The following is a 57,671-nucleotide window of genomic DNA, read 5'->3' on the forward strand; positions in this document are numbered from 1 at the left end:
GTCGGCGACAACCACACTAAATATGGATAATTTTTTATTCTTTCTTCATTGAAAGAGTTCATTGCAGCCTTCACACCAGTTGATTGTTCAATATAAGGGGTTAAGTCCTCCAGAATCTGTTGGGTAATGGCAAATGGATAGTCTCCGCCTTGGAAATATATCAGATCGGGTATATTGCCGCTTTGCAGTAATAAGCCCAGCTTTTCCGAATAGGTGCCGCTTTGCACTGGAACTACCTCGAGCTTAATATTTTTGCCCTCCGCTTTCATGCCTTCCTCAATTCCTTTGATTACTCGGGCATCAGGCGGTAAATCTTTGCCAACGATCGATATCGTAACAGGCCCCTGCTCTGTCGATGCCTGCGCCGAGCTTCCCGGAGCTTTCGTCTCGCTGGAGCTGCAAGCTGTAGTCAATACCATGAAGCTCGCAAGCAACAGGATGATCATTTTTCGCATCTTATTTCCTCCCCAAATGTGAGTTATTCCTTAACTCCGCCTTCCATTACTCCGCTGGTATAATGCTTCAGAATAATGGGATAGAGCATTAGAAACGGAATGATAGCAATGACGATTGTAGCCGCTTTCAATGACGAAAAATCGAGCTGCGCAATATTGTTATTCTTCAATAGGTCGGCTGTGCCGATTAAAGCCGAGCTATCTCTCTCCACGACGAATTGTCTAAGCAGCACTTGCAGTACCGTATTGTCGCGGCTAGACAGAAAAATACTGGATTTGAAAAACTCGTTCCATTTGGCGACAGCATAGAACATCCCTATTGTTAGCAAAGGTATGCGAGCGAGCGGCATTACGATCTTCATGAACATGGTCATATGCCCGGCACCGTCAATTTTGGCTGCTTCAATTAAAGACACGGGGATCTCCTCAAGGAAGCGCATCATAATGATCAAGTAATAGACGTTAATCATCCGGTACAGGACCATCGACCATAAGCTGTCGAGCAAATGCAAATCCTTGATCACCATATATTCCTGCACAATCCCCGGTTCGAAGATCATGATAATGATGAGAAAAATCATGAGCGGAGTTTTGCCGACAATTTTACGCGTCAATACATATGCTGCAATGGTCGTGAAGAAAATGCTTAAGCATGTGCCTGCGACGGTAATAAACAACGAGTTTAATAGCGCCTTGCTGACTAGCGAATTACTGAGTACGACTTGAAAATGAATGAGCGAGAAACCTCTCGGCCATATCTCGTAGCCATGGAGCAAATGAACTTTGTCCGGATTTGACAGAGCTCTGGCAATCAAGTTCATGATCGGCACGAACATGGACAGGGTGAGCGCTGAAAGAATGAATCCGATCATCACTTTGGATAGGGTAACTTTTCTTCGGAACATGACATTCCTCCTTACCAGGCGCCTTTAGAAGTCAGTTTTTTCGCCATGAAATGAGTGGACAGCACAAGTATGACTCCTATAACACTTTTGAACAAATTGGCTGCCGTAGCGAATGAATACTGCCCGTTGACGAGACCGACCCGATAGACGTAAGTATCGATAATATCGATCTTGCTGTTGACAGAATCATTGGTAAAGTTCAGTACTTGGTCGAGTCCGGCATTCATAATGAACCCGACGTTGAGAATGAAGATGGTTACCATCGGAATGAACAGGTGCGGAAGCACGATTCGCGTAACGATATGCCACCGGCTCCCTCCATCGACATAGGCAGCTTCATAAAGGCTGGGGCTGATCCCCATAATCGCGGCAAGGTATATGATCGAATCCCACCCGACGCTGCGCCAAGCCTCACTTGCAATCAGCACCCAGCGGATGCTTTCTTTATTTGTCAAAAAGTCTTGAGCTGGGAACCCGAGCGCCTTAATCAATTCATTGATAGCTCCTGTGGACGGGGACAAAAATTCAAACCAAATTCCCGCAATGACGACCCACGATAGAAAGTGCGGCATATAAGAGACGACTTGCACCGCTTTGCGAAACCGGCCGTTCCTGAATTCACCCAGCATCAACGCGAACAGAATCGGAATCGGAAATATAATAAACAGCTTCATGGCGCTAATGATGAGCGTATTGCCCAGCACATTCAAAAATATCGGGGTGCTGAATAATTCGCGGAAATATTTGAGCCCGACGAATACATTGTCGCCAATAATGCGAAAGTCGTAGAATGCTAGCTTCATCCCAATAATGGGCCATACATGAAATATGATAAAATAAGCCATACAAGGCAGCAGCAAGAGATAGAGCACTTTATCAGCCCAAATTCTCCTCAGTTTCGAATCCGCTTTCATTCCATTCGCCTCCTGGCGGTTTCTTAGTTGACTTCCAATTCCATGAGCGGCGCATGCTGCTGCGCTCCATATACATCCCGATCCAAAAAAGTCCCTGACGAAACCTTTCTTGCAAACGTAATTTTAAAGCCGAGCGCCTGGTCAAAAAAGACGATATGCGTAATGAGCTCAGGTTCAACATTGTACAGCTTGGACACCACTTCTTTGTTTATTTGTCCAGAATGCTTCATTTTGTAATAGAATAAGGAATCCGTAAAAAGAACATCTACCGTGATTGCGAATGGTCCGCTATTTTTGCTTCGGAACACGGCCGCAGCATCATATAACTTCATGATTACACCTCTACATATTCGTTCTGGAACATCTCTAATCCGTCGGCAACTTCCATCAAATGATAAACCGAGAACTCGTACACATCGCCGAACGGTATATCGCTCGGGGCGAATGGAAACGCGAGATTTCCGGCCGTCGATTTTCTTCCCTCATAACCATAATGCAAGAAGGTGGATCTTACCGAGCTGCAGATCGCGTTCGCCAACTCTTGCGTTTTGGCGACGACTTCGAACACAACGCCGAGCTCGTGAGCTGGCTTCCGCTGTGGTTCCAGCTCCCCCAGCACGCCATTCAGACCATAATTGATAAAATGAATCTTATAATCTTCCGCCGGAATTTCATTGTAATATTCGTAGACCTGCTGCTTAACCAACTCCTCTACTTCTTCGATCCGCGCAATGAGCAACGGATCGCGAACACCAGCAATGACAAAGGTGCGGCAAGCCACTTTCATGGCGCCTTCCAACTTGATCTTATATACAGGTGTCTCGGATATCTGGCTGCCGCGCACTTCCACACTGCCATCGCCAAGCTCAGTGAAGACACAATGCTGCAGGTCCAAGACCATTCCCGGCCCATGCAAAATATAAGGATGATCCTTCTCGTAGAACGTATGTGCGGCAACAGATACGGCAGTGCACTTGCGAATCTCATCCAGCGGTTTGACAACAAATGAATCCTGTCGCAAAATACCGAGCATGCAATCCTTCGTCGTGCCTGGTTCAGCGGAAAGCGCAGCACACTCTAAAATCTTCCCCAAGTGATAAGCAAGCGCACTGTCAAAGCCATGATGCATGGCGACCGCAGCGAATGGCGACGGATCATAGGCACGTCCGCAGATCGTAATATCCGCTTCCGCTTGCAATGCCGCAATGATCGGTTCATGCCCCATTTGCGCGACGATGTGAGTGGTAGCCTCCAGCCGGTCTTTGGTTAAAGGCGCGACCGTTAAGCCTAGAGGTTCACATTGGCCTGCATCAAGCTTCGCACCCACCACCTCGTGGGGGATATCCGCCCAAATCGTCGCTATTTTTATGCCATGGAGGCTGCGCTCTCGCAAAATTTCCATAACGATCGCTTGGGTCCATTCCACATGTACTTTTGCGCCGCTGCCCCCGGCTGATCCGATAATAATTGGGATACCGGCTTTAATCCCCTCTGTAATGATGATCTCCAAATCCTTCTTACAGGCTTGCTTGCTGACAATTGCCGTACCTGCGCCTAATTTGTGAGGCCCGGCATCGGTAGAGCCGGCGTCGACCACAATGGCATCAGGACTGTGCGCCATTCCTTTCATAAATGAAGCTTTCGGAAAACCATAGCCTAGCATCCCGCATGGAGCCAAGATTTTGAATTCTTCTTTTATCATTATGTGCCCTCCACCATCACTAGCGAGTAAATTGTGTTTCTGCTTGCTTCACTGTGCAACCGCTTACATGATTACACTTACATTCATTGTTAATACATTTGAATAACATTGATATGTGGGTAATTGGGTGGCCCAATTTAATAATCAAAAGGATGCTTCTCATCCATTTGATTCCACCCTGTTCAACAGAATGTTCTGCTTCACTTGATGTAAATGATGCAGCAAAGCTTCTTTTGCTTTCAGTGGGTTCTTCTCCTTAATCGCTTGCATAATGTTATAATGTTCTTTATATACTTCGTCCTTCCGGCCTGGTATCTCTACGGTCTTCACAAGTGTTTTCTGCAACAGATCGATATGAAGATCAATTAGGTTCACGAGTACTACATTATGCGTTGCCTTGGCGATCGAGAGATGAAAAGCTTGATCCGGATTCACGGGATCATCTGAGTCGCGGTCAATCTTGCCCCATTTTTCGAATGCGATTTCAATCTCTCGTATATCTTGATCGGTCGCCCGCTCGGCTGCCAGTTCGACGATGCCGGTCTCGAAGATTTCCCTCGCCTCCAACAGTTCGATAATCGTAGCCCGCTCAATATTCTCCATTATCCGCTTCTTATCTTCTGCCTCGTTAAGGTTCTTGTTCAGGAATCGACCGCCTCCGGGACGCGTCTCGATTAATCCTTCCCGCTCCAAAATACGGAAAGCCTCTCGCAATGTCCCGCGGCTGATGCCAAATGCTTGGGCGAGCTCCCTCTCTGTCGGCAATACATCTCCAGGAGCAAGATTCCCCTCGAGAATTAAGTTCTCGATTTGCTCAATGACATCTTCATATACACGGTGGTACTTAATTTTTTTAATCGTCATTGTTCATTACCTTTCATGCGTGACTTACGATAAAATTGGTCCATCCAATCACCCGCATTTTCATACTAATATCAAATTTATACCATGTCAAGACATTATTGATAGCGCTTACCTAACATTATAACGTATCATCGAAGGAGTTAGATCTTCCAAAGAAACTCCCCCATATGAACATTTTCATGGCAGATGCCATTATGCTTCTGTATCGAGGAACCCCGGGAAAGGTCACAGAGAAACTTAAGGTTTTGTTTAACAGAAAGCCTGGTTATAATAGTAAGAAATCTGTTAGGAGACATAAATTATGGAATTTTCTGTATCGAACGAAGTCCGCGCACTCTACCAACAACTAATAGATGCTTGGAACAATCGCAGTGCCCGCGCAATGGCTGAGCTGTTCGCAGAGGAGGGCGAGATTATCGGTTTTGATGGGAGTCAGGAGATTGGACGCGATGAGATCTTCACGCACCTCAAGCCCATATTTGAAAACCACCCAACTGCTATATTTGTAAGCAAAGTGAAAAGTGTGCGTGTTCTAGGCTCTGAAATCGCCATCGTACGAGCTATAGCAGGTATGGTGCCGCGTGGACAATCAGAGCTCGATCCTAATGTCAACACGCATCAAACACTAGTTGCCGTTATAGACGAGGGGAATTGGCGGATCCAACTTTTTCAGAATACCCCGGCTCAGTTCCATGGGAGACCTGAGTTAGTCGAACAAATGACATCAGAGTTACGGCAGCTGCTTAAATGAGTCCGCAGTTCTGCCCTGGTAGGGTCCAGTCCCCTCTTCATTGGATTTTGTACAATCAAAACAATAGGCGGGTTGAACTAAAGAAAGTGCATATTCCAGCCAATAATGATGAGCTGCCAACTACTTTTCTTCACTCTCCCTCCCGTTCAGAAGGGCATGATTTACTTGCATGCCTAGACGTTGCGTTTACAATCCATAAACAGCATGGTAAAATATAGGTGGTCAATTATTTGAGATTCAAAAGGAAGGTGCGGGTATGTGTGAGTGATGTAATTCAGATTCAGACTATCGGGGAGTTGATTCACCAGTATAGGCGTGAGTCTGGCATGACGTTATCTCAGTTATCAGACATTACAGGCAGTCATAAAGGTACGATATCAAGGATTGAAAACGGAGATGTCAAGAGACCCGAATTTGAGACCGTACATCCACTAGCGTCTGCATTAGGAATACCCTTCGAGGACATCGTCGAACGTTACATAGAGATTGATAAAAGGGCCGATTCCCTGCAAACCATTTTGCAAACTGTCATTCAGTCAGGCAATATTGAACTTATTAACAAGGTTGCCTTGAAATTTTTGGAATCCCCTAGCGAAGACAGCTATATTCTTGTTGAGCGTCTTTATACGCTGGCCGATGCAATCGAAGACAAGCCAATCAGATTATCGTTGTACAGGCTGCTGATTCATTACTCGCGTAACCACGGCATGATGCTCTTTCTAGCAAAAGGACTGTACGCAGCCTACTTAATCGAACGAGACGATTTTACTAAGCTTAAAGCTACGTATGATAGTGGAAAGCACATCATTCATTATGTGAATTTTCTATCCAAAGAAGAACGTATATCATTGTATTATAAGCTTGGCGTTCATGCTTTTAACCTCAGACTGTTCGAAGACAGCATTGAATTGTGTAACACGGTCTTAGAAGAAGACCCATCAGACAGCTTATTTAAGGTTAACTCTACCGGAATACTTCGAGACTCTCACTACTACCTAGGTAACTATGACCTATCAGAAAAATACTCGGTTCAGTATAGTAAGTTCAACCACCCGCACGTAAAAGAAAACGTCCTGTTATTGGAAGCTGCATTACATGCGAAAAAAGGAGACGTTCTCCTCGCAATATCACAACTTCAGTTAGCACTAAATACTTGCGGAGAAAACTCACAACTCCATGTAATTAATCAACTTTTAACGCTGTATCTTGATCAAGGGAACTTGTCTGCTATCCATAAACTGTTGGAAATGGAGGAAAGGGTAGTATCTGTTCCGTATTCTACACCGTACAAGCAATCGAGATTGGCACAGTTTTTTAAATTAAAAGGAGATTTTTACGTAGCTGGCGGCGATTTTGAAAAAGGTATAACAAGCTATTTAGAAAGTGCTCATCAATATACAATAGTTAACGATACTCTAAAAGAAAGAGAATGTATGAATTGCATCATAAACCTTCATATACGTGATAACAAGGTAATGAGCATCGATATTTTAAATAAATTATCAAAATATTACAATCGTAGTGTTAGCCACGATACCTAACTGGAGGGATGGGCGTGAAACGTCGTATCAACAATTTATTGTACAGTGCTTTATTCTTATCGACTGTTTTTATTGTAGACATGCTGGTGACGTTAAGCGATAATTTGGGGGATCATGGATGGTAGCAGGGAGTACCTAACTGGGTACTCTTTTTTTGATGATCCTTGTAGAATAAAGTCGAAAGTTACATGATTATCTATATACTGGATTTTATACAACATATATTACAATTGGTACAACTAAAACAACAACGAATTGGTGCCTGTCATCAATGTACTGAAAATGCGAGGTGACAAAAGGTGTACCTGTACGACAAATTAGACGATAATGAGCTGTCAAGGATGATACTAAATCTTAGACAGCGACTTGTCCTTGCAGTTAGCGAGAAGAATAATTTCACGGACAAAGAAGTTGTATTGCTAAGCCAAGAGCTGGATGTTTATATTTTGGAGTACCAGAAAAAAACCTTTCACAAAGAACTACAAAAGATCAAAATTAGCCATTGAGTTTTACTGAATGAGATCTACTCTTTCCATAGTCGCTTTACTTCTTTCAATTGATTATTCACGATTTCCATTCGATAGATGTCCGGTTTACTAGTGTGAACCAAAAAATCCAACCCATATGTGGAATCAAAATAATTCATCATTAACGTCATCACGTTGCCGTGAGTTCCAATCGCAACCTCTACCTCACTCCGCATCTGCTTTTCCCTTTGCAGTTCATCCACGGGTACGTTCATTCCCTTCTGTATAGGGAGACTCGGCATACCGAACCATATAGATTACGATGATCATCTGAACCCCCTGCGGCTACTCGTTATGCATTTTTAATGTGGCATCAATTGCCAGCTGCGTTGACTCGATTAACTCCGAATTATTTTTCACAAGCCTGATTTCTAACGCCTTATAAAAGTGCGCCAGCGCTTCTTCATACTCCCCTTGATCAAGTTTGTTCTTCCCCATATGTTGATATAGAAAGTCCTCGATATCCTGCAACGATTTATCAGCTTGATTATGAAACTCTCTTACCAGGGGTAATACCAGCGTAGCTGACACCACTCGCAAACACATGGATAAAAATGTAAGAACCCTCCGCGTCTGGAGAGTTCCTTTTATGAGTGATAAATGTTTGCAGCCTGTTTGTTAAACTAACGTCTTTGTTAGTGTAGCTACTCTTGCTTAATCGGTATATAAAAATCAAGTATCAGTACCTTCTGTCCACGTTTTTGGGGCACTCCAAATCTTTGATCCGTATAAACTTCGCATGAAAAGTAATTTTGCCAATCCACTTCATATCCATTTTGATGAATGGCTTCCATTGTCAGTTGATGTGCATTCGGGTATATATTATGCTCTTCGCCCTCAATCCAAGTTTTTGCAATGGTACAAGCTGGTATGTAATATGCTGCATACCCATCAGGCACAGGTGTATTAACTTTCATTAAAAAACCTGCAACGTATGTAAATGTTTCATCCTCTTTGTTGAAATCTCTTACGTACCCCTCATAACCATTCGGCGTTTCGGTAGGACAATATTCAGTCATGTTTGCAAGCGTATCAAATGTGCCGTCGGAAAAGCATTGTTTCCACAACGATGGAATCGTTGGATATTTTGATGGAAAAATAGGATTAAATTTTTCAATCTTGGTTCTAATTTCTTTTCCAACCATCTTGTACGGACCAAAATCAACAAATTCAATTTTTTTCAATTTAGCCATTGTCATCTTCCTTTCGCAGTAATAGGAACCCATAGTTCATTTTGAGGATAGTGTCCTGGAGGATAAAAGCATTCAACTGCTGGCAAGTCTGCCAGTGCATAATCTGATGTAGGAACCCAATCCGTATATAAACACTTCCAAGCGTTTACGAGGTCGGCAGGATTTTGGGCTTCGAATACAACCCATTGGCTTTCAGGGAATGTTAGCTTTTCCATATCCGCAGGAGTTTCTTTTTCAGATGGTACCGCCAAGTAATAGAAGAAAGTATCATTTTTACCCCAGTCACCTCCTGATAAAATGCCCAATATGCCATTAGGTACTTTTTCTGAGTTTTCACCCATTAAACCAAGTAATTTGTCACCAATGCCGTTCATTCGTGCTTCTTGCCAGATCTTAGGTATGGAATTGAACGCATGATCAGTATTCACACAATTTTTGAAGCCCGCAGCTGAAAACCCAGGATTTTTTTCAATTCTGTAGTTCATTTCTGTTCTCCCCGCAATCGAAATGTGGAAAGACATACGTGGATAAGCCTTCATTTTTACCCCTGATTTACGAGTTGATGTTGGTGAAGTCCCATGCAGTTCACGAAATGCTCGCGTAAATGAAGCATGAGATTTATAACCATATGTTTGTGCAATTTCAATCACACTTTTGTTGCTTTGTTGCAGCTCAAAAGCAGCAAGTGTCAGCCGTCTTCTTCTGATATAATCAGAAAGCGTCACATCTGATATAAACGCAAACATTCGTTGGAAATGATAATTAGGGCAACAAGCTGCTTTTGCAGCTTGCATATAATCAATTTCCCCAGTCAGGTTGTCCTCAATATAGTCAATTGCTGCATTCATTCGATCAAGCCAATCCACTAATGGTCCTCCTTCCATATAAAAGTCTAGCAGAAAAATAAACTGCTGCTTTGCAGTTGTTGTACAAAATATGCAAAAGAAAAAAACTGCTATTTGTTGTTTAGTTGAACTATTCTGCCGGTTAGTGTAGTCCCCATTAATATAATAAGTTCCGAATTTGTTTTTGTATACGGAATTTCGAGCAATTGAAGACTCATATTGTCTAAAATATACAGCTTGGATATACTTATTCCAAGTACTAAGTTCCGATACTCACTGTTATAGGAACTTTACTTTGGAGGGGATAACATGAAACGGAATTGGGAACTGGACGAATTAATCGAGCATTTTACGATCCTACCGAACGAGATGAGGTTGATCGAGAACAAGACCGGGGAAACCAGGATTGGATTTGCCGTGTTACTCAAGTTTTTTCAAAATGAAGCCCGTTTCCCAACTCATAAGTACGAAGTTCCCAAAGCGGTGATCGCGTACATTGCAAAACAAATCTTCTCTGAGCCAGAATTATATGTTCAGTACGATTGGACCGGTCGTTCAATCACCTACCACCGAACACAGATCCGAGAGTTCTTCGGGTTCCGCGAGGATACGATAGAGGATGGCAGAATGGCTATGCCAACATTTTCTGCATCACGATCATGAATTTGAGCGTTTAAAGGAACGCGTTTACCGTCGATTCCATGAATTAAAAATCGTACCTCCCACGCCGGACCGCATTGAGCGTTTGATCCGTTCAGCCATTCACACATATGAAGAATCCTTCTTCCAAGCGACATACTCTTTTTTACCAAGTATTGCTTAAATGTATATGTTAAAGTATAGAATGACAATTGAATAGGAGGTGCTTTCTAAATGGATCCAATTGAAACAGGAATAAAACTATTATTGTTTATAATATTTTTTTCACTATTCTTTAGTTTGGTACGGTTCCTAGTCCAAAAATTTTTAAGTGACTTCTTTCAAGGTTCTTCTAAAGTAATAATAAAATTCTTTAGTTTACTTAAAGAAATTTTTCAAAAAAAGCGCTGACCATTTGGTTAGTCCTGTTGAGAAAACGTTCTACTCTAAGCATATGTTCCATTAGCGGTCATCAAGCGCTGCAAAAGCAAGGGAATTATTCACTCGCAAAAGAGTATGTTGAAAAGTACTTCAATATCGCTGTCATACTTTTTTCAATAGCCTTCAATTGTTCCTCGAACGTTAAAACATTTTTTCCTTCTTCAGCAAACGCAGAACTTGCCAGTGAAAAAATCAGTACTAGTGGAATCTGTACGTGTGGATGAGTTCACCTATGGACAATATCTTTACCATCCAATAAGACACCTTCTCTCATTTCTCGATAATTCATGATCAACATTCTACTATAGAAGATACAGGAAATGGATATTATTTAACTTATGTAAGATGATTGATATGTGGCGACCTTCGCCTTGTATAGTAATTCAGAGAAAATCGAAGAAAACGGAAAATTGAAAAAGTGGGAATTTATCTGCTTTTTGTGATGTTCCACGGAATCAAAATCGCCGCTCACGGCTGAATTTGCCTGAATACGGCGGTCGAAGTGCTGGACTGTTGCACAAAATCCCGGATTTTTTTGCAATAACATAAGGTCTTAAAGCAAAAAAAAAAGCATCAGACACTTATGTCCTGTTGCTTTTTTTGTTCTAGAAGCGAACATCATTACTATAAGCTGGAAAGCTTTGAGCTGCGTTTGCTATTCAAAGTTAGCTATCACGGATACACAATTTGAATATAACGAGTTTATTAACAAGTTTCCCATATAACTTCTGCTACTTTGCGGGTGGTGTCAGCTACGCTGGTACTACCCCGACTAGCAATACAACACAAAGCCACCGTCTATTCCATGAAATATTTTACATCAAAACATTTCATGGAAAGTCTCTATTAATGAAGTATATTTCGCAACTATATCTCCCCCATGGGGCGAGCCCGCTTTCCATAAATCCAACCCCCGGCCTACCTCTTTTGCGCGAGAGCCTGTCCGTCGCCGGCCCTTGGCTGTTCGGGCAACCTAATATTACGTTTACACTTCGTCCATTGGAAATCATCCAACAGAAATGCTCTATTTAAGCCAAAATGGGGCGTTCTACTGGAAAACATCCAATCAAATCGGCCCTTCTCCAGCTACACAGCTGTATGCAGGTCCATTCCACTGTACTAAATCCAATGGCGTCCTCTCGCCGCTGCTCCTCTTCACCAATCTGCTGTATGAAATCCAATGGCATGAGTCTGCGAGCATTCAAACACCCACGAAGACAACAATGCAACCCATACTTTCTCCCATTAAGTGATGAAGCTGCCTTCATTTCATTATACAAATAGGAATCGAGCATTTCAGCAAAATTCCAGCAAAAGAGGACAGAACAGTCATCGTTCCATCCCCGTCATCTGCTGCTCCCCATTTTCTTATACCGTCTACATGAAAGGCTTGTTAAGCTAGTTCGGCTGCGGCCATCCAATAATCGTTAGTTATCCTTGACTGTTATACGGAAGGAAGCAACAAAGCTTAACAGTATAAAAAGCAATTGAGCGGTTAATGCCAGCATAACACCTGTAAATATTCCCCACTCAAGCGTTTCGCTAATGGCTATGAGAGCACCGCCTACACCAATGCTTAATCCGGGGCCAAACGCATCAACGAATTGAAGATTGGCGGACACCTCTCCTTCTTGGCCCGGCTCGGCATGCTGTAGTGCAATGGCTCCCGTTGTAGGATTGGCCAACCCTATGCCGAACCCAGTGAATATTTGCGAAATGACCGCCCATACGATTCCACCGCTTGGTAACCCGATTACGGTGATGACTAACGCTACCCCGACGATCATCACACCAACACCGATAATGACCCGCTTTTTTCTGCCCTTGCCATAGTCTCGTTCATCAAGCTTGGATTGCAGCCAAGCGGCAGTGGACCAACTTAATGCTCCTGCGGCTACGATCAAGCCGGCAAGGTCTGCCGAGAAGCCTTTCACCTCGGTTAGAGCCAGGACGACGTAGCTTTCCGTTGCGACGTAGCAGGCAACATAGAACCCTCTGGACATAATAGTGGCCGGCAAGCCTTTTCGAACGAAAAAGGTCCCTGCTGGAAGCAGCTTCCTCAGCGGCTGAATCATAACAATAACTCCTGCTGCCGATAGCGCCATTCCCTTCCAATCGGATATAGAGCCTAAGCCGGTGAGCAGCACCCCCGTGCCGAGAGCTAGTAATATAGCGTATACTTCTTTGTGACCACCTTGTGCAGCTGATGTGCCCTCAGCTTTTTGTAATTTACGAAATGAAGGAAGCGTTAAGAATACAGCTAGAACAATGAAAGGGAGCACACACCAAAACACAAATCTCCACGATGCAAATTCAGCGATAAGTCCTGCCAAATAAGGACCAATTAAAGCAGGCAAAATATAAGCGCTGGAAAAAGCAGCAAGAATTTTTGTTCGCAACGCATCAGGATAACGTAATGTAATGCTATAGTACACACAAGTTATAATGGCACCTGCACCAAATCCTTGAAACGCTCTCCCTGCAATAAGCATGTGCATGTTCACCGAAGTCGCTGCAATAATGATGCCTATAACAAAAATAAAAATGGATGCAATAAAGGATGGAGCGACACCCCGCTTGCCAATTTGCTGCCCCATAATCATCGTACCGATAATTTGAGACAACAGAAAGGCAGTAAATATCCAGCCATAAAGATGGATGCCATCTAAATTTTGCGCCAATTTGGGAGCAATCGTCGTAATGGCCAGCCCTTCAAATGCCACGGTAGTAACGACCAAAATAATACCGATTGTCAACGCCCGGTATGGAGCGTCAAAAATCCCAACCTTTTTCGAATTCGTTGTCATCGCGCACCTCCTATACTTGTCACAACCGTAATTGCTATAGCAAGTATTATGATAAAAAAATGTATGTTCCTTGTTTCCAATCCCTCCTTCGTTCCAACTATAATACGGAAACTGCTTCCTTTATATTTATTTGCTATGATGATAATAGTCATGGCAACTATTTGTCCATAAAATGAAGGATCCCGGCAAGCAAATCGAGCTAAAGATCCTTTACATTGTTATACATGATGGAAAGCGTCCTTCTGAAAGTTTCAACTTCCTCTTCGGTTAATCCTTCAATCGTTTTCTTATAGGCTTCAATCGATGGGGCCAGAATTTCGTCCTCGATTTCTCTTCCTTTGGAAGTTAAATACACACGCAAGGATCTTCTATCCGTCTCATGAATGACACGGTGGATAAAGCCCTTTTTCTCCAGCTTGAACAGCATCCGCGCAATATTCGTTTGATCCTTATACAGTCTTTCCGCAAGCTCTTTTTGCGTAATGCCCTCCTGCTCCCACAGAACCACAAGAATTTCCCATTGATCAACGGTAATATCGAAGGGATTCACTACTTTTTGATAATAATTGTTCAGTTTTAAATCAGCCCGGTGAACCATGACGCCGATATACTTTTCTAATTCCAAGGTTAGCCTCCATTTTAGTAAACAAGACGATAGTTGCTATGACCATTATAATTGCGCCCTTTTATGATGTCAATACGACGACCTATAATCGCAGCTATTCAAAATATAGGTGATTATGGTTCGAGCATCCTGGATTAAACTGAAAATGACATAATGGACATCTATAATGACAGTTTAAATATTCTTTGATGGTTAATTTCGTATAACAATTTCCGCAAAGGATAGCCTTTGTATCCCACTCCGCTTTTAGCCATACCTTTGATTTGTGATCAGCCGCTTCCTCATGACAGAAATAACATCCATAATACGTGTCGCAGCACTTAAACTTTATAGCTACTACATCGATTTCTTTATGATAATGTTTACATCTTCCCTGTTCATCTATAGCTCCTGCAACATGAATCATATAATTACCTCACGTTTCTAGGTCATGGTAAAATCCGCCCTTCTATATGAATAATATCACAAAGAGAGCAATATTTTCACACGCTGGTTGCGTGTGTCATCCTGGTTATGGTTTTTTACGGAACAAAAGCGGATTTAGCGTCATAACCTGAAAGTATATTTTTTTAAGCCAATTACATTTTAAAGGAGTAGTAGCTGTGGAACAAAACTCCTTAGGACAAGGAATGAGCGAAGCCCCCCCCTCCTCATTATCACAAAATGTTCTCAGAAAATACGCTGCACAGCTCCAATTTTTAAATAGCTTCGGCAAGCCGGGCGCTCCCCTATTTGAGTCCTACCGTCAATCCAAAGTGTTGGCCATCGGCTCCGGTCCCTTCTTGCTCTCGCTCGCAACGGCGTTGTTCGATTCCGGCTTGTCCAGATTCCATGTATTGGTCACGGACGCGGCGGCGACCGATCAGCAGCGTTTAATGAAGTTGCAAGACCGCGCCCGCCGATCGGATTCTGGAGCATCGATAGATGAGATAAGCTTGCCTAAAGAGGGGCAAAGCTATTGGCGGGAAGCCATCCGTCCGTTTGATTCGATTTTATATGTATCGCAGAAAGGCGATATCGAGGAGCTCCGGGCTATCCATGCGGCTTGCAGGGAGGAGAAGAAAACCCTGCTCCCTGCCCTATGCATTGGACGGAAGGGGCTGGCAGGTCCATTGGTCCATCCGGACTCCGAAGGTTGTTGGGAGTCTGCGTGGCGGCGCATACATCGGTCTGCGTTAGGCTATGACAGTCATCCTCTGCCTGGATTCTCCCCCACTGCCGGTGCGCTGTTGGCAAATGTGATCGTCTTTGAATGGTTCAAGAAGGTTACGGGAGTGACTGAATTAGAAAGGAAGCATCCATTCTATCTGCTTGATCTGGAAACATGGGAAGGATCCTGGCATTCTTATTTCCCCCATCCGCTCGTGACCGGACGCGCGGCGGCTAAATGGGTTCAACATTGCGAGCTCAGGCTGAGGCAGACTTCGGGCAGAAGCGAGCCGGATATATGGTTCCCCTACTTCAAGCGTCTGACATCAGCGAGCTCAGGCATTTTCCATATCTGGGAAGAAGGCGACTTGAAGCAGCTCCCGCTCGCGCAGTGCCGCGTGCAGCCCGCCGATCCGGCAACTCATGGACCGGCCGAGCTGCTGCCGGATATCGTCTGTTCCGGAATCACGCACGAAGAGGCCCGGCGGGAAGCTGCTCTAGCTGGAATAGAAGCTTATGCGGCACGAATGGCTGGCTCGCTTATTTCGGCGCTTCCCCCGCCTCACGGAATAGAGTGGAATGAAATAGAAACGAAGGAATACATCGGCGTCGGAGCAGGGGAAACGTTCGCGGAAGGCGTCTGTCGCGGATTGCAAAAGTGTCTGAACGATGAACTGGGCAAGCGGCAAGCAAAGCGTACCCTTTCCATCGTTCCAGTGCATTTACATGAGGTGGAAGATGAACGTTGCCTTTTTTATTTGCAGGCTCTGACCACGCTGCAGGGAATGCCAGCGATCGGCTTGGAAGAGAATATATGCGGCTTCCCTGCCGTATGGGTTCATGCAAATGATCGTTGGCATGGAAGCACAGGCTTGAATACGACAGCGGCGCTGCGGCGGGCTTTGCAGCAAGCACTGCAGCTGGCCCAAAATGAAGTGATTGATCAGGCGGCGAACAGCTTGAACACCCCTCTCATTATGGAAACAGACAGGATTCCGCTTCATCTAGTCGTCCCTGCCAGTTCATGCGCATCACATGTCGAAGTTCTAGGGTCCGCCCTGCAAATACTGGAACGGAACCGCAAGCGGCTTATCGTGTTCGATTTGGAACTGGAACCTTTTGTAACAGGAGCTCCAATAGAAGTGTTCGGCGTGCTGATGCACGAGGAGGTATCGCCATGAATCCCGTCGTAGCAGTTGTAGGCAAGGGCATGTTGGCGGAGCTTGCATGTGAAGAACTATTAGAAATGTATACGATTGTCTGTCTATCTGATGTCGGAGCAAATGTTCCGAAGTCAGTCGAATTGATTCTGATTCTTGACGACGACTCAGACTCCTCCATCTTTCTTGAAGCCGAAGGAGCGCTCCAACAGGGGGACATCCCATGGCTATGCGCGTTTGTGTCATTCGACGAGGGTGTAGTGGGACCTTGCGTTCGCCCGAGTACGCCGGGCTGTTCCCAATGCGCTGAACACCGCCGCCTCTTGGCGGGACGTGACTCCGAGGAGAGACTAGAGCAGCTTTTGAACAATCTGCTGACGCCTGGAGAAAGAGCCCCTAACCCTTATGCGTCAATAACAGGACTTCGTCAAATGGCTCTTCTGATCGCGGCAGAGGCGCAGAGAATTCTTCAGGGCAGCAGGGCACATACGGAAGAACGAATATATTTGATCAATCTGATAACTTTAGCGACCTCTCTTCACACTTTTCTGCCGAACCCGTTATGTCCCGTGTGCGGACAGTTGCCCGACGACTCGCTAGAAGCGGCCCGAATTTCGCTGCATCCGCGTCCCAAAATAAGCTGTGAGAACTACCGTTCCCGTCCGCTCGACGAGCTGAAAGAAGTTTTAATTCAGGATTATGTGGATGGCCGGACTGGAATTTTTAATGATAAAAAGCACGACCTTTTGTCACCGTTTGCAGGCTCAGTCGTGAATTTGCCATTGTTCTTTACAGGAGACGAGGTCACAGGAGGCCGTGCCCATTCGTATGCGGAGAGCGAGCTGACTGCAATTTTGGAGGGCTTGGAGCGGAGCTGCGGTCTGGCTCCCCGCGGGAAACGAACCGTGATTCGAGACAGCTTCCGCAATCTTGCGAGTCAGGCGCTCGATCCGGTCAAGGCAGGAGTTTACTCGCAGAAGCAATATGGACAACAGGATTTCCCGTTTGAACCATTCGATCCCGACCAACCAATCGACTGGGTGTGGGGCTATTCGTTCATGCAGGAACGTCCAATCCTTGTTCCAGAGCTGCTCGGATACTACAGCTTGGGCGAGCAAGGCGGTTTTGTCTACGAAACCTCTAACGGGTGCGCGTTGGGCGGAAGTTTGGAAGAGGCGGTATTCTATGGCATCTTGGAAGTGGTGGAACGCGATTCATTCCTGATGACCTGGTATGCGAAGCTCCCTGTCCCCCGCCTCGATCCTGCTTCAGCTAATGATCGGGAGCTAAGGCTTATGATCGAACGGCTGCAGGCCGTAACCGGATATGAGTTGCACTTGTTCAACACGACGATGGAGAATGGAATTCCGAGCATATGGGCGTTGGCGAAGAGCACAAAATTTGAAGAAATGAACCTTATCTGCGCGACAGGAGCCCATTTGGATCCGATACGGGCCGCAAAAAGCGCGATTCATGAATTAGCAGGTATGATGTTGCCGCTGAAGGAGACTTTCAGGGAACGCCACGAAGAGTGCGTTCAAATGTTCTACGATCCATCCTTGGTACAGCAAATGGGGGATCATTCCCTGCTATACGGTTTACCACAAGCAGAGGAACGTTTGCATTTTTTGTTGGACGAACGTCGTCCATTGCGATCGTTTGATGAGGAATATAAGCGGAAGCCGGGACATCGGGATCTGACCGATGATGTTAATGAGATGCTCCAAGCATTCCGCAGGCTGAGCCTCGATGTGATTGTGGTAGATCAGACGTCGTTAGAAACGCTGCGCAACGGGCTGCATTGCGTAAAAGTGCTCATTCCGGGAATGATCCCGATGTCGTTCGGACATCACCTTTCCCGCTTGACAGGGCTGGAGAGAGTTCTTAATGTACCTGTTGAACTTGGGTATGCGAAGCTACCACTGACGCTTGCACAACTCAATCCGCATCCGCATCCTTTTCCATAGTCAAAAATATATATGTGCTTGTCTAATGGCACTTGTCTATACGCATATCCATCACCCGCCATACAATACATCATCTGTAAAATAAGGAGGAATAGAAAATGGGTTTCGCTCCATCCTGTGGTTCTTGTGCCGGACTCTTCACATCTACTGGTGTAATCCTGGTGCTCTTTATTTTATTGGTCATTATAAGCCGTTCATTCATCTAATTACTGAAAATCAGTTCCACTTGGTGCACACCCTCTTAGGAAATTCAGCAGAGGCCATTGTCCGGTATCCACACCGGGCAACGGTCTCATTTTATAAATAGTCCTCCATGTTTCTGTTATTCAATCTTATCCATACATATAAGGGGCTTCCAGCAATCGCGTCGTCCCATGTACAAAACCGAATGACTAATGGTGAGCTTTTGTATAGAAATGTGCTAGCTATAGTTTTCTTTGTATAAAAATGGAGCACACTAATACAGAAATATGCAAACATCAAGGAGGACAAGATGAACAAACTTGCTATTACATGCTTGTTGGCAAGCGGCCTTATATTAAGCGCCTGCGGCACCAACGAAGCCTTTGCTGAAGAGAAAACTCCTAACGTGACGGTCAACATCATCAACAGCAAGGGCGCTGATATCGGAACGGCTCGACTCAGTCAAATCGGCGATAAAGTACAGATTCTTATCGAGGCGCACAACCTGCCCCCGGGAATACATGGCACTCACTTTCACGCTGTCGGCCGATGCGATACACCAGATTTCAAAACGGCAGAAGCGCATTTGAATCCGAAACACAAGCAGCATGGCTTTGAAAATCCTAAAGGGTTCCACGCTGGAGATTTGCCGAACATTGAAGTCGGTGCCGACGGCAAAGTGCGGGCAAATATTACAACCACGACGGTAACTCTAGAAAAAGGCAAGCCCAATTCGCTACTAAGACCCGGCGGAACATCATTGATCATTCATGACAAAGCCGATGATTATATCACGGATCCTACAGGCAACTCCGGAGATCGCATTGCTTGCGGTGCAATCAAAGAGTGAGCTGTACGCTGTCACACGTAATCCGAGCAGGCGCATACAAATTTATGCGCCTCTTACCAATCCCTGACTAACAATTGATTATTTTTTCAACAAATTCGATATCACTATTCATATCTATGTTTGGGAATTCGCTTTGCAATATTATTAATTCATTTAAATACTGTTGGCTTGAAAATATGTATGCCAAGTCATCATATATTTCCCTTAACCAGTTTATGATTTCATATTTCATCATTTATCAATCCCTTTAGTGTGCCGAGAAAATAAAGTATTAGACTGCCGCTGTTTTATTGAACTAACGTTCTCCGTTAGTTCAACTACCTACGGATTTCTGCAATACAGAAATACTTTCCTTGAGGAAGATCGTTTGTATTAAGTTCAAAGCGCACCTCACGTGTTTGGAATGATATCTAAATTAGTTTAAAGATTAACCATAACCATATGTAATCAAATGTTCTCATTGTCTAATTTTTCGTTCTGTTACTGCACAGGGAATTCCATAACCGCTGTTAGACCTCTTTGGTCCACACCACTTGCAAGAACGAGACGACCGTGATGCGCCTTCGCAATCCTTGCCACCATCGGAAGCCCCAGGCCGTGACCTTGCTCGATGGGGCGCTTTCTCCTTGTTGAAAAGTACAATTCGGTAATCTCCGCCAATTGCTCCTGTGGGATTCCCCGTCCATTGTCCCTTACGATAAAGAGATACTGGGAGCGGTCCTTGGATAGAGAGGCTTCTATTATGATTTTGCATCCCTGCGAGTTATGACGCACACTGTTCTGGACAAGATTACTGATTGCACGTAGCAGTAATTTCTCATCCCCATGGATCTGAACCGCTTCATCGGCCAGTTTCAATTCAATATCATATCGGTCATCCAATCCGTTATTTAAAAATTCCGTGACAACCTGTCTAGCTAAAACCGATAACCGGATGTGCTTCAAATGCAAAGGCTGCATTTCATACTCGAGCATGGAGACCAGATTCAGGTCACTTACAAGTGAGCGTAACTTCTCGCCTTGGCGCCGGATAATACCGGCCTGATGCCTCTGCTCCTCTGGCAAGTCCGAATGATCCTCCATTTCACTTGCATAACCGAGAACGAGCGAGAGAGGCGTCCGAATATCATGAGAAATCCCGGCAATCCAGTTGGAGCGTGCTTCATCCCGATCTTGCAGCGCGGCTGTCTTTCTCTGAAGTATAGCTGACGCGGAATTAATGCTCTGGGCTAAATCACCGAATATACCTTTGGCGTCCAACTGAATCGCTTGCTCCCTGGCTAGATTGTGAACTCCGTCCACCAGAGGGCGTATCTTTCTTATGAGACGCGTGCCAATGACAATAGATATCAGCAGAGCCAACGCTAAATTACAAAGTAGCAGTAGTACAATCCGCAGAGGCAACGAGCTTATCCAATCTGGAAGAAAATCCAATTGATACTTCCAGTGGCTTTCCTTGGGATACCCTACCACCATCAGGCCATCCGTATGTTCTGACGTATAAACCGGATAATCCATAAGGTAATACCGCGAGAACTTGGCTACATCGACTAGATTGTAGGATTTAGGAACATCATTAGGTAGATGGTAGTCCCATCTCACATGACCTTTATCACCGAGAAGCATGGCCCAGGCATGATTCTGCTTCAGAAGCTCGGTAGCCTGCTCGTCCAGTTGAAAGCTGTCGTCCTGCTTCTCCAAGCCTTGGGCCACTTGCTTAATCATGCCTTCTGGGGACGGGTGCTGGTAGTTTTCTGTGAACACCAGCGTGCCCAGTAGTACGAAATTAAAAATAAGCAGAAATATCGAGATAAAGATGGTCGTGGCGACAAACCGGCGTAATATGCGAATAATTCCCTCCACTAACGTATCTCCTTCACCAGCAACTTATATCCCAGTCCCCTGACGGTGAGAAGATGGATCGGTTTGGAGGGATCGAGCTCGATTTTTTCTCGTACCCGCCTGATATGGACCATCAATGTATTTTCGTAACCATAGCTGTCGTCTCCCCAAACAGCCTGGCATAAGGCATCACTTGTGACAATTCGATTCTGGTTTTCGTACAACTTTACAAGAATCGCATGTTCCTTTGCCGTCAATGGCAGCTCTTTCTGATTCCTGTGCACAACAGCGCTATCCAGATCAATGCTCTGTTCTCCCAATCGAAAAGCAGACAAACGCTCCACCATGGGAGAGGAGTAGACCCGCTTCAGTATTGCCATAAGCCGTAATACCAGCTCCCGCGGTAGGAACGGTTTCACAATGTAATCATCTGCCCCCAAACCTAGTCCAAGCAATCGGTCTTCATCCTCACCCCGTGCGGAGAGAAAAAGAATCGGAGTTTCCGAGAACTGTCTAATGGAAGACAGAAGCGAGAATCCGTCGCCATCAGGCAGCATGACATCGAGAATCGCGAAATCCGGCTTGCCTGTGCGGCAGATCGACAGAGCTGAAGCACAGTCGGCTGCTGTGTAAATGCGGAAAAAGCCCTCTTTTCTTAAAAATCTTTCTATCATAGTTCTGATTTCCGGTTCATCATCTACAATTAATATTTTTTTGTCTTTTAAATTCTCCATGCTGCACCACCCTGAATTTATTATACATGAACAAGGGGATAAACCATGTTTTTCAGATTCTATTTAAGGTTGGCGTAAGGTCTTCTAAAGATTAAGGAAAGGTGGATTCCTTACTGTTGAAACAGAGGGGAAATATTTAAAATGACTTGAATGGAGCTGACTTTCTTATGAGTGCATTAGCTATTGTGCAAACGCAAAATCTGTCCAAAACGTACGGGGCAATTAACAGTGTGAATAAGGTTGATTTACATGTGCAGGAGGGAGAAATCTATGGGTTTCTGGGTCCAAACGGAGCGGGGAAAACAACTACGCTAAAAATGCTGCTCGGACTCATCAAGCCTACTGAAGGGACAATCCAAATTTTCGGGGAAAGCCTGAGCAAACATCGGCCATCCATTCTGCAACGTACTGGATCACTGATTGAATCTCCCTCTTACTACGGACATTTGACAGGGCTTGAGAATATGAAGGTCATGCAGCGCCTGCGGAACGTGCCAGATAAAAACGTACATGAGGCGCTTCGTATTGTACGGCTGGAAAATCAGAAAAACAAAAAAACTGAACAATATTCGCTAGGAATGAAGCAACGGCTGGGAATCGCAATGGCCCTGCTAGCCTTCCCCAAGCTGTTGATCCTCGATGAACCGACGAACGGACTTGATCCCGCAGGCATTGGTGAAATTCGGGAGCTCATCAAATCATTACCCGAACGCTATGGAATAACGATATTGCTCTCCAGCCACCTTCTCTCGGAGATCGAACAGATCGCTACCTCAGTAGGCATTATCAGCGAAGGGAATCTGTTGTACCAGGGCAGTATGGCAAGCCTGCGGCAAAAAAATAGAAACGCCATTTTTATGAAAACAGGGGACAATGCCAAAGCGGAGCAGTTACTATTCACTAAAGGATACAGTCCAACACAAAGTGGCAGCCGGCTTGAGCTTAGCAATCTTCAGGATACGGAAGTGGCGGAAATGAACAGATTGCTTGTTGAGCATCAAATCGCTGTCACTCGGATCGAGGAGCAGAAGAAAAGTCTGGAGGATATTTTCCTGGAATTGACAGGAAAGGAGCGGAGCTTGTGATCAAAATATTAGGACTGGAATATTTCAAAATCCGCCGCAAAAAAATATGGATCATGATTATCTTATTTCTTGTCGTAGAGATGCTATGGGCTTTTATGTCCATTAGCCGGTCCATTGCGAGCAATCCGGATCACGCCGTTTGGGAATCTATTATTTTTAGTATATCCTCCATGAATGGCTTTTTTATGCCGATTATTTCGGCCGTTGTTGTCTCACGTATTTGCGATATGGAGCATAAGGGAACGACCTGGAAAATGCTTGTTGCTACCAATGTGGGGCGCGGGCATCTCTACGCAGCGAAGTATATTTGCATCAATAGTCTGCTTCTGTATGGCATCTTTGTACAGGCCTTATTCATCATCGTGTTCGGAGTCATAAAGGATTTTCCCGGTACGCTTCCTATCGATTTACTGATTCGGTTCATTGGGGGTACTCTACTGACGACTCTCGCTGTCACAGCACTTCAACAATGGATTTCTTTTGCTATTAAAAATCAGGCCTTTGCGCTGTGCTTGGGCATGCTGGGCGGCTTCATCGGAATGACCGCCGGATTATTTCCGGCTGCTTTTAGACATATTTTTATTTGGTCTTACTATTTGGATCTCAGCCCGGTTACTTATCTATACGCTGCGAACACCTATACGGTACAGCCAGAAAGTTTTGGAATTGTACTGGGTGCGTTGATTATGACCGTCCTGTTCTATATCGCCGGGAACATCCATGTAAGCCGGCAGGAAATCTGAGGAGGGAAGTTAATGAAACGAAGTATTTCTGCTGAATGGCTCAAACTGCGTCATTCCCGGATTGGTCTTGTAATCGCTGTACTTCCAATTATAAGTCTGTTGATTGGATGTGCGAATTATTATTTTAACCAGGGTGCCCTGCAAAATGGTTGGTACAGCCTGTGGACCCAGGTCAGCCTATTTTACGGTGTGTTTTTCCTGCCTATTCTGATTGCCATCTGTTGTTCCTATATATGTAGACTAGAGCATTTAAACCGAAATTGGAATATGGTTATGACCTCTCCTGTATCAGTTGCCAGTGTATTTCTTGCCAAATTGATTGTCGTTAGCATTTTAATCTTGTTCGCGCAAGCGCTGTTCATGGGACTCTACTGGCTTGCAGGTACCTTGTTCTCCTTACCTGGGCCTTTCCCTGTAGAGACTATAGGTTGGACGATACGCGGATGGTATGCTTGTATGTCCATTAGCGCTCTTCAATTGGGACTTTCGCTGCGGATCCGCAGCTTTGCTACGCCTATCGGCATTAGTCTGTGCGCGGTCTTTATCGGTCTGGGCATGTATATTGCCAAGTTGGGAATGTTTTTCCCGTTCTCATTGCTCAATATTGGCATGCGTGTGATGAGTCAGGATAAGTTGACTGACATGCAGAACTTTCTGTTTTGGATGATCAATTTGGCTTTCATCATTATTTTTGCGTCGATGTCTATTCGCCGGTTGAAGAACAACGATATTGTCTCATCCTGATTGCGTTAGGAGGAATTTATCATGAAAAAAATATTGCTTGTGCTGGGGCTCATACTCGTGGTTGGGGCATGCCTATTGATGTTCTTCTTCAACTCGGAGAAGCTGACGCCTGAAAATTCTGCGGGAAAAACGATCTATTATACGATGATAACCGGCCTCGGTGTTCAAGATGAGAACGGGCGTTACAACTATGAGCTGACTTCATATAACGAGAAAGGAAAGGAGAAGAAGCTTGGTTTTTCGGCCGGAAAGCAATTGAGAGAAGGCGCTTATGTTCAGCTATATAACACGTTGATTCGGGGCGTCACGTACTGGGAAGAGGTTACCTTCGAGGAGCTACCAGAGGCGGTTCAGCAGCAGTATCAAAAATAATACGAATTTGAAGGAAGAAATCGGACCGTAGATCCGACTTCTGCGAGCTTGTCGAGAAAGTGGTTCATTCTGAGAATAGATGTTACAGGGAGTCGGTTACCTACTTCCTGTCACTGTTGTCTGCGGTGTGTCAGAACTATATATCCTCTCTAACATGTTCAACTTCCTTTATCCATCCAATTATTTGATAGAAACTTGCCCGATCTTGACCTGTTTTGGTGCTACACAATCCTGCCCGTAGCTTAATCGAGTAGGAGGGGGTGCCTAACCCCCGTCCTCTCACACCACCGTACGTACCGTTCGGTATACGGCGGTTCATGTTATATTCCGCAGAAGATTATATCTATACATTAGACTTCTCAGCCCTTGCTTTAACCAGTATTCGTTACTCAATGTACGACTGAGAATTGGACTGTACGCACTACGCCAATATTTCTTCCGCGTATTCCCCCATTCCCATGCTTTCCCTTTCGGAATACCTAATGCTATCAGGTTCCTAACCCTAGTCCTTGGCAGTTTCCACTGTTTCCAGATGCACATTCGCAATCTTCTACGTATCCATGAATCGAGTGCACGAAAGATAGATGGTGTATCAGCTAACGCGTAGTATCCGCACCACCCCGTCAGATACTGATTCAGTTCTCTTATCCGCTCTTTCATTGAGATTGGACTTTTCCGCGCGGTGAGTTCCTTTATCTTTGCTTTTACTCGCTGCAAAGATGTCTGGGATATCCTTACCTTCGGGTTTGCTTTATCCGCACTAAAACTGAATCCGAGAAACTTTCGTTTCCATGGACGGTCTACCGCACTTTTCGCTTGGTTCACCTTTAGCTTTAGCTTCTTCTCAATGAACTGCGTTATCGAATGCTTTACTCGGTTTCCTGCCTTCCATGTCTTTACGTAGATATTGCAGTCATCTGCGTACCTCACAAATTTTAAGCTTCTCTGTTCCAATTCCTTATCCAACTCGTCTAGTACAATATTGGACAGTAGCGGACTCAGCGGGCCTCCTTGCGGGGTTCCTTCTCGGCTCAGTTGTACGAGTCCATCTTGGAGTATCCCCGATTGTAGGTACTTTCGAATTAGCTTTAACAGCATCTTATCCGTTATTCGCTCTGCCAGTCTCGCCATCAGTCGGTCATGGTGAACCAGGTCAAAGAATTTCTCCAGATCAATGTCTACCACGATCCGGTATCCTTCTTGCATGAATTGTTTCGCCTTCCTTACTGCGCCATGCCCTCGCCTTTGTGGACGAAATCCATAGCTATGTTCGGAAAACGTAGGGTCGAATACAGGAGTCAATACCTGCATAATCGCTTGTTGAATAAATCGGTCTGTCACGGTTGGTATACCTAATAACAGAGTTCCGCCGTTCGGTTTCGGGATTTCGACCCGACGGACTGGACTTGGCTCATAGGTTCCCTGTTTCAAGCTTTGACGAATGGTTCGCCAATTTTGTAGAATGTGGACTCGTAACTCCTTTACGGTCATTCCATCTACGCCATGGCTCCCTTTGTTCGCCTCAACGCGTTTTAGCGCTGTCAGCAAGTTCTCCCCTGACAATAGTAGTTCTATCATTCGTTGATATACTCCTTGCGTGAATTGTTCTTCTGTTCATGCCGCTGTAAGCTCAGCCCTTCTGAATACCCTCGCGTATTCACCGCTACTTTCTCCAGATAGGTCTCCGAAAAAAAAACAGGAGATTGTCTGCCTTTATCACTTACATTCGAAATCCAAGTCGTTCAATTCCTATAACATGTTCGGCCCTTCCGACCATTGTCGTCACAACTGTCGTACTATGACCTCTGCTGACTTCTGTATGTTCAGTCTGCTTTCACAAGCAGATTTACAGAGTTACTCTGCATTCATACAGATCTCCCCAGGTAAGAGCGCTATCTTCCTCTCCATCTATCTGCTTCATTTACTCTCGTATGCCTTTGGCAGTAAGGACTTTGGTTTGTTATGCAACCTCATCCAACATACGCTAGCCTTATATGAAGTTCGTGTTCCTCAGACCGGAGATTTGCCGCCGACTTCCTTCAGATTCGACCTCGCGGTCGACACCCTTGTCTTAAGCTACGGCTACTACTGCCTTCACCGTTCGGGACTTGAACCCTAGAGATAGCGCCCACCCCATGCTGGGCGCACATAAAATGAGCAGGCTGCCGCAGCCTGCTCATCAATGTGTGTAATTCAACTATCGTGTCCCGTTAGCTCAATGATCCGGACTTCTACTGGTTCATCGAGAACATAACCTAAACACAAAGTACAGAGTACAGTTTGACCACTAAATATACATAAACACAAAGCTAATCTCCATTTTGAAATGCTCTTTTGCCCAATTGTGATAGCCGCACGACCCGGTAACCCGGCTCATCTCCAGTCGCGAACTCCGATGGCTACGGTGTGCTTTAACGTCCCCTCGGTAATTCATCTCAGCCAAATGCCAAGCATCTGCTGCATCTGTTTTCACCTTACGAAGCTGTGTGCCTTTCGATCGTTTCACTTGCAGGGGGTTGACGATGTAATGAATCCATCCACTGCGTTTAAGATACCCTACCAGATTTCGATGGAATGTCCGGTTGCCTCAAGGACAACAACGGGCATTGTTACGCGATAGGGGTGCATAAGCCCCTGTATAGCGCAGGTTTCCGCTCTCGTTTTGTAGGGGTAAGGGCTTTACTGCGTGACACACCCATAGTAAAAACGGGGTACGGTTGGTCTATGAATGACCCCCGCGCCCCGTTCTTTATATTATTACACTGTTTTCTTTTTCTGACTAATTGTGTGTATATATTTAATAGTAAGCTTCCATAAGACTTTCCCGAGCCAAAACATTAACACACCAATCACAATAGAAATTGGCAAGAACTGCATTGGGCTTGGTGTAAATGCTCCCATTTCGATTGTTATTCCGGCAATATCATATCCCATAAGATACCCGAAAAATTTAACAATTCCGCCTATCGGCGTAATAACTCCGCCAATCATTAAAGCAATGGAAAGAGTACTGATGAACGGCAAAAGTAACATACCGCTGACGCCTGCAAAGCTGCTACAAAATGCAAATATTTCGCCGAATTTACGCCAACTAAATTTACTGTTCTTTGAAATGGCTTCACCTAAGTATGCTTTCGCTAATTCTTTTGGGTTTCCTAACCGTTCGATGATTTGCTCAGAAGATACACCATTATTTTGCAATTCAAGCATTACGCTTTTGATTTCTTTTACAATGTCAATACGCTCGGAATCGGACATAGATTTCAAATACTTTTCAATTTTTACAAGATAGTCATTCATAATTTTATCCAAAGTTTAACTCTCCTTTAATTTCTGATATAGCTGTTAATAAATTATCCCATTCTAAGGACATCGCGTTTAAGTACTCGTTTCCTTTTTCTGTAAGGGTATAATATTTTCTCGGTGGCAAGCCTTCTGTACTTTCTTGCCAAGATGAAGAAATATATTCTTCTTTCAATAATCTTCTAAGCAGTGGATAAATTGTATTTTCTTTTGCAGCAACAATAGGATACTGCTCTAACTTACTTATGATTTCATACCCATAATATGGTCGTTGCTTTATTAGCAATAGAATACAAAAATCGAGTGTTCCTCGCTTAATTTGTGATTTCCAATCATCTACATTCATGTATTGTACCTCCTGCATATATATCGTACAACACAGTACTATATTTATCAATAGTAAATTCCGTACCAACAACCGCCGAACGCAAGCAGAAACAGCGGGCAATGTTACGCAATAGGGGCGCAAAAACCCCTTGTATTGCGCGGGTTTTCCGGGCGCGTTTTGAGAGGGTAAGGTTTAAAAAGTTGCCGCCATAATTCCAAAAAGCCCCAAATTTATTTTTAAAAGTAAGTTGGGGCTTTTGAACCAGAAAGGTATATTTTTAACTATAAAAACTATGACAAAATTTATCCGTATTTTCCGTTTTCCTTTTTTCCTATTTGCTAAATTCAGCAAGTAAAATATTTTTAAAAGGATTAGGACTGTTATCTCTACCCAAACTGTTCAAACTGACGACCAACGTATGCTTGCCTCCAAGTGTACCTCCAGCAATAGTAGAAAACCCTAGAATGCCACCTGTGTGTCCCCATATCGAGACACCGTTTGGAAGCTTAGTTTCAAAGATTCCAAGACCATATCCATCGATTCCTGCTCTTCCTGTAGGAACTGTAGTAAGCATTTGTTTTAGTTGCTGTTCCTTCAGTAATTTGCCACCGAGCAAGGAAGAGAAGAATTTATTTAAGTTATCAGCAGTAGAAATCATATCTCCAGCCGAGCTACCTGCACTTGGATTATAATAAGTAACGTCTTTTATCTCACTTGCTTCGTCTGGTTGGGAATATCCCCGAGCATGCTTGGTGCCTGGAATAACGCTTGAATTGCCAGGTAGGAATGTATCCGACAATTCAAGCGGTTCAATAATCCGATTTTCAATCTCTTCTGCGTAGCTGTTTCCGGTTACTTTTTCAATAAGAATACCCAGTAATACGTATCCCGTGTTTGAATAAGACCAGCCCTTTCCTGGGACAAAGTCTGGGGGCAGAGAAATCCCCATCTTCACTATTTCATCAGCCGTATACGATTTTTTTGTATCCATAAAATCAGCGTCTTTTGACCTTGAGTATTCAGCGATACCACTTGTATGGTTCAATATCTGCCGGATGGTAATCTGTTTACCATTATATCCGTTTCCTTGAATGACACCAGGCAACCATTTTTCGATGGAGTCGTCTAGATTTAAGCGGTTCTCTCCAGCTAATTGAAGTACAACCGTTGCGGTGAACGTCTTCGTCACGCTGCCAATGCGAAATCGAAAATCTGTTTCCATTGGTTTCTTGGTGCTCAGATTCGCTACCCCAGCGGCATAACCCCACGTTTTTCCACCCTCAGAAGTTTTAGCAAGTATCCCTGGGAATCCAAGTTGCAATGTATCCCGCATTGCTTGCTTGACGGAATTATGATCTCGTTGAGTGGTTGTTTGTAACGAACTAGATACATTTTGAGTGGGCTCTGCTTTTACAATTGAGGTTGGCGATGTGTATAGCAGGGAACTTCCAGTTATTAAAAGGGCCAGACTTGCAAATGTAATTTGACTACGTATTTTCATAAGGCATTCCTCTTCTCTATTAATATTGTAAGTTTGTAATCATCTTCATAATTGTTGTTTTACCAACGCCATTCTGTCCTAACAAGCGGTAAATTCCTCTTTTTTTCGCATCCCAGAAATTAATTCTTTTCCTTAAAATACTCTGTTAACTGGTTTGTTTTTCATATATTCGTCATATCTGTTCCGCCTTTCACACCCACCTCCTGCATATACATCGTACAACACAGTACCTCAATTATCAATAGTATATCAGATTTTTTTATTCAATGAGAGATATTTGAAAGAAATTCAGTATCAACAACAGCCGAGCGCAAGCAGAAACAGCGGGATGTTACGCAATAGGGGCGCATATGCCCTTGTATAGTGCTGGTTTCCGGGCGCGTTTTGAGAGGAGCAAGGGTTTTATACCTTTTCCCTCAAAATCATCGTTCTGCTGCGTGACACACCCATAGTAAAAACGGGGTGCGGTTGGTCTATGAATGACCGCCGCGCCCCGTTCTTTTTTTGTGCTTATGGTTCAGTTTCCTTTTGCCGTTCGGCTTCTCTTGGCTGTCGCAAAATCCCATCAATGTTCCGCTTGATAACGTCGTATTCCTTTACCTGCTTTTTCAGTTTCCCATAGTCGGTATACAGCTTTTCCTCTTGAAGCCTTTTGTATTCCGCTTGCAGGGCGGCGATGTTCGGGAGCCTGCCGCCGATCTGCGCTGCCTTTAATACTTTGGTGGCTGCTTCATACAAAAAATACTGCTTTCGTGCCCTGCGCGACGCCTTGTTTGACAACGGCTTCAAACGCCTTGCGTTTAGTGTTGTCCAGAAGTTTTGCATAGCTCATTGTCATCTCTGGAGATGCATGGGCCAATAACTCCTGGACGGTTAATATATCTGCACCGCCGTTTAGCATCTTAATTGCATAGGTGTGACGAAATTGATGAGTTTTAAAGTAGAATACGTTACCGCATTCATCTGTGATATTCACATTCTTTACCAAGCTGTTCAATTTCTCTCCAACCCATAATTGAGAATAAGGTCTACCTTTCCTTGGACCACGAATTCTTATGAAAATATATCTTTCTGGATTGTTGTCTTCATTACTGTTCTCAATTGAATTTTTAATTAAAGCCGCTGTTCTTAATTTTCGAGAAGTCAATAAAATATTGAGATTTCGACATATTATAATTTATCTTATATGTATCATACAAAATTCGAATGTCCCAACGGTCTTTGTCCCATTCCTCGCGAGCATCGATTAGTTGTGATATAGAAAAGCGCATATGTCTTAAAAAATGTGCAATTGAACATTTGATTATTTGTTCTCCGTACACATCATGTTCCCTTATTGTATGTGTGCGGATGTTCTGTTTCTCTAACCAGAATAACCATTCCCGATCTGACTTACCAATGTCCAAATCAAGTAGTGATCCTAGTCGAGGGTGTTTTTCATTAAGAAATCTTGTGAGCTGGTTTATGTTCGTGAAATTAGTTCCGAATAAGCTTGAAAAAGACCAATCCTCATTAAATAACTTATGGAACACAACATACTTCATTTCAAGATTAACAAATGGGCTATAAAACTCGAACCGAATGTTTTTATTAGATCGATTATATTTTTTTCGCTGATCATGAAAATTAGTTATAAAACCTATCACATCTACACTCCAAACGTTTTCAGTCAAGAAATAGGGATTCTCAACTTTGCGAAACGACACAGATCCATCAGCATTAACTAACCGTTCCTCTATTTACGATACTATAATTAATACGGCTAATACTTTATTTCCAGTCTAATACTTTATTTTCTCAAGACATTTAGTCAAGCCCAGCTCAAGACTGGCACCCTATTCCTGAATAAATCAAATGCTTCTTATTAAAAATATGTTCTTCTCTTTCAAATGTAAATCCTATTTTTTCTGCTACTCTGATGGATTGAATATTGTTTGGAGCGATAATGCTTACCAGTTTGTTTTTCTTTAATTGTTGGAACCCGTATTCTTTACATTTTAACGCTGCTTCGGTAGCAAATCCTTTCGACCAGTATCTTTTATTGATATGATATCCAATTTCCACTTCAGCTGCCCCGTTAATGATTTGTGTTATAAGTCCACAATCTCCTATCACTTCATCCGTATCTTTTAAACACACCGCCCATAATCCAAAGCCATCCGCTTTATACCTCCCTTGATTGCGAGAAATCCAAGCATGTGTTTGTTCCATTGTAAATGGAGCTGGATAAAATCTCATCGATTCCGCATCCGAAAATATATCGTGTAAGGCGGAAGCATCGTCTGCTTCGAAATATCTTAAATAGAGTCTTTCTGTTTCTAAAATGAAACTCATCCTAAACTGTCTCCCTTAACCTATGGCATTACATTCTATTATATACAAAGAATAAGCCCTCAAGATTATACATCTCGAAGGCCGCATGTAAAACATTTGCAATATTTATGCTTTTTCTTCTTCTATACTCGATAAAACCTTGAATTGCATCTGCATTCCTGCCCCTGCCTGCATATTCAGCAAGTTGATAACATCCTTCGTATTCTGAGTCATTCCATCTTCATTTGCATATTGTTTACCGGAAAGGCGGTGCAGATCGTTACCGGCACTTATGGATTCGTCCTCGGCTTGCTTTGCTTCACTTAACAAAATTTTGGTGCCGTCCGGCCTAATGATATATTGCCGCACATAAGCCCCTTCCCTACAAGTAACTAACTTCCCTTTTTTCTCCTCACCTTGCTTATCCTCTGTCTTCTCCGCCTCTTTTTCCATAAGCACAGAACTAAACAACTCTTTGTTCGCATTGGAATTCGCTCGTTGAGCGGTAAACGTATGGCTTCCACCAGAATGAATACGCATACTCACACTTCCTTTTTGCACATGATAATTACTCTAAATAATATAGCTCTTACCTGAATATCGGAAAATAACGTTTAAAAGTTAACCTTGCTTCCATTCACAGAGAGCAAGACTTAAAATTGATATGAATATATCAAATGGTTTCTTCGAGGAGGTTCACATGGTTACCGAAAAACGAGCAACTTTCAATGAAGTCGCTGAGCTATACGATAAAGCCGGGAATCATTATCCAGACTCCCTATTTGACGAATTGCACAAGCTTACGCAACTGCCTTCCGCTGCACGCATTTTGGAAATCGGTTCGGGCACGGGAATCGCCACGCTTCCGCTTGCAGAACGAGGCTATCGCATCATCGGGGTCGAACTTGGACACGATATGGCAGCAGTCGCACGGCATAAGCTAGCCGCTTTCTCCAATGTCGATATTCAGCTTGCCTCCTTCGAAGATTGGCAGCCTCCGGCAGAGCCGTTCGATCTGGTCCTTTCCGCAACTGCATTTCATTGGCTTGATCCGGACATCCGGTTCCAGAAGACAGCTTCTGTACTGAAAGACAGAGGGCATCTGGCAATCGTAAAATATCATCATATCGCGGGTGGCGATCAGTCCTTCTTTGACCAAGTGCAGTTATGCTATGAACAATATAAGCCACACTCAGAACAGCTCCAACTTCCCCGCATGGAGGATATGTATCCCGACACAGAAGAGCTTGTACAGTGCGGATTGTATGAGCAGCCTGTCATACGAAGGTATGTCACGGAGGAAACCTATAATCGTCAACAATATCTCGATTTATTAGCAACGTATTCCGATCACCGAACTCTTGAACCATTGACTCGACAGCGTCTTTTTGAATGCATAGGGACTCTTATTGATAACGATTATGATGGTAAAGTGAGAAAATGTTACTTACATGAGCTCATCTTGGCACGCAAAGCTTAGTATTTAACAGAATTAATGATGGCACGCCTAATCTATCTTCACTGTTATGTATATTTCGGTATGAGGCAATTACAATGTGCCCACAGGAGAGATTGATTCGTATAAAGAAACCGAGCGAAGCGGACGGAGGATCCGTCCACTTCGCTCGGTTTAAATTGTCGGCTGGCGCCTAGTAGAGCACTACGTGACAGGTTGCTTCTGATAGGTTCCTTTAATGAATTGGTACATCCAATCGTACAATTCGCGTGCGCGCGGATCGGTGCTGCGGGCGCTTTCCAAGAGTCCGTCCACGCCCTGATAGTATGCCTTGAAGGCCCCTGTCATGAATCCGTTATCCACACCGCTGTTCAGATATTCAAGATACCGCTTACGGAATTCCGGATCATGATTCATCCGTTCATCTGTTTCCATTTCAACCCCAAGTCCGTGATGTCTCGCCAAGTAAGCAGCATCATCAACTCGTGCTGCCTGCGTTCCGTCGAAATAGTGGTTCGGTTGCAGTACGGTTGCATCGAATCCGAGAGCTCTTCCTGCAAAGTTCATGTTCGCAGAGAAGAACGGAATCCAGAAAAATTTCTTGCCTGCTTGGTGCACCAAGTCACGTGAATAGCTAAGCAGATTCATATCAACGGATTCTCTTCCATGCTCTACGTCTTCGGCCAACCAGTACATGCCAACCAAATCCAGTCGATCATAGTGACCTTGCAACCAACGTTCTTTCACTTGATTCATATACCATTGAATCGCCTTCGTACGGTTAGCAAAAGCTGCTTCTTCGCCAACTTCGGCAGCATTGAAATTTTCGGACACGCCGTCGCCGTCCACATCGCCAAAGTCAGAAATCTTTTCGCCTGCATACGGAATCATCAATACGACTTTCACTTTATGATTGGAATCATTGAGCTTGGCTCCGGCTTCTTTAACTGCTTCGTTTAAGTTAGCCATGTCACCATCCGCTTTGAACGTCTTATCTAAGTACCAGTTCCAATCGCTTAATAAGGCAGTGCTGCCGAAGTCACGCTGATCATCATCTGTTTTCAGCCCCAAATACAGCACCCCGTCATACATCCAGTCCGTCGAATTGCCCTGCTCGTCGACATAGCTGACGTATGGGATGATATTGTCTTTCTTCCAGTCGCCGCGGTCATTTTCATATTTGCCGTTGTACAATAACAACAAATCACGAATGTCCGCCGTATCACGACCTGGCTTCAAATAACCAGGTGTAACCGGTTTCAAATTAAAAGCATCATTTGTCTTCCCATCAACGCCATAGATCTCAACTTCGTCTAAGAATACCCACACCGTAGTCGTTATTGCTACTTTCACGTAACGAGCATACGCTTTACTCGCGTTGCGGGAAGGATGAGGAACACCGTCCACTTTACCATCCCATACGTAATCAACGCCAGTAGCAGTCTTATCTGCCCAGATCGGTTCCGGAGAAGCCATATGCTTCACAGGCGCCCAGTTCTGTCCGTCTTCCGACACATAGTAAGAGAGTATATTCGGACTGTAAATTGCAGCAGGGCCTTCATACAAAAAATGCGTTTTAATGCGTCCTACCGATTTGTTCTCACCCAGATCAAACGTAATCTCACGCGTTTTTCCACCTAAAAATGCGACCCAAGCAGAATCCCAGAACGCGTTCAGATCTCCAAACTTTCCATCCGTCAATCTGTTCCCGTTATCTTGATGCTCTTGGTGCGGCGCTTCGGAATACGAATATGTGCTGTGCGGCGCTAAGTTTTTCATCTCTCGAGCCTCACCTCCTTCGGCATATGATACTTGCACGGTTGACAACATCAAGACCGCGGCAAGCAACAAAGAGGCCCATTTCTTTATCTTATTCATTAGCTGGTCTCCTTCCCCTTGTTAAAGTGGCTGAGGCTCATGTTGTTACTCTATTATAGATCGGAGAAATTCGACAAATTATAATTATAGTTCAAAAAACCTGTACAATTTTCCAGAATGATGACATCTAGTCGGCAGCATTATCTTGAGCGGATCGATACATGGGCTTCCAATTAAGGATAAACACAGTGAGACTCGCTGTATATTCCATACTGGAATGCGCATTCTACACAATATGGTGATGATAATGAGAGATCTATCGTTATTGAAAATTCCAACATGGGACATATGGCTGGCGGCTGGGTTCAGCTTCCTAGCTCCCTATCTTGTCTACAGGCTATTCCACTGGCTCGGCACGAACGAGCAATTCATGAAACGGTGGAAATCGTTAAAATCCAAACCGAAAGCCTCGGCCCAGCCGACACTGTGCTCTCAGCTGCGGCAGCCGCCGGAGAAGACAGAGGATGAAGCAATGCTGCACCGATCGCTGAACCAAAATGTGGATGCAATCTGCAAGCAGATCGGGGACAATACAGACTTGTACCTGCGTCCATTTCAATTCGGACAGCACATGAAAGCCATGCTGCTGTACATGGACTGCGCGACCGACAAGCAGCTGCTGGACGAATTTGTTTTGAAACCGCTCATGAGACTGTCTTCTGATGGAGTTACAGACCGGATGGATCCGAATCGATTCGTCCGTCGACTCCGTCTCGAATGGATTCCGATGAGCGAGCTCGAAGACACGGCCAGCCTGACTCGGTCCATCTCGGCAATGCTGGTTGGTTCCGCCGTCTTGCTCGTAGACGGATCCGACCACGCCATTCTTATCGGCGCTAAGACGAAGCTGCTGCGCGCTATCGACGAACCCTCGACCGAGGCGCTCGTACGCGGTCCGCGCCTTGGCTTCATCGAGTCGCTGCGCGCCAACACCGTTATCCTCCGCGACCGGACGAACGATCCGAACTTCAAAGTAATCGGCTTCGAGCTCGGCCAGCGCAACCGGAAGAAAGTGTCCCTCTTCTACGTTCAGGACATCGCTCAACCCGAACTCGTCGAAGAAGTGAAGCGGAGAATCAGCCAGATTGACGTTGACGACTTGCCCGAATCGGGCTATATCGAGCAGTTGATCGAGGACAACTATATGTCCCCTTTCCCACAGCTGCAAACTACGGAACGACCCGACCGGGTCATTGCCGGACTATTGGAAGGACGGGTCGCCATCATGCTGGACGGGTCGCCGTTCGCGCTCATCGCGCCCGTCACCTTCAACATGCTGCTGCAGACGCCAGAGGATTACTACACCCGCTGGATCCCGGGATCGCTTCTCCGCGTGCTGCGTTATGTATCAGCCTTCGTATCCTTGTTCGGGCCTGCGCTGTACATCGCCTTCATCTCGTTCCATCAAGGTCTTATCCCGACGAAGCTTGCCATCTCGATGTCAGGCACGCGCGAAGGGGTACCGTTCCCGCCCTTGGTCGAAGCGCTGATGATGGAAATAGCGATCGAAATTTTGCGCGAGGCGGGCCTGCGCCTGCCAAAACCAGTCGGGCAAGCCGTCGGGCTGGTCGGCGGACTCGTCATCGGGACGGCGGCGGTGGAAGCCCACCTTGTCAGCCCGCTTATGGTCATCGTCGTTGCCTTGACGGCGATTACGTCCTTCGCCATTCCACAGTATGAGGCGGGCGTTGCCATTCGGATGCTGCGTTTCATCGTGATGTTCTGCGCAGCCACCCTGGGGCTGTACGGCATCATCCTTTTCATCCTCATGCTGCTGACGCATGTCGTCAAGCTGAAGAGCTTCGGCTTGCCTTACGTCTCGCCGGCCGTGCCGTTCCGGTCTAACGACTGGCAGGACTTTCTGTTAAGGCTGCCATTGTTCAAGCTGGTGCTTCGGCCGCGCATGCTGAAGCCGCAAGACCAGCAGCGGGAAACTGACATCGCGAAGAAAGGAGGAGATAGGGATGGGTCCGGCCGCCAATCTCAATCCTGATGACCTATCGCCAACCCAAGTCGCCGTCATTCTGGCGAATGCCATACTCGGCACGGGTATTCTTACGCTGCCACGCCTCCTCGCCGTCGCGATGGATACGCCAGACGGTTGGGTTCCGATCATGATCGGGGGCCTCATCGTAATTGCCTTCGCGTCGTGGCTGGTGAAGATTGGGTCCCGGTATCCGGGACAAACGTTTTTCGACTACAGCCCGACGCTGTTCGGCGTCTGGTTGAGCCGGCTGATTGTCGGTGTCATGATCGTGTACTTCGTCTGCATTGCTGCTTACGAAGTTCGCGTGCTCGCGGAAGTGGTCGATATGTTCTTGCTGGAGCAAACGCCCAAATCCGTCATCATCATTACGATGATGTGCGTGTCGGCCTACCTTGTCTTCGGAGGGATCGGAGCCATTTCCCGCATGTGCGGTCTGCTGCTGCCGCTGACGGTGCTGGTGCTGTTCTTCTGTTTTGCGCTGAGTATGAAGAGCTTCGATGCCAACAATTTACGTCCGGTGCTCGGGGAAGGTGTATACCCCGTCTTGAAGGGCATCTGGCCGTCCGCCATGAATTTTCTGGGGTTTGAGATTATGTATATCCTTCCCGGCCGCATGAAACATCCCAAAAAAGCTTACCGGGCGGTGTGGTATGGCATCATCATCGTGGTCGCGGTCTATTCATTCAGTTATATAGCCGTCATCGGAGGGCTGTCGACCGAAGCGACGAAGACGGTCACTTGGCCGTTGATTTCGCTTATCCGTTCGTTTGAGTACACCGGCATCTTGTTCGAACGGTTCGATTCGTTCCTGATGGCGATATGGATTATGCAGATTTATACAGCGTTCATGTTGTTTCACTATTTGCTCGTCTCATCGCTGAAGGTGTTCGGAGTGCGGCGGCCATATGGAGGCGCGTTTGCTGTGCTGCCCGTCATCTATATACTGGCCATGCTGCCTCGCAGCACATTCGCCATTCTGTCTTTGTTCCGGTATGTGGAATATTTATTTCTCTTCACTATCGGGGTCGTGCCTGCGCTCTGCATGGTAATGAATTGGATTCGGAGGCGATCGCAACATGAAGCCTAATTGCAAGCTTAAGCTGCGTCGGCACCTCGCACGCTGGTCATGTCTGCTGCTCGCCTCGCTCGTGCTGCCCGGTTGCTGGGATGCCCGCATGATCAACCAATTGTCCATCACGAGCGGGGTCGCTCTGGATCAAGCTCCTCCGGAGCTGATGACCGAGGAAGGAGCAGTCGGAAGGAACAACGGCAATCTGCCCCAGAACCCGGACCGCCTGCAGGTGACCTTCGAAATCATTATTCCGAAGATTGCGTCCGGCATGCCGTCCGGCTCGTCCACGGTGAAGCCGTTCACGAACATTACAGTGACTGGGGATACCATGCACGAATTGACGCGGCGCATCGCCCTCGAGACGAATCCCATCTTCGCAGAGCACGCCAAAGTCATCTTAATTAGCCGCCAGCTGGCTGAAAAAGTCGATTTAATCAGGCTGCTCAATATGTTCTACCGTGACGAAGGTTACCGGGAGAGCTGCGTTATTTTCCTTACGGAAAGCGATGCGAAATCCGTGTTCTCGGTAAAAGGGAACGACATCCCTACGGACACCATTATGAGCATCGCGGACAATCAATTCCGCTCCACGCGGGTGCTTCCGCTATTGACGCTGCAGAAGACGATGGAGAAATTGACGAACGGCACGAGCTTCGTGCTTCAAAGCCTGAATGTATACAACGGCAAGCTAATGTTCCATAGCGGTGCCGTTATAGACGGCGCCACCAAACGGTTTACTGGTTATATGGGAGCATTGGAAATGCAGGGGCTTGCTTGGCTGCACGGTAAAAAAACCGGCGGACTCGTACGGATTCCGGAGTTCGAGGGCAAACCATCTTTCGTATACGAAGTCAAAAAGATGACTTCCCGCATCATCCCGGTCGTGAACGGCGATCAGATTTCCTTCCGGGTTCAGATCAGATCCCGCGGACGCATCTCGGAGGACTGGCGTCCCTTGCAGATAACGGAGAACAAGCTGGATATCGAACGGCTGCTGCAGGATTCCCGCCGAGACGTCGAACGCGAAATCCGCCTGATGACGCAAAAAACGCTGGACCTGATTCAGCGCAAGTACCAGACCGACATCATCGGCTGCAGCAACGAGCTGCGCATTCATCATCCGCAAGTATGGGCCAAGGTAAAGCCGCAATGGAAGCGCATTTTCGCTGAAGCTCCCATAACGGTGGACGTCTCGGTTGACATCGAGGATTTTGGCCTGGAGAATATGCAGTTGCAAAAAAGATAACTTTCAATGAAAACAACCTTAGCGCCTTACAGGCGGCTAAGGTTGTTTTCTGTGTTGCTGGATACGCTCCTTATTGCGCGTGAGGGATTTCTGCAGGTGTCTCTATATGCGCCGGCCCCATGGCGGCATTGCTGACATGGACAGACTCCGAATTGTTTCTCACTCCGGCCGCTTTGATGACAAAATGATAGCTTTTGCTTGAATCAACGTTCTTCAATGTATATTTATACTCGGCTTGACCTGCGACTGCCGGGATGTACAGACTCCAATTTTTGCCCACCTTTTCACCTTGCTCATAAATTCTGAATCCTCTGACAGGCTCCGAGGCGCCGGAAGGAGCGTTCCAGGAAATAACCGCTTTTCCGTTCTCGACTTTGATTTTAACCTGCTCGACCTTGGCAGGCTTATCGTCCGTTCTCTTGATGCTGTACTCGTCGTATTTCTTTAAGCCCTCGGCCTTGGCCGCGGTATAAGAGGTAAATTTCAGAACGTCTTTGGAGATAGAAACGTCCGTGAACATTTTTTTGAAAGGTTGAGCGTTAATGGCCGCAAAATAATCATCATACCCTGGATATTTCTCGTAGAACTTTCCGCCCACGGAGTTAGTCATCAGATACACGGTGCCTTTCGGATCAACAACATGGCCATCTTTATCTTTTACAACATTTTTGATGGGCTTATCGTTCAGCATTTGATAGGATCTCATGTACATATGGTCATGCGCTTCGAACACCATATCAATGCCCATTTCATCGAATACGGGTATCAAGTATTTTTTGTAAAACTGGATGCGGCCATCTTCCCACTGTCCTGCATTATCTCCTGCCGAATAAGGCCCTTTGTGGAATGACACAATTTTCCAATTTTTGTCAGTCTTCGCAACTTGATTCCTCATCCAGTCCAATTGGGCATTGAATTCAGGATCCGCCCACTCCAATTCACCTTTCTTATTGAGTCCGCCCTCGAACTGGGAGTTAAATTGCATAAAGAGCGCGTCTCCATATTCAAAAGCATACACGGATCCATCATGAGTGCCTTGAACTACGTCTTTGGGCAAGTTAAAGTGGTTGTAAAAATTGTTATTTTCTGTTGTCTCATCACCGTCGTAATCTTTCACTTCATGACCGCCAAGTACGGGCACGAAAGGAACATTGGCAAATTCACTTTGCGGAATGCCTAGAAACCACTGCCATTGGGATTCCAAATCGCCATTATCCACTAAGTCCCCGGTTAAAATAAAGAACTTCGGATCGCCAATGTGATTGATCGCTCTGCGGAACGTGTCTTGCCACAGCTCGAATGTGGATTTGCTGGAGGCTTGCGAATCCGAGCCTACAATAAAATGGAAACCCTCATTGCCCGCTTGATCGGTGGTGAACGAACCGATAGGGCTCCATCCATCCGCATCCCCGTTGCCTGCACGGTATTTGTATGCCGTACCCGGCTTGAGATTATTGGCTATGACCTTATGGCTCGCAAACTTTGTCTTTTTCTTTGAAGCCCGATCGCTTTTTACCATGAAAGTCTCGATAATCGTGGAACTCCCGGTATATGTAACCGCTTTGGCTTCAGGAAATATACCGTTCACCACCTCGGAGGCTTCAACAACCTGCAGCTTCGTGCCTGTGATGTCTTTCGGCGTGTACCATGCAAATGCCGTGCTTGTTTTGGGATTTCCATTGAGCGTCATATTTAATAATTGGGGCGCTTTCTGGGAAGTGTTCGTTTTTTGCATGCCTTTGACAATGACATCCTTTATTCTGCTTGAACCTGTCTCGCCTATCGAGCCACTTCCTGATACTCTTGCATTTGAGTTCACGACCCAGCGGATATATAGCCGTTCCTGGTCATTGGCATCGCTTGGGAGCGCAGCATCCGACAATGAGCCGGCAGCTTTGTAGTCCGTGCCAAGCACTAGCGCGCCGTTGTTAACATCCTTCCAATTGGCCAAGTCTGTGCTGATTTGAACCTTAAAATCACGAGGCCCTGTGCTTGACGACTTCTGTTGCGAAGCTAAAGTAATATGCTCCAAGCCCTTTGTCGAGAGAGTGGCAACCCAAGCTTTTTTGTCTTTTCCATTGTCCCAGCCTTGGTAACGGATGCTTTTCTCGCTTTCTTCAAACGTAAAGCCCTTTCTGGAGTTCCCCCCAACCTCTTGAACAAGCGTAGAGGAATCTTTATACAGTCCAGATGCAGCGTAGAACACGCCGGGATCGTTCTTCATGTTCTTGAATTCCCATTTCGCCACAATCTCTGTGCTAGCCGCCACTGCCTGTTCTTTCGTCTCGCTTGCAAAGGCCATATTGGAGAATAACAGCATAAACGCTAATAACATGGGGAGCGTTCGATAACACTTCTTTTGCAAAGCGCGATTAACCTGCATTCCATTCCCTCTTTCCTCACAAAGTAAAATGAAAATCTTTACCAAGAAGATGGTAGCACATTTTAATGTTATGCCTTGCCCGTTTACATAAACTATAATTTCGCGTTTAAGAGAGTCTGTTATAGTAGTGGATTTGAATGTTGTGGACTGGCGCGTTGTTGATCAGGATTCATAGTCAAAGAAATACCAGAGGTATGCAATCTGTTCACATTATATGATAGCTTAATTTGAACTTATTGCCTCACTCCCTTTCTAAGTGAACAAAACACGACCAAAAAATGAAATCGATTAAACAGGGATATCATACTCTAACTTGTTTTTTTTGTAAACAAAGAAAAGACTTGTATATTATTAGTGCAGCTGATTATTTACCCGCGTCTATCCCCCTAGCCATACTCGATCCACCAACACGCGGACACCGTCGGTGACTTCGGGATCATATATGCGTTTCATTTTGAACTCACTCATCATTATCCATCTTCCTCCCAGATATTTGTTTTTATTTGCTGGAAAACTTGTAGAAAAATCCGGCAGACTCGTCCGCCATAAACGCTGCCATTGACGAACATCCTGCTTAGATTCCGACTCCAGCAATTTTGCAAGGCTCGGCGAAGTGGCTGAAGCGCCATCCTTCGGTCTTCGCGGATTGAACAAAACACCTTCATTTTTGTAAAAAATGCGCAGGATTCGATCCTTTGTGCCTATCCTTTCTAGGGCAGTCCCAAATATGCAAAAGCCGCTCATCCCAATGTAAGGGATTGAGCGGCTTTTATTTAAATTCTCAACCATTCTTTTTCATATTCTACTACTACTCCATTCGAATCCACTTCTAGGCGAGCTGTATATCCGCTTTTGATTGACTTATAAATATACGTGTTATTATTAATTCGTTCGTATGATTGCTCAAGAGGCTGAATTTCTAAGTGCGGAAAACGAATCCAAGCTGCCGTAACCGTAGCCGACTCTCCTACCGCTAAATTTAGGCGCTTAATTGGCAATACATTAGTTGAAGGCGTTACGCCGATATCAATATCTTTAAGTCCCGATAGCTTTTGTATCTCGTTCCCGTTCAAAGTCCAGCGGTTGTTATTGTCCCGCAGCACTTGCAGCGTTTGACTGCTGTTTTCATTCTGGACGCTCAGAATCACTTCACTGGTGTTTCCCTCTTGATCGCACTTGACTGTATAGTCAATAAAAGACTTTTCATTGTTTTCGCCACTTATTACTTTGCCTTCTATAGTTAATGACGTTTCAAAGGAAATATTGCAGTACTCCATCCCAAAGCCGTTCAACCGCTTCCATATAACTGTTTGCTTCATCACTTCTCTTGCTCCTAAAATAGTTTTCTAAATGACAACGCTAATATGGCCACAACCTAAAGCTGTTTTCAACAAATTGTTCGTTTGTTCCACTTGATCGATTATATACAGTTCTTCCTTTACGGTCTCTCTACTTGTCGCTATATCGTCCATTTAAACTTAACTATCGCTCATTCATTTGTCAATAAAATGAAAACGCCGCCCGGCAACGGGCAGCGTCTCTTCATTAATTCGTAGCTGAAGCAGCCGCATTTGCAGAGGTATCTCCACCTGGGGCCTTATGCTTAACACCAACACCACCTTTGCTTTCCACGAATTTCTTGATTGAATCGGTCATACCATCCTTGAGTTTGCTGATAAGGTCATCCTCGCTGATACCTTTGGCTGTTGCAATATCAAGAATCGATTTATCAGCTTCCAGTTCAGTTCTCAGTTTTTCTTGAGTAATACCCAGAATTTGTGTCAACACTTCAGGGTTGCCGAATCCCATACCGCCATGACCGCCACGTTTTCCTTCACGTCCGCCAACAGGACCCGTACCTTCAATTTGCTTCGTCAGCCGCTCAGACAGACTAGACAAAATTTTGTCCGCTTGTTCCTGTGTCACCTTGCCTCCGGTCACCTCGGCGTTAATGGTTTCAGTCTCGGCAGCAATAAGCTTTTGCAGGTAGTCCTCTTTGCTTAACCCGCTCGCTTCGGCAACTTCCACTAACGTTTTGCCTTCTTTGAGACTAGCCGTGATGGAAGCTTCATCGACATTGAGTATCGTAGCCGTTTCTTTTACCACATTGCCATGACGCCCGCCTTTTTCGCCGAAGCCGCCGCGTCCTTTGCCATCCTGCGCATTCCGGTCTGCTTTCAGTTGTTGAACGGAGGTGCTGTTAGTTGCATCCGATGCTGACTCGGCGAGCGCATAATTTTGAACAGCTCCGACTCCGAGAACAAAAGCCGCGATCATTGTGCCTGTAGCAATTTTTTTGCTAATTGGTTTCATAGTTGTCTTCCACCTTTTCGGTTTATTTTTGTTTCCTGCTTACAACACCAAGTTTAGGCTCCTTACCTGAATTGCACATTAGAATAAACTGAATGTTAGCTGAGCATATTCTGAGAAATGACTGAAAATAAAAGATGATTTAACGATGGAGAAGTATAAAGAAGGAGCAACTAACAATATCAAGTCAATTGGAGGCGTTTCCTGCATTGGATTTTTGAAATGTCGATTCTTTATGAATAGTATTACGAAGGTGTTTCCAAACAACAAAAGGAAAGCCGCGGCATTTTCAGCCGCGGCTTCGTTCATTAATGCGATTCGGCAGGATTTAGGCTGCCGTTGGCGCCTTTATCGTACGAGTTAATTTCAAAGGTAATAATTTTATCGTAGATAATGACATCTTTTCGTTGCTTGAACGGACCTTTATTGTTGCCGTGCTTATCGATAGAGAACGTGATTGGCCCCGTTCCAGCGGCACGACCTTCATACCAACTGATGAAAGCACTCACTTCCGTCATAGATAAGTCGTATTCTTTGTCCGCCCCGTTTACCAGCGTAATCCGGAGCAGAGCCCGTTCTCCCGGTGTTCCCGGTTCACCAGGTTCCGGGCCCGGATTGTCTCCGGCCTTCGGCATGACGGCAACTTCGTTCGAATTCGCGCTCTCCCCTGCTTCGTGCAAAGCCGTCACGACATAATAATAAATCTTCCCGTTAACGACATTGGTATCGATATATGAATAAGTGCTCGAAGTAACGGTCGCAATTGTCGTATAGGAACCGCCTGTGGTATCGGAACGTTTCACATTGTATCCGGTTGCAGCATGTACCATATTCCAACTCAACATCGCTCTCGCATCCCCTGCAGTTCCAGTCAAAAGAATGTTCTCTGCAGGTGGCTCAGCAGTTACTTTGCCAAATACGTTCCACTCCGCCACCGTCGAAAAGGAGCCTGTCGTCTTCAGTACCACCGTTGCCACGTCTGCAATAGGTGCAGGCAGCGATTCGACACTGTCGTTGGTGACTGGCTTATAGGAAAGCAGTAAATTGTGGTTCGCGTCGTAAAACTCGACCACTGCATCATGGCCGGTATACTTATTGACAATGACGCCTGATATTTCTGCCGGTGCGGAGAACGTGTGCCAGACGATCTTATTTCTATTCACCTCATATGCAGTCGACGGATTGTTGTCTGTCAGCAGCCGCACATTTTCCGTCGGATTAGCCAAAGACGCTCCGGCTTTCAACGTAAGCCCGTCCAGCAACCCGCCCGTATATTTGGTGGCATCCGGCTTAATGCTCCTCTCGCCAGAATGGCCGCTCTCTCCTGCTTCGTTGACGGCGCTTACGACATAGTAATACATAACGCCGTTGCTTACGGCCTTGTCCGTATAAGCCGTGCCCTTCACATTGGGAGCCAGCAAAGCGTACGGTCCGCCGGGTGACGTTGCCCGCTTGACATGGTACGCTTTCGCCCCCGTCGAGCCCCATTCGAGCGTTACCGTCTTATCGCCGGCTTGGATCCAATTGATGGTTGGTACAGAAGGCGCGACCGAAGGTGTAGTGAATACGTTCCACTCTGCAACCGTGGAGAAGGAGCCTGACGTCTTCAGTACTACCGTCGTCACATTACTGACCGGATTGGGCAGCGATTCTACGCCGTCATTGACCACAGGCTTGTGGGTAAGCAGCAAATTGTTGTTCGCATCGTAAAACTCGATCATTGCTTCATGGCCGGTGTACTTATTAACAATGACGGCTGAAATTTCCGTCGGCGCGGAGAACGTGTGCCAGACGAACTTGCTTCGATTCACCTCATATGCAGTCGACGGATTGTTGTCTGTCAGCAGCCGCACGTTTTCCGTCGGATTAGCTAAAGACGCTCCCGCTTTCAACGTAAGCCCGTCCAGCAGCCCGCCCGTATATTTGGTGGCATCCGGCTTAATGCTCCTCTCGCCAGAATGGCTGCTCTCTCCTGCTTCGTTGACGGCGCTTACAACATAGTAATACATAACGCCGTTGCTTACGGCCTTGTCCGTATAAGCCGTGCCCTTCATATTGGAAGCTAGCAAAGCGTACGGTCCGCCGGGTGACGTTGCCCGCTTGACATGATACGCTTTCGCCCCCGTCGAGCCCCATTCGAGCGTTACCGTCTTATCGCCGGCTTGGATCCAATTGATCGTTGGTACAGAAGGCGCGACCGAAGGTGTAGTGAATACGTTCCACTCTGCAACCGTGGAGAAGGAGCCTGACGTCTTCAGTACCACCGTCGTCACATTACTGACCGGATCGGGCAGCGATTCTACGCCGTCATTGACCACAGGCTTGTAGGTAAGCAGTAAATTATGGTTTGCATCGTAAAACTCGATTAATGCTTCGTGGCCGGTATACTTATTAACAATGACGGCTGAAATTTCCGTCGGCGTGGAGAACGTGTGCCAGACGAGCTTGCTTCGATTCACCTCATATAAAGTCGCTGGATTGTTGTCTGTCAGCTGCGTCACCGCATTGCCTACCGGCTGTCCTATGGCGCTTCCCGTTGGCAGCGCGACTCCGTCCAGCAGGCCGCCCGAATATTTGCTTGCCGCGGCGTTCGCGGGCGCGGCGTGCATCAAGCTTGCGATCAACGTCAACAATAAGCACAACCAACCGAATTTGTTTAACCTCATCTTATCTCCTCCTAGAATATAAAACGAAAGTTATAATATGTAATTACAAATCCAGTATATAACATAATCTTCATTTATACTACTATAGTCTTATATCAAATTATTTAAATAGGTATTTTGAACTCTATTAAAGTTGATTTTTGAGTAATTCCAGGAAAAAACGGAACAAACAGCAATCTACACACGATGTGGGAAATACGAACACACTACAAAAACGTACTTTTCAATTTCACTTAGAACAATTATTTTCTATTACTGGGTCAGTAATCGCAATAATAGTTTACATAATATATATTATGACAAATGCACACACTAATTAGTTTACTGGTCTGTCCTAAGCTATACTACATTCATGATGCAAGCTCCTGCAGCATAAGAATAGAACACCGCGATCCATACTTATTTAACCGATGGAGGGTTCCCTATGCCCAAGTCTGTCAAACAGCTGATTAACGAGATCGACCTCTGGAAGGATGCGTACCATATCCGTTACGAGCCTTTACAAGGAGGCTGCACGAACGATACGTACAAAGTGCCCCTGCAACGAGAACAGTTCAAAGATAACCCCGCCAAGCACCGTCCACGAGAGAAAGAAAGGAAGAAAGATACTCGTCTGCACCGTCTTCATAAACCATTTAAGCCGCAGCTCGTTCAACAGCAGCGCCAAAATGAGCGGGATAATAAGACCGAACACGATCTTCAATATGGCAATAACGAGTGTATTCCACAGCACTTGATAGAAATCAGGGAGATTGAATACGTACGTGAAGTTGTCCCAGCCTACGAACTTCGACTTGAAAAAGCCGAGTATCGGCTCGAATTTCTGAAATGCCATGACGAGACCGAACATCGGTCCATAGCTGTATATGAGCGTTACGATGACCCCAGGAATGAGCATCAGGTGCAGAGGCCATTCTCGCCGCATCTCTTTCATACTGTAAACGATGATTTCATCCTATGATGCCTCCTATACGGTCACGATTGCTCGTATTACTCGGTTACAGTGTGGAGTTGTTCTCCACCCATTTGTTGATTTCAGCTGTAATTTGCTCCCCGCCAAGCTTCTTCCAGCTTGGGAAGTCCCTTCATGAGCGCCGTCACGTCCGCCAGATCAGACTGTGATTGCACGACGATTCGCGATGCATCATCAATCATAAATACACCTGCTCTTTGATACGAGCCTGTAATTTGCGATATCGTCTCCGCCAGCTTCTCTTTTGACAGCTCCAAATATGAAACGATGCTGCCTCGGTTCCCTGTCATGATGAACAAGATGCGATCGTTCCACGCATAGATTGGCTGCTCTCCAGCTTGCTCGATTAAGGCTTGAACCATGTTGTGTTCCGGGTTCGGCAGCTTGCTCGTCCCCATTTCGGTGGAAAGGGTATGCTTGTAGGACTTGATGTAAGTGCCCGCATTCACCACATAATCGCTTGCATTTTGTATCGTCGTCAGACTCTCATGGATGCGGTTGACTAAAGCGACTTCTTCGTAGCCTGATATATTGCCTGCATAGAATGCAAGACTTTGCAGATCGGAGTTGTGGATGAGCTGCAATTGCAAATTGCGGATAAAAGAGATTTGTTCATTCAATTGGTTCGTATAAAAGGAAACATTTTTCGCCAAAGAACGCTCGGCTTCATCGCGAAGATGGTTCATGCTTGTCCAATTAAAGACGAGACTTATACCGTAGATGGGCATGACGAGGATGAGAAACACGATGATCATCTTTTGATACACATACATAGGAGTTCGTTTGCGCCATACTTTCATGCCATTTGCACCTGCCCCCAATCATCAACAAAAAAAGCGGTGTTATTTCCGGTCGACAACACCGTAAACGCCGCTTCTTTGTTTCCGATTATACATGGGACTGCCCAAATGTAAACTGATTTTTATTTAATCGCACTTATAGAGGTTGTTCAAAAAGTCCGCTTTTGATCACGAAGTCACTCAGGAAGTAACTCGGCATCGAATCTTGCATTCACTCTCGAACAGCGTATGCTTTCGAAGTATGTTTCCTGCGGAAACATTTCAGCTGCTCATGTAGTCCCGTCTACACTGCGCTGCTCCTTACAAGTTTTGCAAAGCAAAACTCGCTTCGGAAGCATACGCTTCGAGTTCCTGCAACCTTCTCGGTGCTGAAAACCGACCTTTTTGAACACGCACTTATATTTAACTACATTAATATTCAAATACTTTAATATGTAATCAGTTTTTTTCCTATTTTAAAATATAAAGGGATGGTTGATAATAAAATCACTCCTACACATATCGTACCCACTATAAAATTTGTTACTGTTATCGTATTTGTATCAAAACCAGCTTTTAAAATTAATAGATTCGTAGGAATAATGACACCTATTCCTGTCAACAATCCAGGTGAATAACACCGTTCAATAATCGTCGAAATCAAATGAGGGAAAATAATATTAAATATCATTGAACCCAAAAACCCGAAGTAAGCATACTTCAATATCACATTCGAAGGATAAAAAATATATAAAACGGTTATCAAATACGCTAATGCAGTAACTACAAATAATCCGAATAAAAACTGATCCTGTTTAACAGGGGCATGCATTTTTACTTTAGTTGCTTTTAATGACTGTCGTATTAACCAAACGGCTTCTTCTAAATTATGTATAGTGATTGCAAACAGAAACAAAATAAGAATGGAGCTGCTCATTTTTTGTCCCCCATTTCAATATATCTTGTTGTAACCATTCGTTCCCTCACTTCAAGCCGTTCACTATAAAGCGGGTCGTATAAGCGGCTACAGCCTCTACACTTTCCTCTTTGCCTTGCATATCCGCCGACTCGAATATGTCATCTATAGATGGAGCTATTCTAGTAAAAATCAACGAACCGATGATAAAGTGCAACGTATGTTTCATTGATTCAAAGTCAAAGCAGCCTTTTTCCCTTCCTGCTTCCAAAATACGGCGAAGCTGCATCCATAGCGCGAACAAGTATCGCTGCAGCTTTTCCATTCTGGGACTCTGCATGATGATTTCCTGCTGCAGCAAGTTGATAAGCTCCGGCTCCGCCATACGCAAGCGCACGAACTCGCCGATAAAGGCGCGCAAATCCTTCTCGGGATTTTCCAATTCGTATTCGGTATTCAAAAAGTCTGGTGCGAATGCATCAAACAAGGCATAGAATACATTCTCTTTGCCCCCGAAATGATACGACACCAGCGCCAACGCCACTCCAGCCTCGTCGCAAATTTGCCGCACGGTCGTTCCCTCGAAGCCTTTGCGGGCAAACAACACCTTCGCTGCATCCAAAATTTTCATTTTTACATCTTTTTCATCCTGTTTCATTGAAGCCCTCCTGACCTTATCTTCTCTTAGATCCAAGCAGCATAGGAGTATATTTTTTGAACAATTGTTTTGAACGATTGTTCAAATTGAACATGCTTAAACAATACTCCTGCCTTGCCGCTTTGTCAATACGATTTATACAGGAGCTCTAATGTGCTGCCGCTGTCATCATCCCCATTCAAGTTCGGGTGGCCAATATGGCAAGGGCGGATACCATCAGCATGTAATCGGTATGAAATTATCAAGCTCTGAATGAGGATGCGCCGCGCCCAGAGAGCGGTGATTATAGCGCTCAAAGTCATAGGTATAGGCTAACTCATAGCCTGATTGGGCCAACCAAGTGCCATAAATATATTGGTACATGAACGGGAGCCCTGCGGAAGGGCCGATATGTCGAAATACAGCGTACTGGCCAGGCAGCACAACGGCTTCCTTTAGTTCGGAGCCATTTTCCTTCACTTTATGAAATTTTGCGAAACGAACAAAGCAGCCTAGATACGTCTCTATAATGACAACGTATTTAGACTGCTATTATGATGCATGTCAATTTTCCGCCGTTCTTCTATTTGTTCGTTCTTTTTAGTTTTCTTTGCCTATAGATAAGCACAATAAATGCAACCGTTAAAAGTTTTGACTGAGTGCTTGTATCCACAGAGCCAAATAAAGAATAATAATATGACATCAGAAGTCCAATGGACGCTATTCCTAAGAGAACATAATTCCTTACTGCGGGGCTTTTCCTAAATAAGAACGCAACCCCAAATACAATGATTAGACTGTAAACCAGTAGAAAGGACAACATAATTAATGATGTTCCAACAATACCAATGCTCATTGCCTCTCCCTCCGTTATCTTTTTCTTGATTGTATCATAAAACATCCGCAATTGTTATTATATCCCAACACAGAACCTGACCTTCGATTTTTTCGATTAAGTAGTCAATAATGTTAATAATTCATCAAAAGAAAAAAGGAACCGTCTGCTCAATGTCATTTAGTTAAGCTCAAAGACAAAACTTGGAATAAAAATGAAATCCGAAACGGCATGGGAAAAAGCCCTGTGCCGTTTGTTTTTTGGTGCAGGCAAGGAAAAAAGCGTACAGCCCTGTCGCTAGTCTTATTTTATTGAAAACACTTCAATCATTCACCGCATTAATATGATATAATATAGGTAATAATAGTGCGGGAGTGTGGATATGTTGCGAAAAACGGGTTACGAAGGACGTTCACAAATCTCCATGGTCTCCTTGGATGAGCTTGTACCTAAGGATCATTTGGTCCGCAAAATCAAATACGCCATCGACTTTAGCTTCATCTACGACTTGGTTCGAGATGTCTACTGTAAAGATAACGGCCGCCCTAGCATCGATCCGGTTGTTCTTACGAAGATTGCGCTCATTCAATGCCTTTTTGGTATTCGCTCCATGCGTCAGACGATTAAAGAAATTGAAACCAATGTGGCGTACCGTTGGTTTATTGGATATGACTTCAGTCAGCCCATTCCTCATTTCTCGACGCTGGGCAAGAATTATGTGCGCCGTTTTCGGGATACTGGACTGTTTGAGGGGATTTTTAATCACATCCTCGAAGAAGCTGTTCGTCATGGTTTCATTGAGCCTGACGTGCTCTTTAAAGCTAGCGCGAACAAAAACAAATATGTAAAAGAGATCGTTCAGGAGCAGAGTCGAGAATACCAGGACCAGCTTGATGAAGAGATCAATAAGGATCGAGTTGCACATGGAAAAAAACCATTTGAAAAAAAGTCGGAAGTAACGCAGAAGGAGGTGAAAGTTAGCACGACTGACCCGGAGTGGTTTGTTCGTGAAGGGCGAGAAAGAGCGTGTTTTCGCCTACAGCTTCCACACCGCGTGTGATCGAAACGGGTTTGTACTCGGGGTCAAAGTAACGCCTGGAAATGTCCACGACAGCCAAGTCTTTGAAGATGTCCTGAACGAGGTTACTCGCGTAGTTCCGGCTCCGCGAGCGGTTGCCGCGGATGCGGGTTACAAGACGCCAGCCATCTGCAAGACTCTGCATGAACAAGAGATTCGTCCCGTCCTGCCGTAATACACGTCCCCATACTAAAGATGGCTTCTTTAAAAAGCATGAGAACGTTTACGATGAGCACTATGACTGCTACCTATGTCCGGCAAATGCGGTACTGTCTTACGAAACAACGAACCGTGACGGTTATAAAATGTATCGCTCAAATCCGACAATCTGGCAAGCCTGTCCTTTCCGGACACAATGTACAGAGAGTAAAGATGCAGTGAAGCGTATCAGTCGACATGTTTGGGCTGAATATGTTAAAGAGGCGGATCACCTCCGCCATACAGAAGAAAACAAACAGATTTATGCGGAGCGAAAAGAGACGATAGAACGCGTTTTTGCTGACTTAAAGGAGAAGCATGGTATGCGGTGGACGACCTTACGAGGATTAAAAAGAGTCTCCATGCAAGCGATGCTTGTTTTTGCTGCCATGAACCTCAAAAAAATGGCGACCTGGCTCTGGAAAACCGGTCGCCCATCTGATAAATTCAATTTCGTATTTGAAATATGGATAAAAAACATAAAGAACTCCCGCGTCTGCAGTATTTCGCGGGAGTTTGTCTTCAATCTGAAGCGGATGGAATATCCGCTTAAAAAAATGTCCATATGAACGGAATTATGCTACTCTGTAGACGAAGCTAACAGCTGATCTCCAGCGGATTTTGCGCGTATTCTTCTGCCCTGGGCGAATGGGTCGAATCGGCAAAATGTTTTTGCGAATCAGCGCTTCAACATCGGGCGGGGGTTCATCGCCCCTTGAGCGCAGGAAATGTCTGAAAACGTGAACGGCGACCGTGAAGTTGACTTAGTATGGGTACCGTGTATCCATTTGGGAAATGACGACGTGTGAGGTTATCATTTCAGCGAAATTGTACATGATCATTCTTGCGAAAATCTCTTGGGTGATGGACTCTTGCTTCTTTGCGTGAAAATTCATCAGACCGACGGTGTATTTTAATGCCCTGAAAGAGGTTTCAATGCCCCACCGCATGCTGTAAATGGACTTGATTTCATCGGGTGGGAAATCAGCGGCAGAAAGATTCGTAACGACGGTTTCATAAGCGCCATTCGGCAGGACGAAACGAACAACCCGAAAGGAAATCGGATAAAACAAGTTCCCATGCAAATCCAAAAAATCAAATGTAGAAGTGGAAGGGACGAACCTGTAAATCTCGGGATGAGCCTTGACCTCTTTGGTTTGTTTTTTTGGTGAGTGTCAGATAAATGTCCATATCAAATTTCTCCGCTAGCAGGCAAACGCAAGCCCGAAAGAATACCATTGGAATCCAAATCCTTTACCCGTATGACGTAGTTCCACCCTTTGTGTTCAAATGCAGAAGGTTATAGCCTTTGGTGTTCGGTTGACTTTGAAAATAGGTGTCCGTATCCACAGAGTCAGTTGCGATATGCAAATCTGAATCGTCAACAGCAAGTAATCGATACCCTCGGTAGTGCTTGATATCCGTATACGATTGCGTAAATTCGTGAAACAAGAATTCCACAGCTGACGGCAGGATTTTATTTCTCTGTTGGACAAAAGCAGAAGTGGTTGCGGTGTTTACGTCATAGCCCTGCGATTCCAAGAGTTCCTTATATATGCTGTTGCCCCCCATTGAAATCAAGAGTTGCATAACCGTTTCAAAGGGCAGCTTCTTCTTTCGGGTAAAATCCTTTTCAGGGTTTTTGACATAAGGTGCCGGTGCGGCTGACATTTCTCGTATTAGGGATGTCAGCGTTTTTTTAGCGAATTTGCGTACTCATCCATTGGCGTAACCTCCTCGTTTTTTCAAGGGGCTTCGCCACACACTTCCACCTACTTGTCAAGTCCTTTTTTTCGTGCAAAAAAAAGAGCGAGCTATCTTTTTGATAACCTGCTCTTATTCTTGATTTTCGGCCCTGCGCCTTAACTAAATGACATTGCCCTTTCGGGGTCTTTTTTGTTTTTTTTGTGGTGCACACTGTGCATCACTGGCCAGCGTACCAGGAACGCATAGCAGCTGCACATTGATTGTACCACGCGTTAGTCTAAAACTTTATTTTTTCTGACAACGGGACTGCATGACTAACAGATACAAAACTTCTTAGCGTGGGTTTTATGTCGGCGGTACCCCTTCACTCGCTTCTTCTATATAAATCAATTATTTTTTTTGCATATCCAATAGATAAACCATACTTAGTTCTGACTCTTTTTATTGATTCTACTTCTGATTCTCCCTTTAAATCCTTTTCAATAAAAGATTTAACTTCACTGTTATTTCTATATGACTCATATAGTGCTTCCTCTAATGAGTTCAACTTCTTATAATTATAAAAATTGGTAATGACAGAAAAAATAAGTGCTAATAGCAAGAATATTATTAAATAAATTGAGTTGTCCATAAGGCTCCTCCTATTTTCCTCAAAATTAAGTAAGAATAGAGCACTTGTGGAGCAAATTGTGGGAAAAGATCTCCCCCAGCTTGGTCCAAAGTGCTCTTAATTGTGAAGACTATAAATTTATCCTAAATCAAAAGCAAGCTTTGCTAACAGCTGTGATTCCTGCCAATTCAGCAACCAAATCTTTAGCAGCTGATCCTAAAGCTTTCCATTTCTCACTTGCAAACGAAGCTCCCCAAATTGTTTTAGCCGCTTCAACAACGCCACCCAAACTTTTAACTAATTTGCCTATTTTCACAATCTTAGCGATTGGTATGGCAGTGGTCACAACTAAACCCGCAATAGCTATTCCACATTCCCAAGCTCCAGCAGTTTCGTACAACTCTTCATAATTGTCGGAATCTGTCACTCTTACTTGGCTACCTATACTTATAAAATAATTATTAATAGTCGATGCATCATTTGAATTCAAGACTTCATCTGGAATATTGTATATATCATTTAGAATACGTTGAAAAGAATCCTGAGAAACGCTTTGGTATTTTTCCATCTCAGGATCTTGGATTTCAGCTGCAGAAGCAACCGACCCTGGAGAAAGACCTAAGGTAACAAACATAGAAAATACAACCAAAGAAATTAAACCCTTAGCCCACTTGTTATTCGTGGCAATCTTCATGTTTTGTAACGCTCCTTTTCTTTTAAATTTTTTTCACATTTTTATAGTATCACATAGCATCATATATTCATACTATATATTTCCGTTTCGACAAAACATTTCAATATTATACAATATTTATGAATGAAGGAGTATGGGTATTGATGGTCTAATAGAATAGACAACTGAGTTCAGTGGGGCCGCAGCGAAGCCTTTCGCAAGGGAGGTGATAGCCGCGACATTCTTGTTAGGTGTCCAGTTGCGGTTGAGAAGACCCCGTCAGCATCGCAGCTGGCGTGTATGCTTTGTATCAAGCGATTCAAGCAGCGTATAACAAGCGAAAAAACCACCAAGATTAGGTTGGCATCCTGATCGGTGGCTTTTCGCTGTAATGTGAATATGCTCGCCGTGGTTGCCCACCGGCTCTTTGTTAAAGGGGCTACGATCTGGCAGGATCGTAGTCTCTTTTTTAGTGTATCCAGAAGCCGAACAATGTAGTCCAATTGGGACGTTGTTATATATCTCTTCTGTTCCCAGTATACCATTACCATTCGCTCGTTAGCAAATACGCTAATAGGTGAACGGATCTGCATGAGAAATGTGAAAAAGGAAAATGTTTGCGGTAACCACTGAAATTTGGATTATTCCTTCTTGACTAATGGTAGATTTAGCTATATGTTTCTAATATGTGTATGGTATTGCCACCAAGAGTCACGCCCCTTGTAATACACAAGTTTAACCATATGGAGGCCGATTATATGGTGCGAAAAAATGCGCCCTACAAGGCAATGTCATTAAGTTAAGGCGCGGAAACCATAATCAAGCACAAGAGCAGGTTATCGAAAAGATAGCCCGCTCTTTTTTTGTTTCAAAAGAAAATCAAGACTTAACAGGTAGATGGATATGTGTGGCGAAGATCCTTGAAACACGAGGAGGCCACGTCCATGAATGAGTACGCGAATTCGCTAAAAGAAACGCTGACATCCCTCATACGAGAAATGGCAGCCGCACCAGCACCTTATGTCAAAAACCCTGAAAAAGATTTTACCCGAAAGAAAAAGCTGCCCTTTGAAACGGTTATGCAACTCCTGATCTCCATGGGGGCAACAGCATATATAAGGAACTCCTGGAATCCCAAGGTTATAACGTAAACACCGCAACCACTTCCTCTTTTGTCCAGAAGAGGAATAAAATCCTTCCATCTGCTGTCGAATTCTTGTTTCACGCATTTACGCAATCGTATACGGATGTCAAGGACTACCGGGGGTATCGATTACTTGCCGTTGACGGTTCGGATTTGCATATTGCAACCGACTCTGCGGACACGGACACCTATTTTCAAAGTCAACCGACACGAAAGGCTATAACCTTCTGCATTTGAACGCTCCCTATGACTTGTGCAACAGACTGTACGTGGATGCCATTGTTCAACCACGAAGGTTGTGCAACGAGGGAAGGGCGCTGGCTGCTATGGTTGACCGTTCTCCCATAAAGGGCAAAACCATGGTTATTGCCGATAGAGGTTATGAAGTTACAACAATTTCGCGCATCTTGAACGCAAAGGGTGGAACTATGTCATGCGGGTAAAGGATTTGGATTCCAATGGTATTCTTTCGGGCTTGCGTTTGCCTGCTAGCGGAGAGTTTGATAGGGACGTTCATCTGACACTCACCAAAAAACAAACCAAAGAGGTCAAGGCTAATCCCGAGATTTACAAGTTCGTTCCTTCCACGTCTACATTTGATTTTTTGGATTTGCATGAGAACTTGTTTTACCCGATTTCC

55 protein-coding genes and 4 pseudogenes (2 of these 59 only partly in view) are annotated in these 57,671 nt (G+C 45.0%); 19 read left to right on the forward strand and 40 right to left on the reverse strand.

Annotation, left to right across the window (positions count from 1 at the left end):
• The 6 genes from LQV63_RS10785 to LQV63_RS10810 form a co-directional block, all read right to left on the reverse strand.
• Positions 1–455, reverse strand: partial view of an extracellular solute-binding protein gene (locus LQV63_RS10785; RefSeq protein WP_233696711.1) — the 5' portion only. It extends 1,003 nt beyond the left edge of the window; the window shows 455 of its 1,458 coding nt (coding positions 1–455); it begins with the start codon at positions 453–455; its stop codon lies beyond the left edge, outside the window.
• Positions 456–478: 23 nt separating this feature from the next.
• Positions 479–1,360, reverse strand: coding sequence for a carbohydrate ABC transporter permease (locus LQV63_RS10790; protein ID WP_233696712.1), 882 nt, complete (start codon positions 1,358–1,360; stop codon positions 479–481).
• Positions 1,361–1,371: 11 nt separating this feature from the next.
• Positions 1,372–2,274 (reverse strand): ABC transporter permease, encoded by a 903-nt coding sequence (locus LQV63_RS10795; protein ID WP_233696713.1) that lies wholly within the window; start codon positions 2,272–2,274, stop codon positions 1,372–1,374.
• A gap of 23 nt (positions 2,275–2,297) precedes the next feature.
• Complete coding sequence (locus LQV63_RS10800) at positions 2,298–2,606, reverse strand: DUF4387 domain-containing protein (RefSeq protein ID WP_233696714.1); 309 nt, start codon at positions 2,604–2,606, stop codon at positions 2,298–2,300.
• Between the two features lie 2 nt (positions 2,607–2,608).
• Positions 2,609–3,976 (reverse strand): acyclic terpene utilization AtuA family protein, encoded by a 1,368-nt coding sequence (locus LQV63_RS10805; protein WP_233696715.1) that lies wholly within the window; start codon positions 3,974–3,976, stop codon positions 2,609–2,611.
• Positions 3,977–4,135: 159 nt separating this feature from the next.
• Entirely contained in the window at positions 4,136–4,840 is a 705-nt protein-coding gene (locus LQV63_RS10810; RefSeq protein ID WP_233696716.1) for a FadR/GntR family transcriptional regulator, read from the reverse strand.
• A 301-nt stretch (positions 4,841–5,141) separates the two neighbouring features.
• Here LQV63_RS10810 and LQV63_RS10815 point away from each other — a divergent pair, with 301 nt between their 5' ends.
• The 3 genes from LQV63_RS10815 (at position 5,142) to LQV63_RS10825 (ending at position 7,638) form a co-directional block, all read left to right on the forward strand.
• Positions 5,142–5,591, forward strand: coding sequence for an SgcJ/EcaC family oxidoreductase (locus LQV63_RS10815; protein WP_233696717.1), 450 nt, complete (start codon positions 5,142–5,144; stop codon positions 5,589–5,591).
• A 260-nt stretch (positions 5,592–5,851) separates the two neighbouring features.
• Positions 5,852–7,132, forward strand: a complete 1,281-nt coding sequence (locus tag LQV63_RS10820; protein ID WP_233696718.1) for a helix-turn-helix domain-containing protein — start codon at positions 5,852–5,854, stop codon at positions 7,130–7,132.
• 341 nt (positions 7,133–7,473) lie between these two features.
• Complete coding sequence (locus LQV63_RS10825; protein WP_233696719.1) at positions 7,474–7,638, forward strand: aspartyl-phosphate phosphatase Spo0E family protein; 165 nt, start codon at positions 7,474–7,476, stop codon at positions 7,636–7,638.
• Between the two features lie 17 nt (positions 7,639–7,655).
• Here the strand turns inward: LQV63_RS10825 and LQV63_RS32035 are convergent.
• From LQV63_RS32035 to LQV63_RS10845, 4 genes and pseudogenes are all read right to left on the reverse strand, one after another.
• Positions 7,656–7,820, reverse strand: a pseudogene (locus LQV63_RS32035) (histidine phosphatase family protein); the annotation flags it as partial.
• 124 nt (positions 7,821–7,944) lie between these two features.
• Positions 7,945–8,190: a Tom20 family protein gene (locus LQV63_RS10835; RefSeq protein WP_233696782.1), complete on the reverse strand. Its 246-nt coding sequence runs from the start codon at positions 8,188–8,190 to the stop codon at positions 7,945–7,947.
• 113 nt (positions 8,191–8,303) lie between these two features.
• On the reverse strand, positions 8,304–8,852 hold the full coding sequence (locus LQV63_RS10840) for a GyrI-like domain-containing protein (protein ID WP_233696720.1): 549 nt from the start codon (positions 8,850–8,852) through the stop codon (positions 8,304–8,306).
• A 2-nt stretch (positions 8,853–8,854) separates the two neighbouring features.
• The gene (locus tag LQV63_RS10845) at positions 8,855–9,718 is read right to left on the reverse strand and encodes an AraC family transcriptional regulator (protein ID WP_233696721.1); all 864 of its coding nucleotides are present in this window, start codon (positions 9,716–9,718) and stop codon (positions 8,855–8,857) included.
• Between the two features lie 288 nt (positions 9,719–10,006).
• Between LQV63_RS10845 and LQV63_RS10850 the strand changes: the two genes are divergently transcribed.
• On the forward strand, positions 10,007–10,360 hold the full coding sequence (locus tag LQV63_RS10850) for a DUF4158 domain-containing protein (RefSeq protein WP_233696722.1): 354 nt from the start codon (positions 10,007–10,009) through the stop codon (positions 10,358–10,360).
• Between the two features lie 1,844 nt (positions 10,361–12,204).
• Here LQV63_RS10850 and LQV63_RS10855 read toward each other — a convergent pair.
• The 3 genes from LQV63_RS10855 to LQV63_RS10865 all read right to left on the reverse strand — a co-directional run bounded on the left by LQV63_RS10855 (position 12,205) and on the right by LQV63_RS10865 (position 14,615).
• A complete protein-coding gene (locus LQV63_RS10855) occupies positions 12,205–13,584 on the reverse strand; it encodes an MFS transporter (RefSeq protein WP_233696723.1) in 1,380 nt (459 codons plus the stop codon).
• Positions 13,585–13,783: 199 nt separating this feature from the next.
• The gene (locus LQV63_RS10860; RefSeq protein WP_233696724.1) at positions 13,784–14,209 is read right to left on the reverse strand and encodes a MarR family winged helix-turn-helix transcriptional regulator; all 426 of its coding nucleotides are present in this window, start codon (positions 14,207–14,209) and stop codon (positions 13,784–13,786) included.
• A 94-nt stretch (positions 14,210–14,303) separates the two neighbouring features.
• The gene (locus tag LQV63_RS10865; protein WP_233696725.1) at positions 14,304–14,615 is read right to left on the reverse strand and encodes a CHY zinc finger protein; all 312 of its coding nucleotides are present in this window, start codon (positions 14,613–14,615) and stop codon (positions 14,304–14,306) included.
• A 196-nt stretch (positions 14,616–14,811) separates the two neighbouring features.
• On the opposite strand from LQV63_RS10865, the gene LQV63_RS10870 reads away from it, so the two are divergent.
• From LQV63_RS10870 to LQV63_RS10885, 4 genes are all read left to right on the forward strand, one after another.
• Positions 14,812–16,539: a bacteriocin maturation protein gene (locus LQV63_RS10870; protein WP_233696726.1), complete on the forward strand. Its 1,728-nt coding sequence runs from the start codon at positions 14,812–14,814 to the stop codon at positions 16,537–16,539.
• The gene (locus LQV63_RS10875; protein WP_233696727.1) at positions 16,536–18,485 is read left to right on the forward strand and encodes a TOMM precursor leader peptide-binding protein; all 1,950 of its coding nucleotides are present in this window, start codon (positions 16,536–16,538) and stop codon (positions 18,483–18,485) included. Before LQV63_RS10870 ends, LQV63_RS10875 begins: the two co-directional genes overlap by 4 nt.
• Positions 18,486–18,583: 98 nt before the next feature.
• Positions 18,584–18,691, forward strand: coding sequence for a YjcZ family sporulation protein (locus LQV63_RS10880; RefSeq protein ID WP_233696728.1), 108 nt, complete (start codon positions 18,584–18,586; stop codon positions 18,689–18,691).
• A gap of 287 nt (positions 18,692–18,978) precedes the next feature.
• A complete protein-coding gene (locus tag LQV63_RS10885) occupies positions 18,979–19,518 on the forward strand; it encodes a superoxide dismutase family protein (protein WP_233696729.1) in 540 nt (179 codons plus the stop codon).
• Between the two features lie 480 nt (positions 19,519–19,998).
• Here LQV63_RS10885 and LQV63_RS10890 read toward each other — a convergent pair whose 3' ends face one another.
• On the reverse strand, positions 19,999–21,381 hold the full coding sequence (locus LQV63_RS10890; protein WP_233696730.1) for a sensor histidine kinase: 1,383 nt from the start codon (positions 21,379–21,381) through the stop codon (positions 19,999–20,001).
• Positions 21,381–22,094, reverse strand: a complete 714-nt coding sequence (locus tag LQV63_RS10895; protein WP_233696731.1) for a response regulator transcription factor — start codon at positions 22,092–22,094, stop codon at positions 21,381–21,383. Before LQV63_RS10895 ends, LQV63_RS10890 begins: the two co-directional genes overlap by 1 nt.
• A 167-nt stretch (positions 22,095–22,261) precedes the next feature.
• Between LQV63_RS10895 and LQV63_RS10900 the strand changes: the two genes are divergently transcribed.
• From LQV63_RS10900 to LQV63_RS10915, 4 genes are read left to right on the forward strand one after another with little or no spacing between them, the layout of a single operon-like run.
• The gene (locus LQV63_RS10900; RefSeq protein ID WP_233696732.1) at positions 22,262–23,179 is read left to right on the forward strand and encodes an ABC transporter ATP-binding protein; all 918 of its coding nucleotides are present in this window, start codon (positions 22,262–22,264) and stop codon (positions 23,177–23,179) included.
• Positions 23,176–23,922: an ABC transporter permease gene (locus LQV63_RS10905; RefSeq protein ID WP_019423099.1), complete on the forward strand. Its 747-nt coding sequence runs from the start codon at positions 23,176–23,178 to the stop codon at positions 23,920–23,922. The genes LQV63_RS10900 and LQV63_RS10905 overlap by 4 nt, the downstream gene beginning before the upstream one ends.
• Positions 23,923–23,934: 12 nt before the next feature.
• Positions 23,935–24,666: an ABC transporter permease gene (locus LQV63_RS10910; protein WP_019423098.1), complete on the forward strand. Its 732-nt coding sequence runs from the start codon at positions 23,935–23,937 to the stop codon at positions 24,664–24,666.
• Between the two features lie 21 nt (positions 24,667–24,687).
• The gene (locus LQV63_RS10915; protein ID WP_019423097.1) at positions 24,688–25,038 is read left to right on the forward strand and encodes a YxeA family protein; all 351 of its coding nucleotides are present in this window, start codon (positions 24,688–24,690) and stop codon (positions 25,036–25,038) included.
• 315 nt (positions 25,039–25,353) lie between these two features.
• Here the strand turns inward: LQV63_RS10915 and ltrA are convergent, their stop codons facing one another.
• The 10 genes and pseudogenes from ltrA to LQV63_RS10960 all read right to left on the reverse strand — a co-directional run bounded on the left by ltrA (position 25,354) and on the right by LQV63_RS10960 (position 33,044).
• Positions 25,354–26,616 carry a group II intron reverse transcriptase/maturase gene (gene ltrA, locus LQV63_RS10920; protein WP_233696733.1) on the reverse strand — a complete coding sequence of 421 codons (1,263 nt, stop codon included), beginning with the start codon at positions 26,614–26,616 and terminating at the stop codon, positions 25,354–25,356.
• A 709-nt stretch (positions 26,617–27,325) separates the two neighbouring features.
• Positions 27,326–27,601, reverse strand: coding sequence for an IS110 family transposase (locus LQV63_RS10925; protein WP_267933994.1), 276 nt, complete (start codon positions 27,599–27,601; stop codon positions 27,326–27,328).
• Positions 27,602–27,795: 194 nt separating this feature from the next.
• On the reverse strand, positions 27,796–28,350 hold the full coding sequence (locus tag LQV63_RS10930; protein WP_233696734.1) for a DUF1700 domain-containing protein: 555 nt from the start codon (positions 28,348–28,350) through the stop codon (positions 27,796–27,798).
• Entirely contained in the window at positions 28,343–28,687 is a 345-nt protein-coding gene (locus LQV63_RS10935) for a PadR family transcriptional regulator (protein ID WP_019420480.1), read from the reverse strand. Before LQV63_RS10935 ends, LQV63_RS10930 begins: the two co-directional genes overlap by 8 nt.
• Before the next feature lie 313 nt (positions 28,688–29,000).
• The gene (locus tag LQV63_RS10940; RefSeq protein WP_233696735.1) at positions 29,001–30,170 is read right to left on the reverse strand and encodes a serine hydrolase domain-containing protein; all 1,170 of its coding nucleotides are present in this window, start codon (positions 30,168–30,170) and stop codon (positions 29,001–29,003) included.
• Between the two features lie 19 nt (positions 30,171–30,189).
• Positions 30,190–30,255: a hypothetical protein gene (locus LQV63_RS32040; RefSeq protein WP_407672911.1), complete on the reverse strand. Its 66-nt coding sequence runs from the start codon at positions 30,253–30,255 to the stop codon at positions 30,190–30,192.
• 425 nt (positions 30,256–30,680) lie between these two features.
• Positions 30,681–30,908: a hypothetical protein gene (locus LQV63_RS10945; RefSeq protein ID WP_019420482.1), complete on the reverse strand. Its 228-nt coding sequence runs from the start codon at positions 30,906–30,908 to the stop codon at positions 30,681–30,683.
• Positions 30,901–31,293: pseudogene (locus tag LQV63_RS10950) on the reverse strand (tyrosine-type recombinase/integrase); the annotation flags it as partial. The pseudogene LQV63_RS10950 and the gene LQV63_RS10945, both read right to left, overlap by 8 nt.
• Before the next feature lie 698 nt (positions 31,294–31,991).
• A complete protein-coding gene (locus tag LQV63_RS10955) occupies positions 31,992–32,504 on the reverse strand; it encodes a GNAT family N-acetyltransferase (protein ID WP_233696737.1) in 513 nt (170 codons plus the stop codon).
• Between the two features lie 105 nt (positions 32,505–32,609).
• Entirely contained in the window at positions 32,610–33,044 is a 435-nt protein-coding gene (locus LQV63_RS10960) for a hypothetical protein (protein WP_233696738.1), read from the reverse strand.
• A 103-nt stretch (positions 33,045–33,147) separates the two neighbouring features.
• Between LQV63_RS10960 and LQV63_RS10965 the strand changes: the two genes are divergently transcribed.
• Positions 33,148–33,963 (forward strand): class I SAM-dependent methyltransferase, encoded by an 816-nt coding sequence (locus tag LQV63_RS10965; protein ID WP_267933980.1) that lies wholly within the window; start codon positions 33,148–33,150, stop codon positions 33,961–33,963.
• Between the two features lie 180 nt (positions 33,964–34,143).
• On the opposite strand, the gene LQV63_RS10970 is transcribed toward LQV63_RS10965, so the two are convergent.
• Positions 34,144–35,817, reverse strand: a complete 1,674-nt coding sequence (locus tag LQV63_RS10970; protein ID WP_233696740.1) for a DUF4855 domain-containing protein — start codon at positions 35,815–35,817, stop codon at positions 34,144–34,146.
• Between the two features lie 370 nt (positions 35,818–36,187).
• Between LQV63_RS10970 and LQV63_RS10975 the strand changes: the two genes are divergently transcribed.
• Genes LQV63_RS10975 through LQV63_RS10985 form a run of 3 tightly spaced genes read left to right on the forward strand, consistent with a single transcriptional unit; the run spans position 36,188 to position 40,122 of the window.
• A complete protein-coding gene (locus tag LQV63_RS10975; protein ID WP_407672912.1) occupies positions 36,188–37,810 on the forward strand; it encodes a spore germination protein in 1,623 nt (540 codons plus the stop codon).
• Positions 37,782–38,891: a GerAB/ArcD/ProY family transporter gene (locus LQV63_RS10980; RefSeq protein WP_233696741.1), complete on the forward strand. Its 1,110-nt coding sequence runs from the start codon at positions 37,782–37,784 to the stop codon at positions 38,889–38,891. The genes LQV63_RS10975 and LQV63_RS10980 overlap by 29 nt, the downstream gene beginning before the upstream one ends.
• Complete coding sequence (locus LQV63_RS10985; RefSeq protein ID WP_233696742.1) at positions 38,881–40,122, forward strand: Ger(x)C family spore germination protein; 1,242 nt, start codon at positions 38,881–38,883, stop codon at positions 40,120–40,122. The genes LQV63_RS10980 and LQV63_RS10985 overlap by 11 nt, the downstream gene beginning before the upstream one ends.
• A gap of 70 nt (positions 40,123–40,192) precedes the next feature.
• Here LQV63_RS10985 and LQV63_RS10990 read toward each other — a convergent pair whose 3' ends face one another.
• From LQV63_RS10990 to LQV63_RS11035, 10 genes are all read right to left on the reverse strand, one after another.
• A complete protein-coding gene (locus tag LQV63_RS10990) occupies positions 40,193–42,505 on the reverse strand; it encodes a fibronectin type III domain-containing protein (RefSeq protein ID WP_233696743.1) in 2,313 nt (770 codons plus the stop codon).
• Between the two features lie 378 nt (positions 42,506–42,883).
• Positions 42,884–43,294 (reverse strand): DUF488 family protein, encoded by a 411-nt coding sequence (locus tag LQV63_RS10995; RefSeq protein WP_233696744.1) that lies wholly within the window; start codon positions 43,292–43,294, stop codon positions 42,884–42,886.
• Positions 43,279–43,824 carry a putative glycolipid-binding domain-containing protein gene (locus LQV63_RS11000; RefSeq protein ID WP_233696781.1) on the reverse strand — a complete coding sequence of 182 codons (546 nt, stop codon included), beginning with the start codon at positions 43,822–43,824 and terminating at the stop codon, positions 43,279–43,281. The genes LQV63_RS10995 and LQV63_RS11000 overlap by 16 nt, the downstream gene beginning before the upstream one ends.
• Positions 43,825–44,050: 226 nt before the next feature.
• Positions 44,051–44,818 (reverse strand): hypothetical protein, encoded by a 768-nt coding sequence (locus tag LQV63_RS11005; RefSeq protein WP_233696745.1) that lies wholly within the window; start codon positions 44,816–44,818, stop codon positions 44,051–44,053.
• A gap of 305 nt (positions 44,819–45,123) precedes the next feature.
• Positions 45,124–47,481 carry a fibronectin type III domain-containing protein gene (locus tag LQV63_RS11010; protein WP_233696746.1) on the reverse strand — a complete coding sequence of 786 codons (2,358 nt, stop codon included), beginning with the start codon at positions 47,479–47,481 and terminating at the stop codon, positions 45,124–45,126.
• A 499-nt stretch (positions 47,482–47,980) separates the two neighbouring features.
• Positions 47,981–48,406, reverse strand: a complete 426-nt coding sequence (locus LQV63_RS11015; RefSeq protein ID WP_233696747.1) for a hypothetical protein — start codon at positions 48,404–48,406, stop codon at positions 47,981–47,983.
• Between the two features lie 110 nt (positions 48,407–48,516).
• Positions 48,517–49,254: a hypothetical protein gene (locus tag LQV63_RS11020; RefSeq protein WP_233696748.1), complete on the reverse strand. Its 738-nt coding sequence runs from the start codon at positions 49,252–49,254 to the stop codon at positions 48,517–48,519.
• 427 nt (positions 49,255–49,681) lie between these two features.
• Positions 49,682–50,170 (reverse strand): HXXEE domain-containing protein, encoded by a 489-nt coding sequence (locus LQV63_RS11025; RefSeq protein WP_019420503.1) that lies wholly within the window; start codon positions 50,168–50,170, stop codon positions 49,682–49,684.
• Positions 50,171–50,216: 46 nt separating this feature from the next.
• A complete protein-coding gene (locus LQV63_RS11030) occupies positions 50,217–50,807 on the reverse strand; it encodes a TetR/AcrR family transcriptional regulator (protein ID WP_233696749.1) in 591 nt (196 codons plus the stop codon).
• A gap of 216 nt (positions 50,808–51,023) precedes the next feature.
• On the reverse strand, positions 51,024–51,266 hold the full coding sequence (locus LQV63_RS11035) for a GyrI-like domain-containing protein (protein ID WP_233696750.1): 243 nt from the start codon (positions 51,264–51,266) through the stop codon (positions 51,024–51,026).
• Positions 51,267–52,003: 737 nt separating this feature from the next.
• Between LQV63_RS11035 and LQV63_RS11040 the strand changes: the two are divergent.
• A pseudogene (locus LQV63_RS11040) lies at positions 52,004–53,466 on the forward strand (IS1182 family transposase).
• 195 nt (positions 53,467–53,661) lie between these two features.
• Here LQV63_RS11040 and LQV63_RS32045 read toward each other — a convergent pair.
• From LQV63_RS32045 to LQV63_RS11055, 4 genes are all read right to left on the reverse strand, one after another.
• Positions 53,662–54,027 carry a transposase gene (locus LQV63_RS32045; RefSeq protein ID WP_407672913.1) on the reverse strand — a complete coding sequence of 122 codons (366 nt, stop codon included), beginning with the start codon at positions 54,025–54,027 and terminating at the stop codon, positions 53,662–53,664.
• 124 nt (positions 54,028–54,151) lie between these two features.
• Positions 54,152–54,568 (reverse strand): hypothetical protein, encoded by a 417-nt coding sequence (locus LQV63_RS11045; RefSeq protein ID WP_233696751.1) that lies wholly within the window; start codon positions 54,566–54,568, stop codon positions 54,152–54,154.
• Between the two features lie 400 nt (positions 54,569–54,968).
• Complete coding sequence (locus tag LQV63_RS11050) at positions 54,969–55,235, reverse strand: hypothetical protein (RefSeq protein WP_233696752.1); 267 nt, start codon at positions 55,233–55,235, stop codon at positions 54,969–54,971.
• A gap of 127 nt (positions 55,236–55,362) precedes the next feature.
• Positions 55,363–55,908, reverse strand: coding sequence for a hypothetical protein (locus LQV63_RS11055; RefSeq protein WP_233696753.1), 546 nt, complete (start codon positions 55,906–55,908; stop codon positions 55,363–55,365).
• Between the two features lie 923 nt (positions 55,909–56,831).
• Between LQV63_RS11055 and LQV63_RS11060 the strand changes: the two genes are divergently transcribed.
• Complete coding sequence (locus tag LQV63_RS11060; RefSeq protein ID WP_233696754.1) at positions 56,832–57,038, forward strand: hypothetical protein; 207 nt, start codon at positions 56,832–56,834, stop codon at positions 57,036–57,038.
• 396 nt (positions 57,039–57,434) lie between these two features.
• Positions 57,435–57,671 (forward strand): annotated as a pseudogene (locus LQV63_RS11065) (transposase) (its annotated part continues 480 nt past the right edge of the window); the annotation flags it as partial.

The sequence above is a fragment of the Paenibacillus profundus genome (assembly GCF_021369635.1).
GTDB lineage: Bacteria > Bacillota > Bacilli > Paenibacillales > Paenibacillaceae > Paenibacillus_B > Paenibacillus_B profundus.

Coding starts and splice junctions, on each gene's coding strand:
- LQV63_RS10790 (WP_233696712.1), bottom strand. CDS start 1,360: ATGTTCCGAAGAAAAGTTACCCTATCCAAAGTGATGATCGGATTCATT.
- LQV63_RS10795 (WP_233696713.1), bottom strand. CDS start 2,274: ATGAAAGCGGATTCGAAACTGAGGAGAATTTGGGCTGATAAAGTGCTC.
- LQV63_RS10800 (WP_233696714.1), bottom strand. CDS start 2,606: ATGAAGTTATATGATGCTGCGGCCGTGTTCCGAAGCAAAAATAGCGGA.
- LQV63_RS10805 (WP_233696715.1), bottom strand. CDS start 3,976: ATGATAAAAGAAGAATTCAAAATCTTGGCTCCATGCGGGATGCTAGGC.
- LQV63_RS10810 (WP_233696716.1), bottom strand. CDS start 4,840: ATGACGATTAAAAAAATTAAGTACCACCGTGTATATGAAGATGTCATT.
- LQV63_RS10815 (WP_233696717.1), top strand. CDS start 5,142: ATGGAATTTTCTGTATCGAACGAAGTCCGCGCACTCTACCAACAACTA.
- LQV63_RS10825 (WP_233696719.1), top strand. CDS start 7,474: ATGATACTAAATCTTAGACAGCGACTTGTCCTTGCAGTTAGCGAGAAG.
- LQV63_RS10840 (WP_233696720.1), bottom strand. CDS start 8,852: ATGGCTAAATTGAAAAAAATTGAATTTGTTGATTTTGGTCCGTACAAG.
- LQV63_RS10850 (WP_233696722.1), top strand. CDS start 10,007: ATGAAACGGAATTGGGAACTGGACGAATTAATCGAGCATTTTACGATC.
- LQV63_RS10855 (WP_233696723.1), bottom strand. CDS start 13,584: ATGACAACGAATTCGAAAAAGGTTGGGATTTTTGACGCTCCATACCGG.
- LQV63_RS10865 (WP_233696725.1), bottom strand. CDS start 14,615: ATGATTCATGTTGCAGGAGCTATAGATGAACAGGGAAGATGTAAACAT.
- LQV63_RS10875 (WP_233696727.1), top strand. CDS start 16,536: ATGAATCCCGTCGTAGCAGTTGTAGGCAAGGGCATGTTGGCGGAGCTT.
- LQV63_RS10880 (WP_233696728.1), top strand. CDS start 18,584: ATGGGTTTCGCTCCATCCTGTGGTTCTTGTGCCGGACTCTTCACATCT.
- LQV63_RS10885 (WP_233696729.1), top strand. CDS start 18,979: ATGAACAAACTTGCTATTACATGCTTGTTGGCAAGCGGCCTTATATTA.
- LQV63_RS10895 (WP_233696731.1), bottom strand. CDS start 22,094: ATGGAGAATTTAAAAGACAAAAAAATATTAATTGTAGATGATGAACCG.
- LQV63_RS10900 (WP_233696732.1), top strand. CDS start 22,262: ATGAGTGCATTAGCTATTGTGCAAACGCAAAATCTGTCCAAAACGTAC.
- LQV63_RS10910 (WP_019423098.1), top strand. CDS start 23,935: ATGAAACGAAGTATTTCTGCTGAATGGCTCAAACTGCGTCATTCCCGG.
- LQV63_RS10915 (WP_019423097.1), top strand. CDS start 24,688: ATGAAAAAAATATTGCTTGTGCTGGGGCTCATACTCGTGGTTGGGGCA.
- ltrA (WP_233696733.1), bottom strand. CDS start 26,616: ATGATAGAACTACTATTGTCAGGGGAGAACTTGCTGACAGCGCTAAAA.
- LQV63_RS10935 (WP_019420480.1), bottom strand. CDS start 28,687: ATGAATGTAGATGATTGGAAATCACAAATTAAGCGAGGAACACTCGAT.
- LQV63_RS10940 (WP_233696735.1), bottom strand. CDS start 30,170: ATGAAAATACGTAGTCAAATTACATTTGCAAGTCTGGCCCTTTTAATA.
- LQV63_RS10955 (WP_233696737.1), bottom strand. CDS start 32,504: ATGAGTTTCATTTTAGAAACAGAAAGACTCTATTTAAGATATTTCGAA.
- LQV63_RS10965 (WP_267933980.1), top strand. CDS start 33,148: ATGAATATATCAAATGGTTTCTTCGAGGAGGTTCACATGGTTACCGAA.
- LQV63_RS10970 (WP_233696740.1), bottom strand. CDS start 35,817: ATGAATAAGATAAAGAAATGGGCCTCTTTGTTGCTTGCCGCGGTCTTG.
- LQV63_RS10975 (WP_407672912.1), top strand. CDS start 36,188: ATGAAACGGTGGAAATCGTTAAAATCCAAACCGAAAGCCTCGGCCCAG.
- LQV63_RS10980 (WP_233696741.1), top strand. CDS start 37,782: ATGGGTCCGGCCGCCAATCTCAATCCTGATGACCTATCGCCAACCCAA.
- LQV63_RS10985 (WP_233696742.1), top strand. CDS start 38,881: ATGAAGCCTAATTGCAAGCTTAAGCTGCGTCGGCACCTCGCACGCTGG.
- LQV63_RS10990 (WP_233696743.1), bottom strand. CDS start 42,505: ATGCAGGTTAATCGCGCTTTGCAAAAGAAGTGTTATCGAACGCTCCCC.
- LQV63_RS10995 (WP_233696744.1), bottom strand. CDS start 43,294: ATGGTTGAGAATTTAAATAAAAGCCGCTCAATCCCTTACATTGGGATG.
- LQV63_RS11000 (WP_233696781.1), bottom strand. CDS start 43,824: ATGAAGCAAACAGTTATATGGAAGCGGTTGAACGGCTTTGGGATGGAG.
- LQV63_RS11005 (WP_233696745.1), bottom strand. CDS start 44,818: ATGAAACCAATTAGCAAAAAAATTGCTACAGGCACAATGATCGCGGCT.
- LQV63_RS11010 (WP_233696746.1), bottom strand. CDS start 47,481: ATGAGGTTAAACAAATTCGGTTGGTTGTGCTTATTGTTGACGTTGATC.
- LQV63_RS11015 (WP_233696747.1), bottom strand. CDS start 48,406: ATGCGGCGAGAATGGCCTCTGCACCTGATGCTCATTCCTGGGGTCATC.
- LQV63_RS11020 (WP_233696748.1), bottom strand. CDS start 49,254: ATGAAAGTATGGCGCAAACGAACTCCTATGTATGTGTATCAAAAGATG.
- LQV63_RS11025 (WP_019420503.1), bottom strand. CDS start 50,170: ATGAGCAGCTCCATTCTTATTTTGTTTCTGTTTGCAATCACTATACAT.
- LQV63_RS11030 (WP_233696749.1), bottom strand. CDS start 50,807: ATGAAACAGGATGAAAAAGATGTAAAAATGAAAATTTTGGATGCAGCG.
- LQV63_RS11045 (WP_233696751.1), bottom strand. CDS start 54,568: ATGTCAGCCGCACCGGCACCTTATGTCAAAAACCCTGAAAAGGATTTT.
- LQV63_RS11050 (WP_233696752.1), bottom strand. CDS start 55,235: ATGGACAACTCAATTTATTTAATAATATTCTTGCTATTAGCACTTATT.
- LQV63_RS11055 (WP_233696753.1), bottom strand. CDS start 55,908: ATGAAGATTGCCACGAATAACAAGTGGGCTAAGGGTTTAATTTCTTTG.
- LQV63_RS11060 (WP_233696754.1), top strand. CDS start 56,832: ATGAATGAGTACGCGAATTCGCTAAAAGAAACGCTGACATCCCTCATA.